Raw genomic sequence first — 56443 nt, forward strand, 5'->3', positions numbered from 1 at the left:
GCACCCGGCGCGGACCACCGGGCACGACGGCGATCGGCTGTGACGGGACCGGACGCCGGGCGCGCAGCCGCGCCCGCTCGCGCCGCTCCCGACGGGACTCGGAGACGACCCCCTCGCCGGTCCGGGCGATCAGGGCGCGGCGGGTCTGGGCCGTCGAGGGGCCGCGCAGCCGGCTCGCGATCATCGCGATCGTGAAGGCGAGCCCGTTCAGGGTGCCGAGGCTGAGCATCGCGACCTCGAGCACCTCCTCGCCGGAGACCTGGTCGCCCGGGTCGATCCGTTCGAGGGCGCCGCCGTAGGGCTGCGGACCCGGGTCGGACTGGGCGGTCGCGGTCCCGGACCCCAGCACGGCGACGAGCACCGCGACGGCGATCGCGACCAGCGCCGCGATGCCGAGTCCCGCGATGACCGGTGTCCCGAGCCGACGGCTCCCGCCACCTGCTGCCGTCGCCGTCGCCGTCGCCGTCGCCACCCCGTCGTGACCGACCATGTCCCCGCCTCTCCCGAGCCCCGACTGCTGCCCGTGGGATCGCGCGGACGTGAGGTCGTCGTTACCGGATCCGGACCTCGCGGTGTCCCAACGCCCGGATCGTGACCTGAACGTGATCTGAAGCACCCGACGGCGGGTGCTCGATGCCTCCGGGGTGTCGAGTCCACTGCTCCGGTCGGCTCTGGCAATCTGGCGCCCTTCGAGCGGTCGGCTCGCGACCGGAGAGGCTGGTGGGCACCGTGGGCGACTACAGGACCGTGACCGTCGGAACCGACGGATCGTCGTCGGCCCGGAAGGCGGTGACGCGCGCCGCCGAGGTCGCCGCCGACTCCGGGGCACGCCTCATGATCGTCTGCGCCTACGAGGTCCGGGACGCGACGACCGACCGCGACCAGGCCGAGTCGGAGCGCGCCCTCGGCGACGAGGCGTACAAGATCATCGGTTCGAGCCCCGCCGAGGAGACCCTGCGCTCGGCCCGCGACGACGCGATGCGCGCCGGCGCGACCCAGGTCGACACGGTCGCCGTCCAGGGCGACCCGACCGACGCCATCATCGACAAGTCCGAGCTCTACAACGCCGAGCTCGTCGTCGTCGGCAACAAGGGCCTCGCGAGCTTCGCCGGGCGCCTGCTGGGCTCGGTGCCGCAGGGGGTGTCGCGCCGCTCCAAGGCGGACGTCCTCATCGTCCACACGGTGTAGTCAGGCTCTGGCGCGACTGCTCGGTGGGGCGCCCCTGCTCGGGTCGGCGTCGCGCCGCCGCCCCCGCCTCGTCATGATCAAGAGCACGCTGCGCAGGCGGCGGAGCACCTGGAGGTGTCTCAGGTGCCCCTGATCACCGCGGCGTGAGGGCGGAGTGGCCCCACCCGCCACGAGGGGCACACCACCCCGCCCACCACGCGTCCGAACCTGCCTCCAGTGCTCCTGATCATTGAGGCGGGGTGGGAGTGGCGGCGGGGTAGGGGCGCGGCGGGGTTGGGGGCCGCGCGGCGACCGTGGCGCGCCAGCACGCAGCGCTCCGACGAGCGAACGACGCCGCGTCAGCGCACCGGGACGTCGCAGGCCGGGGCGTCCGGGTGCTGCGCGATCAGCTCCCCGAGCCCGACCGAGGTGAGCTCCACCGCCAGGGCGTGCTCGAGGCAGCGGCGCACCGCGCGGTCGCGGGGCCGGGCGCGCGCCTCGGCCAGCCGGCGGGCGAGGCGTTCCGACCCGGTGAGCAGCGGCGTGATCGTCAGCCGGGCGCGGCCCAGGTCGACGCGGCAGCGCCCGGCGACCGAGTCCCCCTCGCCGACGACCCGCACGTCGCAGTCCAGGTCCCCCGGCAGTGCCTCCTCGGAGGTTCCGGGCCCGGTCATCGCGGCGCGGAACACCGCGTTCGTGACGCGGTCGGTCGGGGCCGCGACGAGCTGGTCGAGCACCGCGCGGCCACCGCGGTCGGCGAGCACCGTGTCGAGCGCGCGCACGTCGAACGTCAGCCGCTGCAGCCGGAAGTCCCCGGGCCGGCCGAGGGCGAGCAGCTCCTGGACGGTGTTCGCGCACGGCCCACCCGCCCGGGCGGCGAGGTGCACCGACGCGACTCCGGGTCCGCGGTCGTTGCGCGGGTCGATCCCTCGCACCGACACCTCCGGCGCCTGCGCGTCCCCCTCGCCGGCACAGCCGTGCTCGAGGAACTCCACCCCGGGCAGGGTGTCCGGTGCGGGGACCCGCCGTGGAGCAGGCACCGACTGATCGGCAGAACCGAAGCGCCGGGGCGCGAGGACGGCGAGCGGATTGCGCATGAACCACCGGACCTTGACGTGAGCAGGGTCACGTCAGTGTGCCAGAGTGAGCCTCGTCATGTGAATCGTTCCTGCCCGGACCGTCCGCCCGTCATCCCGTCGCGGGACTGATCGCGAGGCCGCCGAGCAGGCCGCCGCCCGGTCCGATCCCGAGGTAGCCGTCGACGACGACGGGGGCCGCTCCCGGCGCCGGGTTGCGGTCCCGCCCGGTGCGGCCGTCGACGACGACCGGGCCGTTGACCGTGGTGCCGTAGACCGCGCCGTGCCAGGCGGTGGTCATCTGCGGCGGCACCCGCCCGGCCGCGGGCAGCGACCAGAGCAGCTGCGCCGAGACCGCGTCGAGCGCGAACGTGCGGTTCGGCCCGGAGCACACGGTCACGCTCGCCTCGTCCCAGACGCAGCGCGGCGCCGAGGAGGCGGTACCGAGGTCGACCGGCGGGCGAGGGGACCCGTCGGCGCCGAGCACCGCGAGGAACGCCCGGGCCGTGCCGGCCTGACGTCCCCCGACGACGGCCGACGACGGCCCGGCCCGGCTCACGGTCAGCGCGGTCGAGCCCTCGTCGGCGGCGAAGCGACGTGCCCCGGTCACGACGTCGAGGCCCACCACCGAGGAGGGGGTGTAGCCCGGGCCGCCGCCCGGGGGCACCTCGGCGCCCACCACCGTCGCGCCCTGGGACCCGGCGGGGATCACCGCCCCCGGTAGCGGCTCCCCGTCGGGACCACGGCCGTCGAGCACCGCGCCCGCGAGGAAGCCGTCGGCCACCCACAGCACCTGGCGGGTGTCGAGGTCGACGCCGACCGAGGCGCGGTGGGTGTTCCCGGTGACGCTCAGCACGGCGACCCGGTGCCCGTCCCCGGCGGCCGCGACCCCGGTGACGGCGGTGTGCACGGAGTGGGAGCTCTCGGCCCACGGCAGCGGGGCGGACGCCGTCCAGGCGACGGTCGGGGCGCCGGTGTCGGTCCGCGTGACGGCCAGCGCCTCGAGCGCGAGGCCGGGAGGTGTGGTCCCGGAGCCGGGCACCGTGGTCGCCGACGCGGCCAGGACGAGCCCGGCGCCCGGGACCGGTCGCGGGGCGCCGGAGACCCACCGGCCCGGAGGCAGGGCGACCGGGGTGGCCGAGGCGGAGGAGTCGGCGCGCGAGACTCCGCCGGAGTCCGCGAACCAGACCGTGGTCCCGTCGAGGGCGACCGGCGGTTCGGGCGTGGTGCCGTAACTGGTGCTGTACGTGCTGCTGTAGCTGCTCGAGGAGCCGCGCAGCAGCGTCCCCGACGGCGGGCCGAAGGCGGTCGGCGGATCGTGCGCGGGAGGCGGCGCGGGAGCGTCACCGCCGCCGGAGCAGCCGGCGAGCAGGGCCACGACCAGCACGATCAGGCCGACGACGCGTCCCGTACCCGGCACCGGGCCAGCGTCGCACCCCGGCTGCGTGACCGGGTGGGTGGGTGGCCCTCAGTGGTCGATGATCGTCGAGCGGCGCGCGGCCGGCGTCTCGGGCTCCAGCGCGTCCGGCGCGGTGCGCGGGTCGATCACCGGCAGCGGCCCGGTGGCCTGGGCGAGGCGACGCTGCGCCCGCTGGATACGCGCGGCGAGCTCGGCGTCCTCCGCGGCGCGACGGCGCAGGTCCTTGCGCTCGCGACGGGTCAGTCGGGGCAGCGCGTCCTCGCGCCTGCCACGTCCCCACAGCGCCACGGCGCCCTCGCTCTCGCTCTCGCCCACGTTCCCGACATCCACCCCGGAGCCGGCGCCGCGTGCACCCCCGCACCACGACTGGTCCGGATTTTGCGCTCGCCGCGCCGAGACCGGGCCGTGATGCACTCCATCGTGTCGCAACCGTGACGAATCCGGTCGTCATGTCCGGACGAAGCAGGACGAACACGGACAGACGTCACCGTCACAGCAGCGTCGCGGCGTGCTCGCCGAGCATCACCGCGGTCGCGGCGGGGCCGCGGCGCGGCACCGTCGGGATGACCGAGGTGTCCACGACCCGCAGACCCTCGACCCCGTGCACCCGGAACTCCGGGTCGACGACCGCCCCCGGGTCGGAGGCCGGGCCGATCGCCGCGCTGCCGCACAGGTGCGACGACGTCGTGAGCACCGACGCCACCCAGGCGTCCAGCTCGGCGTCGGAGGCACGCGCGACCGTCGGGATGGCGATGCCGCCCGAGGCGAGCAGATCCGAGGCGAAGCGCACGACGGCGCGCATGCGGGCCCGGTCGGTGGCGCCGGCCAGGTAGTGATGGCGCAGGCGCGGCGGCTCGCGGGGGTCGGCGCTGCACAGCACCGAGTCCCCGCGGCTGTCCGGCTGCTGCAGCGCGCACATCAGGTGGCGGGCGCCGCCGGGCGCGAAGGGGCGGCAGAACAGCAGCACCTCGAGGTCGCCCGCGGGGTCGGCGGGCAGTGCGGCGTCGAGGGTCGCCGCGTCGAGGTGGACGGCGGCCTGGGCGGAGACCGCCTCGGGGTGCAGCGGCTCGTCGTAGCCGAAGCCCAGGAACACCGCGGGGTGATCGCTCCAGCCGTGCCCCACCCCGGGTCGGTCGTGACGGACCGGGACGCCCGCCGCGCGGAGCTCGTCGGCCGGCCCGATCCCGGAGAGCGCGAGCAGGTGCGGGCTCGGGATCGCCCCGGCCGCGAGGACGACCTCGCCCGCCTCGATGCGCTCGCCGTCGCAGGTCTCGACCCCGACCGCGCGCTCGCCGTCGAAGCACACCCGGGCGACGGCGGTGTCCCCGCGCACCGTCAGGTTCGGCCGGTCGAGGTGCGGCAGCAGGTAGGCCATCGCCGCGTTCACCCGCACGCCGCGCACGACGTTGGCCGGGACCAGCCCGACCCCGGGCGGGGCGTCGCCGTTCTTGTCCGGCTCGACGGGCACGCCGAGCGCGGCGGCGGCGCGCACCACCCTCGTCGTGAGCCCGGCGAGCAGCTCACCGGACGGCCGTTCGACGGGGACCGGCCCGCCGTGGCCGTGGCCCGGCCCGGTGGCGTCGTGGTCGTCCTCGCTGCGCGCGTAGTCGCGGACGGCCTCGTCGTGGCGCCAGCCGTGCCAGCCCTCGACGTCGGCCCGGGTGGCCCGGATCCAGTTGGCGCCGTTGATCGCGCTGGACCCGCCGAGGACGCGCCCGCGGGCGGTGCTGGTGCGGTGGCCGTCGACCAGTTCGCAGGCGAACGACCAGTTGTTGGGGTGCCCGTCGGCCGCGGCCGCGAGTGAGGACACGAGGCGCAGCTCGTCGGGATAGTCCTGCGGCCGGGTCGGCGCCGGGCCGGCCTCGAGCACCAGCACCCGCCGGCCCGGGTCCTCCGAGAGACGGCCCGCCAGCGCGCAGCCGGCGGAGCCGCCCCCCACGATCACGACGTCGTGCTGCACGCCCGCAGTGTGGGCCCGGACGCGGGACCCGCGCTCAGTGCGGCGTGTCGCCCAGGCGGGAGTTCGGCCGGGCGTCGGCCCACTGCTGGACCTTGTCGGTGTTCACGGCGAACCACAGGTCCTGGTCGGCCTGCTGGTCGAGGTAGACCACCGACTGCGAGCCCTCCATGCCGGTGCCGGTGGTCGGCACGGTCAGGTAGGCGATGTTCGAGCCGCGCAGGTCGCGCAGACCGAAAACCAGCTCGGCGAGGCCGGTGTTGGTCAGCGAGTCGTCGACGCCGACGTGCTGGGTCACGGAGTTGACCAGGTCGTACGCCTTGGTCGGGCTCGAGAGCGTGCCCGACGAGAGCGCCGAGCTCACCAGGGCGCGCAGCGCGTTCTGCTCGCGCCGCACCCGGTCGAAGTCCCCGCCCGGCAGGCTCTTGCGCTCCCGGACGTAGACGAGCGCCTGGGCGCCGTTGAGGTGCTGCGGCCCGGCGGGCACGACGATGCCGTCGCGCTCGGTCGCGGTCCCGACGTTCACGTCGATGCCGCCCGCCGCGTCCGTCATCTGCTGGAAGCCGGCGAAGTCGATGACCGCGAAGTGGTCGATGCGCACCTTCGTGAGCTGCTCGACCGTCTGGATCGCGAGCGACGGGCCACCGAACGAGAAGGCCGCGTTGATCTTGTTCATGCCGTGTCCGGGAATGTTGACCCAGGAGTCACGCGGGATGGAGATGACGCTGGCGCTCTTCCCGTCGTCGGCGATCGTCACCACCATCATCACGTCGCTGCGCTGCGCACCGAAGACGAAGTCCGGGGCGGAGGCGTCCGAGCCCGTGGTCGGAGCGGTGGAGCGGGAGTCGGTCCCGACCAGCAGGAAGGTCTGACCGGCCTTGGCCGCGGGGCGCGACGACTGGTCGATGCCGGCGAACACCGACGGGTAGCGGCCGACCTGGTCACCGAGCTGGTTGGTCAGCAGGACCACGCCCGCCGCGGCGAGCAGGACGAGGATGAGCACCCCGGTGAGCACGTAGAGCAGGCCGCGGAGTCCCCGGCGCCGGCGCGTGGCGCCCGACTCCGGTGGCTGGTCGTCGGTGTGCAGCAGATTGTCGACGCTCATCGTGGTCGTTCCCGCCCGTCTCGTCCCCCGGCTCCCCGGCAAACGGCCGAGTCGTGACAGCCTGTCGTACGCCGAGGGTCCCTCGTTACCGGAAGTGACCCGTTCAGCCGAATTCGGCGCGGTCCGGTCCGCCGCCGGCTCCGTGCGTGACGTCCACACCGTGGCCCACCGCGGCGTCCCCGCCCCCGGATTCCACTCGATCCGGGCTGCTCCTACAGTCGTCCGGGTGACGACGTCCGAACCGGCGCACGATGTCCCCGCCACGACGGTGTCCGGTCCGGTCGTTCCCGGTCCGGCCGGCCCGCCGGACCACGAGACCCTCGCCCGCGTCCTCGACGGCCTGCGCGACCTCGAGCCCCCGCAGCGGCCGGTCGTGGACCCGACGTCGGGCCGGGGCGGGGCCGCGGGGGACACGACGGCCGTGCCGCTCCCGCGCCGCCGCTCCGCCCCTTCTGAGCGAAGGGCCCCTTCGCTCGAATAGACGGGCCGTGGGCGCCCACCGCCGGAACCCGCCCGGCCCCGCCCGAGGATGTGGAGTTGCTGACGTCCAGTGTCAGCGGTGCCGCATCGCTGACGCCGGACGCCCGGGGCACGGCTGGCACGCACCGCACCCCGCGGGGACAGTGGATGGCCCCACCCGTGAGGAGGACGCCGTGACCATCCCGCCGTCCGACCCGGGCCGCCGGCCGAGCTCAGGACTCGACCCGATGCCCGGCCGCCGCCCGCGGCAACCCGCCCTCGGCAGCCCGCCCGACGACGTCCCGCCGCTCGAGCTGCCCGACGACGTCCCCGATCCCTCGGCGCCCGGCGTGCCCACCCGCGGCCGCCCGGAGGTCCCGACGCCGGGTCACACGGCACTCGTCGCCACCGGCCGCGAGGACCGGCGACGCCACGTCGTCGAGGTCCCCTGGGGCGAGTTCGGCGACCCCACGGGGCTGCGCGCGCGGTGCGGTGCGGCCGTCGAGGCGGTGGTGCCCGGCCTGCGGGCGGAGCAGGCGGACTGCCCCGTTTGTCGGACTCAGACGTCCGCCACATTCCGTTCGCTTACCTAACCATCCGGGTATGCCGGGGGCATGCGCACCGACGACGACCAGTGGACGATCACCGAGAGCGTCGGGGTGACCGCCCTCGGCGTGGCCAGCTCCCGGGCGATGGAGACCCGCAGGCCCGACGGCCTGGTGGAGGACCCGCACGCGGCCGCGTTCCTCGACGCGGTGCGCGACGAGATCGACCTCCCCACCGAGGTGGACCCGCGGGCCGACCCGACCGACCCGGCGTCGGGACTCATGTCGACCTACGTCGGCGTCCGCTCGCGCTGGTTCGACGAGCACCTGCTCGACGCCGCGCGTGACGGAATCGACCAGGTCGTCATCCTCGCCTCCGGCCTGGACACGCGCGCCCAGCGTCTGGAGTGGCCGGCCGGGACGACCGTCTTCGAGATCGACCAGGCGGACGTCGTGGACTTCAAGGACCGCGTCCTCACCGAGACCGAGGGCTCGCCGGAACCGGCCGAGGGGGTGCGGCGGATCGCGCTGCGCGTGGACCTGCGCCACGACTGGCCGGCCGCGCTGCGCGACGCCGGCTTCGACCCCGGCCGCCCCAGCGCCTGGCTCGCCGAGGGACTGCTCCCCTACCTGCCCGCGCAGGCCGAGATCGACCTGTTCGACCGCATCGTCGAGCTCTCGGCCGCCGGGAGCCGGATCGCGGTGGAGCACCTCGCCGACGCCGTGGACCGCCTGAGCGACGACGAGCTCGTCGCGACGTCGTCCCAGCGCTTCGGCGTGGACGTCCGCGACCTGATCATGACCGACGACCGCCCGGATCCCCGCGCCCGCCTGCGCGACCAGGGCTGGAAGGTCGAGGAGCAGACCGCCCAGGAGGCCGGCGCCGGGTACGGGCGTCCGCTGGAGGGGCCCACCGCGGAGGCGTTCGCCTCGTCGGTGTTCTTCGAGGCCCGCCGGCCGTGACCGACGACGCCTGACCGGCGGCCCGTCCTCAGCCCGAGGTCGGGCTGCCGACCCGCTTGACGAACAGCAGCCGGTCCCCGCGCTCGAGCGCGTCCACCTCGGGCGCGTCGATCTGGTGCACCACCCCGCCCCGCACGACGCCGAGCACGATGTCGCGCAGGTGCCGGGGTGAGCCGCCGATCTCGGACTCGGCCACCTCGCGCTCGGAGAGGCTCATGCCCGCGTCCGGGGTGAGCAGGTCCTCGACGACGGCGACCACGTTCGGCGTCGTCGTCGCCACCCCGAGCAGGCGCCCGGCGGTCTCCGCGGACACCACGACGGAGTCCGCGCCGGACTGCCGCAGCAGATGGACGTTCTCGGTCTCGCGCACACCCGCGGTGATCGTGATCCCGGGCGCGAGCTCGCGCGCCGTGAGCGTGACCAGCACCGCGGTGTCGTCGCGGTTCACGGCCACGACGAGCGACGCCGCGTGCACCAGCCCGGCCGTGCGCAGCACCGAGGACTGCGTCCCGTCGCCCCGCACCGTCACGAGGCCCATCGCCGAGGCCGCGTCGAGCCGGCCGCGGTCGGTGTCGACGATGACGATGCGCTCGGGCACGGCGTCGTCGCTGAGCAGGGTGTCGACGGCGGCCTTGCCCTTGGTGCCGAAACCGACGACCACGATGTGGTCGCGCACGCGGGACCTCCAACGTCGGATGCGGAACGCCTGGCGGGAGCGCTCGGTGAGCAGCTCGACGGTGGTGCCGACCAGGACGATGAGGAACAGCACGCGCAGCGGTGTGATCGCGAGGATCGTCCACAGCCGCGCGGTCTCGGTCACCGGGACGATGTCGCCGTAGCCGGTGGTCGAGAGGGACACGGTCGCGTAGTAGAGGGCGTCGATCAACCCGATCGGCGTGCCGTTGGAGTCCCGGTAGGCGTCGCGCTGCACGTAGACGAGCAGGCCGGCCGCGACGAGCGCCCCGACGGCGATCGCGGCGCGGCGGGCCAGCGCCACGAGCGGCCCCATGCGCCGATCGGGCATCACCACCGCGGCGGCCGCCCCGTCCGTCGCGTCCCGAACCGCGTCGTGACCCCGGGGCCCATGACCCCTGGTCAGCTCCACGGCCGCAGCGTAACGGCGTGACCTGGCGCACCTGTCCAGGTGGGAGCGTTCGCGCGATCGAGTGAATGTTCAACGAGGCATGTCAGGAGTCCTGGTCGTCCGAGTCACTACAGGTGACGACAACGGGAGGGAGCCCCTCTCCTGAGTACGGAGAGTACATCGTCTGATCACTCGTTGTGATACAGCGAGGAGAGGAGCCGTCATGGGTGACCGGTTCGCCAGCCACGCCGTGGTCGGACCCGACTGCCGGGAGTGGGTCGGGTCGCGCGGTCCCGACACCGACGCCGCGGGGCACGACTGGATCGACGCGGTCGCGGCCCTCGACGACTGCGACGGCTACGTCGTCCTCATGATCGACCCGCAGACCGCCGAGGTGGATGCCCACGGCCCGTACGGGGGGCCGGACGCCGCGGTGGCGGCGGAGCGGCTCCGGGGCTCGCTGGACTCCGAGGGTCTCGACGACGTGATGGTGCGCATCGTCCGGCTGCACCTGCCGGCGCGCGCCTCCTGACGTCCGTGCGGCGCAACCCCTTCGCCCGGTGAGGCGCACCGCCGGCGAGGAGCGAAACGATCCGGGGCTCGCGGACGACGTCCTGGGCATGGGTGACCACGCACGACACCACCTGCCCGCGCAGGTCGGCCCGGACGCCGCCGGCCGCCTCGAGGCGGCCGCCCGCGCCCGGCACCTCGTCGCCGCCCTGGTCCCGGTCCAGCGCTGCACGCCGACCGACCTGCCCCGCCCGCGCTGAGCCCCGCCCGCCGCGTCCCATGATCGTGACGCGTGCCACTCCGGTGTCGACCGGACGGGCGGCATCCGCCCCCGCAGCGGGGTGGAGCCTTCCCCGGTGCGCCGCTGCCCGGTAGAACGGCGATTCGTCGGAACCGGAGTGACCCCAGTGGCTGCAGTGACCTGCGCCGCCCACGGACCGGACGACGACGGCAGCAGGGGCGGAGGTTCGTGATGACCGCGACCGGGCGGTGGCGCGCGCACCTCGACGGTGCGCGGTGGGCCACCACGTCACGACGGCGGGGCCACCCGGACGACCCCGCGCCGGAGGCGGAGAGCCTGCCGCGCCTGCACGACCTCGACCTCGCCGAGCTGGGAGTGCATCCCCCGCTCCCCGCCCCCGCCTTCGAGCGGGACGCCGACCACCGGATCGAGGCGGCGGTGGGCGGCGACGACGCCGTGGTGATCGTCGCCGGACCACGCCTCGGAGGCAGCACCCACGCCCTCGCGCGCGCCGCCCGCCTGCTGCTCGGTGACCACCGCATCGTCCGCCCCGACCCGGCGGCCCTCGCCGGTTCGGCCCCGCTGACCGGCCCGGCCGATCCCGCCCTCCTCGCCGCTCTCGCGGAACCGGCCGACGGGACGGACGGCGTCGGGGTCGTCGTGTGGCTGGACGCCGTCGGGCCCGCCCTGCTCGCGGCCCTGCACCACGCCCGCCCGCCGCGGGGCGTCCGCGTGCTCGCCACCGCGGACGCGGCGCTCCTGCACCCCGACATCACCCCCGACGAGCCGGGCCCCGGCGTGACGCTGGTGCGCCTGCCGGACGGGCTCTCCGCGAGCGAGGTGGCCCGGGCCGCGCCGACGATCGGGACCGCCACCGTCGGCGCTCGGCTCGGCGAGCTGGTCGTCGACCGGAAGCCGGCCCGGACCGTGCTCGTGCCCGGCCTGGACGAGCCCGGACGGGCCTGGCGTCCCGCGCGGCTCGGCGAGGCCCGGACCGGTGCGGCCGCCCGGGCCGCCGTCCTGCGCGCCGCGGTCGACTGGGACCGCCTCGGGGTCCCGCACGCCCTGCCCACTCCGCTGCTCGCCCGCCTCGCCCTCGCGTACGCGCGAGACGGCGTCGCCGACGACGACCGCGACACGGTCCCGGGCGTCGACGACCTCGGCCGCGCGGTCGAGGCCCTCGTCACGGAGCGGTCGCGCCGCTCCGGCGCCCCGGTGCTGCGGCGCCTGCTGCTGGCCGACGGGGTGCACCACGTCCCCACCGGGCTGCTGACGGCCGCCGCCGACGCCCTCGGGGACGAGGGCTGGACACCACCCGCGCGGTTCGGGGAGATCGTCGGCGACGTGCTCGACGCCCCCGAGGCACGGAGCAGGCGCCGCGGCGTCGGGATGCTCGCCCTGGCGCGCGGGTTCGACGATCTCGCCACCGTGCTCCTGCGCCCGCCCCCGGACCGGGCCGCGCCGCAGGCGACGACACCGGACGAGCTCTACCGGCTGGGCGTCGCCCGCCTGCAGTCGGGACGGGCGGCGGAGGCGCGCAGCTGGTTCGGCGCCGTCCTCGAGGCCACTCCCGACGACGGGTCGGCGCGGGCGCTGCGGGCGCGCGCGGCGTTCTGGCTGGGGCTGGACCGCGACGCCGACCCGGCGCGGCGCCGGGAGCACCTGCAGCTCGTCGTCCGGGACGGCCCGCCGCGGGACGCCTCCGACGCCGGCCTGCTGCTCGCCGGCCTCGAGCGCGACGCGGGCCGGTTCGACGCCCAGCGCGGCTGCCTGCGGGCGGCCGTCGCGTCCGCCCGCCGGGCCGAGGACCCCGCGCGCGAGGCCGAGGCCGCCCTCGACCTCGCTCATCTCGACCGGAACAGCCGGCGCACCGACGCGGCGCGGGCCGGCTACGAGGGGGTGCTCGAGCTCGTCACCGGGGACAGCCCGGCGGCGGCAGCCGCCGCCCGCGCCCTCACGGAGCTGGACGCCGACGAGGACGAGGACGAGGACGAGGACGAGGACAGGGACGGGGAAGCCGCCGACGGGTTCGTGCCCGACGCCGTCCCCGAACAGCGCCAGGACGAGGCCGACCACCGGCCCTCGCAGCGGTCCCCGCGCGCCTCGCTCTGAGGAGCCGGTCAGGCACTCACGGGCCGCGCGGCGTCCGCCGCGCGTCGCGGGGCGGGCACCTCGCCCGCCGCCGACACCGGCAGCGGCGCGAAGACCGACCCGCCCAGCAGGCCGTGCCCGGTACCCGCCGTCGCGAGCAGTGCGTCCTGGGCGCGGCGCGGGAGCCCCGCGACGTCGGGCGCCCCGACGGCGGCGAGCTCGTCCAGGATCCGCTGCGGCCAGGACCGCGACGAGCCGCCGGCCACGGGCACCCCGCCGCGGGCGCCGGCGCACCGGGCACCGAGGTCGGCGAGGGCCTCCGCCGGGACCGCGCCCCGCACCGCGTCGAGGAACGCCGAGCCGAGGTGGTCGTGGAGGACGGCCACGTTGTGCGCCGTGGCCGGGAAGCCGGCCCGGGCGAGCAGCATCGGCGCGAAGCCCGGGGAGAGTCGCGGCGCCGTCGACGGGCCGACCGACCCGGTGCGCAGCACGACGCCGAGGACGACGACCGCGAGCGCGGCCAGGACGGCGGTGGTGACGACGATCCCCATGGCGGGCCCCCTGAGCGAGCTCCGGCAGCGCAGGCCCCGCCCTCGCGGGCGGCACCTCCGACGGCCCCGCTGGCCGCCACTGCCTGTGACCTGACTCTCGGAGATCGAGACTCCATCGTTACGAGGCCGCACTCGCTACACCCGGACGGACGTATCGGCCACGCTGTTCACCCCACCGGGTGTAGCGCAGACACGTCGTGACCTGATCGTGATGTCAATGGTCGCAACCCGACCTGATGTCACCCGTTCGCAGTATCTCGGAACGGGGCTCCTCCCCTATCTTGAGTGCGCACCGCGACCGCCCGCCCCGCCCCGAGGAGCCCTCATGTCGTTCACCGGCAACGTCGTCCTCGCCGCCGGCTCGTCCGCGGCCGCCTGGCTCGCCGCCCCGCTGGTGAGCGCCGCCGTCCGCGGCACGACCGACCAGCGCACCCTCGCCGCGTGGAAGGACGAGACGGGCCCCATCCCGCTGCCCCGGCTCGACGGGCACGACGGCGACGACCACGCCGCCCCCGCTCGTCACGCCTGATCCCCGGGCGGGGCCCGACCACCCGGTCGGGTCGCCCCGAGTGAGCGTCGAGACCCGACCGGACGTCACCGATCGGCGGAACCAGTAGCGGGCCGGAACGGGCGATGAAGAGGGTGAAGGCAATCGCCCGCCCAGCCCAGGACGTGATCTGCGATGTTCCGGAGCACCGCGCCGCGCGCGACCCCGCAGCCCACCCACGCCGACGACCGCGCGACGCCGCGCGGCAGGCACCACCGCGCCGTGCGTGACCAGGAGAAGCGCGCGCGGCAGGACGCCGTCGAGCGGGCCCGGCGCCGCACCAGTCAGGTCGACGCCTACCAGGCCGTGTCGGGCCCGATCCCGACCGCGACTCCCGCCCGGCGCAGCGCCCCGGAGCGCATCGACAACGTCCGCGCCCGCCGGGACCCGCTGACCAGCCCCTTCCCGGCGGCCCCGAGCCTGCCGGGAGCACGCCGGCCGCAGCGCACCCCGGCCCGGACGGGCTGACGGTCCTGGGCCGCCCGTGTGATCCACGGCGGCCCGGGGCCGAGGTCCGCATCCCCGGCCGCCCGGTCGGGAACCCGGAGTCCGTGACCGATCCGGAAACCCCCCGTACCGACGACGACCGCGACGAGGCCGAGGAGACCTCCGCCTTCGAGATCGACCTGGAGCCCGAGGAGCAGGGCTCGGCCGAGGCCGCCGACGAGGCGACGGGCTGAGGAGCCGGTCGGGCGGAGGGGCCGCGCTACTTCTTCTCCCGCCAGGCCCGCTCGAACGGCAGCCGCCACGCGTTGGGGGCCACGAGCTGGTGGATGGCGTTCGGGCCCCAGGAGCCCTGCGGATAGGGCTTGACCGGCGGCGGATCCGCGAGCAGCGGCTGTGAGCGGTCCCAGAGCGACTCGATGCCCTCGGCGGTGGTGAACAGCGTGTGGTCGCCGCGCATCGCGTCGAGGATCAGGCGCTCGTACGCCTCGAGCACGTCCGACGCCTCGCCGATCTCCTGGGTCGAGAACTGCATCGAGAGCTTCTGCAGCCGCATCCCCGGCCCGGGGCGCTTGCCGTAGAACGACAGCGAGACCCGCGAGGAGTCCGCGAGGTCGAACGTCAGGTGGTCCGGGCCCTGGGTCCCGACGCCGGAGCCCTGCGGGAACATCGTGCGCGGGGCCTCCTTGAACGCGATCGAGATGATCCGCTGGCCCTCGGCCAGCCGCTTGCCGGTGCGCAGGTAGAACGGCACGCCCGCCCAGCGCCAGTTGTCCAGGCCCGCCTTGAGCGCGATGAAGGTCTCGGTGTCGGAGTCGTGGGCCACGCCCGGCTCGTCGCGGTAGCCGCCGTACTGGCCGCGGACGACGTCGCCGGGGTGGATCGGGAGCAGCGACCGGAAGACCTTGTTCTTCTCCTCGCTGATCGAGCGGGGCTCGAGCGCGGTCGGCGGCTCCATCGCGACGAACGCCATCACCTGCATGAGGTGGGTGACGACCATGTCCTTGTAGGCCCCCGTGGCCTCGTAGAAGCTCGCGCGCTGGTCGAGACCGAGCTCCTCCGGGATGTCGATCTGGACGTGGTCGATGAAGTTGCGGTTCCAGATCGGCTCGAACAGCCCGTTGGCGAACCGGAACGCCAGGACGTTCTGCGCCGCCTCCTTGCCCAGGAAGTGGTCGATCCGGAAGATCTGGGACTCGTCGAAGACCTGGTGGACGAAGTCGTTGAGGTGGATCGCGCTCTCGAGGTCGTAGCCGAACGGCTTCTCCATGATCACGCGGGCGCCGGCGTCGAGGTCGGCGTCCCGCAGCATCTCGACCACCGCCTGGGCGGCCTTGGGTGGCACCGAGAGGTAGTGCAGCAGCCGGGCGCCCTCGCCGAGCGCCGAGCGGGCCTCCTTGACCGCCGACGCGAGCGCCTCCGGGCCCTCGCCCTGGCCGACGTAGCTCAGCTTCGCGGCGAAGTCCTCCCAGTCGGACTCGGCGAGCCGGTGCATCCCGAAGTTCTGCACCGCGTCGTGCACCAGCCCGCGGAACTCGTCGGTCGAGAGGTCCTCCATCGCGGTGCCGACGACGCGGATGTCCGGCGCCAGCTCGGACTCGCTGAGGTAGGCGAGGCCGGGCAGCAGCTTGCGCTTGGCCAGGTCACCGGTGCATCCGAACAGCACGATGACGTGGGGGGCGATCGGATCGAGGTCCCGGCGGAACGGGCGCGAGCCGGGGCCGGGGTACGCGATGTCGGATTTGTCGTGCCGGGCCGGTTCGGACATCAGGAGCTCCTCGCACGGGGTCCGTTGGTCGCCGAGGGCGACCGTAGCCCGACCGTGTGGCCGGCGTGTGTCGAGGAGCGGGCGGCTTGCCGCCCTACCGGATCCAGGCGGGCTGGACGCGGGCCACGTGGGTGAAGGCGTCGAACTCCGCTGCCGGGACGATCGGGGTCCGCGTGCGCCGATCGGCTGAGTCGAGCTGGAGCCCGAGGCGCCGGGTGAGGGCCGGGGTCCAGGTCCACTCCGACACGGCACCGTCGGCGTCGCGGGCCGCCCGCAGGTCGACGAGGCGCTCGCCGCCGTCGCCGAGGACCGTCCGGAGGTCGTCCTCCACCGTCCCGTCGAGACGGCGCAGCTTGTGGGTGGTGGGGCGGGGGCGGGTCGCGTTCAACGGCCGGATCTTCACCGCCGAGGCGCCACCCTCGCCGAACAGGCCGCCCACCGCGTAATAGGCTTGCCCGAACGCGGCGCGCAGGTGCCGGCCCGCCGTGCCCGGGTCGCCGACCCGCACCTGGTCGTCGTGGCCCCAGAACACCACCGCGGGCGTGCCGGACCGGTCCCGCGCCGCGCGCTCGACGGCCTCCGCCGCGAACCGTGCCCGCAGCACCGGCTGGTTCCCCGAGGTCAGCGGCTCCTCGGGCTCCCCGTCGCGCGGCTCACGGCCGGTCGGAGCGCACGCGACCTCCGCGATCCGCGACAGGATCTCGGCGTGGTGGAGCGCCTCGGCGTAACCCTCGGGGGTGCTCTCGGCGACGAGCCGGGCCTCCTCCGCGATCATCCGCTCGTGGAGCCCGACGACGTCGTCGCGCACCCGGGGCTTGAGCGTGCGCACGCTCGGCTCGTGGTCGAGCAGCTCGGCGAGGCTGTCGCGCACGTCGGGCAGCAGGTCGGGGGCGGTGGCGTGGCAGAAGGTGGCGAGGCTCCGGACCGAGGCGGCGCCGCGCACCGCGTCCGCCCCGAGCACCCGGACCTGCTCGGAGGGGGCGAGGAGCTCGTTGTGGTCCCGCAGCCAGGACACGAGGTTCACCACCTCGTGGGTGTCGTACTCCCAGCCGCCGAGGGCGCGGACGGCGTCACCCGGGACGCCGCTGCCCCGGACGGCGGCATCGACGGCGGTGGCCCCGGACTCGCTCGCGCCCAGCACGACGACCCGTGCGCCCAGGTCCTCGACCGCGTACTGCACCAGCCGACGCCCGACCTCGAGCAGCTCCCGTGCCCCGTGGGCCGCGGCGCCGATCCCGAGGACGCGCACGTCGGCGAGCGACGGGCGCCACGACGACAGGCCGTCCGGGTCGACCGGCATCGCGTGCTCCGTCAGCCAGGCCACGACCTCGTCGTCCATGCGGCGACCCTACGACCACGCTCACCGTGGTCCCGGGCGGCCCGAGCCGGGATCCGTTGTCACTCCAGCGGGTGAACCGCCCTCGAACGGCCTAACAGCCCGGATGACCGGGACGATATCCGCGGCAGGAGCCCCGCGTCGGCGGGGGCACGGACGAGGGGGCACACCGATGTCGCAGATCGGGACCGGGACCGGCGCCGCCGCGGCGGCCGCGCTGGGTGCGTGGATCGCCACCCCCCTCGTCGCGATGCTGCGACGGCGCACCCTCGACGACCGCCGCGCGGCCGCGATGCGCCGCGAACCGTGCGTCGCGCCGTCCGGCGACGCGCTGCACCGTGACGCCATGCACCGCGACGCGCTGCGGCGCGCCCGGGTGCGCGAGGCCCAGGTGCGGGCCGCCATGGCCGCGGTCCCCGCCCCGCGGACCGGTCCGGGCCTCGCTGACCTGCCGCGACGGTCCCCGCTGCAGGGCTGACCCCGCGCCCTCCCGTCGGGGCGACACCGCGCACCGGACCGGGCGGTGTCCGTGGACCGCTAGCCTCGTCCGCCGTGCGACGCCTGGTGGTCTGCTGCGACGGCACGTGGGACACCCCGACCGAGCGGACGAACGTCTCGCTCGTCGCCGACGCCCTCGCCGAGGGCCCCGACCAGGTCGTCCGCTACTTCAGCGGGGTCGGCACCGACACCGATCCGGTCACCCGTGTGCTCGAGGGCGCGCTCGGGCTCGGGCTCAACACCCGCATCCGCGAGGCGTACACGTGGCTCGCCGAGACCTGGCGCCCCGGCGACGAGATCGTCCTGCTCGGCTTCAGCCGCGGTGCGTTCACGGTGCGCAGCCTGGCCGGGATGCTCGCCGCGTGCGGGCTCGTCGCGTTCGCGCCCGGCGACTCCCGCCGCACGAGGAACCGCCTGGTGCGCCGGGTCTTCCTCGACGGCTACCAGCGCCGGCTCCCCCTCGACGGCGTCCGGTTCGCCCCCGGCTTCGGGCCCGAGGACACCGCGCCGATCGCCTTCCTGGGCGTCTGGGACACCGTCGGCGCCCTCGGGATCCCGCGCACGTTCGGGCTGCTGTCGACCCTGGTCTCGCGGCGCCTGCAGGGGTTCCACGACCTCTCGCTCGCGCCCGACGTCCGCCACGCCCGGCAGGCCCTCGCCCTCGACGAGCGCCGCGGCCCGTTCCAGCCCGCGGTCTGGGCCACCCCGGCCGCCGGGACCCACGCCTCCTTCGTGCAGCTGTGGTTCACCGGCACCCACGGCGACGTGGGCGGCTCGCACGACCATCCGCGGGCGCTCTCGGACATCACGCTGCGCTGGATGACCGCGGAGGCGACGACGGCGGTCGGCCTCACCTGGCAGGACGCCCCGCCCGGGGGCGACGGGGACCCGCTCGGCCCGCTCGACCCCGGCCCGGACGGGATCTGGCGCTACCTCGGGCCCCGTCCCCGCACCGTGCCCCGCGTCGTGGAGGGCGCCCCGGACGTCCACCCGTCCGCCGTCGCGCGCCGGGCGGCGCCGCTCGTCCCGCCCTACCGGCCCGGCCACGTCCCCGAGCCCGGCGAGCCCACCCCGGCCACCGTGGCCGCCGACGACCCGTGGGCCGAGACCGGCCTCTACCTGCCCGAGGGCCGCTACCGCCTCGCGGTCGCCGGTCGCTGGCGCGACCACGGCGCCGACACCAGCCCGGCGGGCTTCGCCCGGTGGCCGTGGCGCGCCTGGCCGGACTACGCGCTCGGCGCGGTGCTCGACGCCTACCGGCGGGCGGTCCGGGCCCTCACCACCCGCAGCGCCGACGCGCTCGGCGCCCCCCGCGACGGCGACGCCCGCCGGATGGCGCTCGTCGCCGCCGTCGCCGACGACCGCAGGCACCCCGACGGCACCATCGACGAGGGCACGGTCGCCGCGGTGGGCCCGGACGGCGCGACGACGCTCGTGCTCGGTCGGTCCGGCTACCTCTACGCCTTCGCGAACGACTCCTGGATCGGCTACGGCGGCAACTCCGGCGCCGCGCGGCTCACGGTGACGCGGTCGTGACGTGGACCCGCGACGCCGCGGACCCGCCCACCGGCCCGATCCGGATGCGCCGCCGGGGTCCGCGCCCGTCGCGGGTGCTGGTCGGCGTGCTCGTCGTCGCGGCCGTGGCGCTCGTGCTGGTCCCGGACCGGCTCGGGCTCGACGGCGTCCTGCCGATCGTCGGGTTCGTGCTGGTCCGTGCCCCGGCGACGGTGCTCGTCGTGGTCCTCGCCCTGCTCGCGCTGGCCGTGCGCGCCCGATGGTGGCCGACCGTCGTGCCGGTGCTGCTGGTGGCGGCGATCTCGGTCGTCGCACTGCTGCCCCGGGTGCTCCCCGACGGTCCCGGCCCCGATCCCGGCCCGGACCTCGTCGTCATGACCCTCAACGTCGACCGCGGCAGCGCGGACGTGGGCGAGCTGGCCCGGCTGGTGTACCTGCACCGACCCGACGTCGTGGTGCTGCCGGAGGCGGGCGAGCCGTTCCGCACGCGTCTGGCGCCGCTGGTCGCCGATCTCGGGTACCGCTCGTGGTCGTCGACCCCCGCCACGGCGCCGGACGCCGTGGGCACGACGATCCTCGCCGGCCCGTCGCTGGGTCCGGTGCGGGCCGACGTCGTCCGCGACGTCAGCTTCCCCTGGCTGCAGATCTCCGGCGGTGCCCTGGGACCGACCCGGCTGGTCGGGGTGCACCTCGCCTCACCGGTCCCGACGCTCCTCGACGCCTGGCCGAAGGAGCTCGGCGACCTCCAGCGCTGGTGCGCCCCCGGGGCCGGTCCGGCCGCCGTCGTCGGCGACCTCAACGCCACCGCGGACATCGCCGCCTACCGCTCCGGGACGGCGGGCTGCACCGACGCCGGCGACGCGGCCGGCAAGGGCCTGCTCGCGACCTGGCCGACCGCGACCCCGCGACTGCTCGGCGCGCAGCTGGACCACGTGCTCGCCGGGGGCGGGGTCGGCGTCGACGGGTTCGACGTGGTCGAGGTGCCGGGCACCGACCACCGCGGCGTGCTCGCGACGGTGCACACCGTCGCCTGAGGCGGCCGTGCTCAGCCGGGGAGCAGCGACGAGACGTCGGTGACCTGGTCCGCGGGCGGCGGGACGACGGCGGGCGCGGACCCGACGTCGGAGAAGGTGATCGTCGTCGTGCTGGTCGTCGGGGACGCGGCCGCGGCGCCCGGCTGGGGCTTGACGGTCACGGTCTGGCCGACCCGGCGCAGCTTCCCGCCGCCGTCGACCCACACGTCCACGGGGAGCAGCGACGAGCCCAGCTGGGCCTTCAGCCGGTCGACGGCAGGCTTCGTCGACGGGTCGTCCGCACCCGGGACCTTGTCGAGGTCGACCGCGCCCGCGTAGTGCGTGGTGTCCACCCCGTCGATCTGCTCCGGCCCGACCTCGCGGGTGGTGTCGCTGATCGCCTTGAGGTAGCCGAGCTGCTGGGCGGGGTTGTCGGTGGTGCCGACCCCGAGCGCGCCCAGCGGGGCTCCGTACCCGGACTGCGCGAGCCGGTTGACGTCCACCGACACCCAGCTCTTGCCGCCCGAGATGGCGCCGATCACCCCGGCGGCGGCCGGCGGGAGCTGGGCGTCGAGGGTGCCGCCGGAGAACACCACGCGGACCGCGCCGAGCGAGGGCACCTGCAGCGTCATGTCGGCCGCCTGGTGCAGGACGTCGACGACGCCGGAGCCGTTCAGCGGGATCGCCTGGCCCATCACGGCGGTCTGTCCCGCGACGGTGGCGTGCGAGGGTCCGGCCGCCGCGGTGGACACGACCGCCTCGCGCACGATCTCCGCGGGTGGCCGGCCGGGGGTGGGCCCGGTGCCCGCGCACCCGGCGAGCAGGGCGACGAGGCCGAGGGCGGCGGCCGCCACGGCCAGCGGGGTGCGGGCCGGGGCGACGGGACGGAGGGTCACCGGGCCATGGTGGCGCCCGGTCGGTGAGCGACGCGTGCCGGGCCCGGATCCGGCCCGGGCCCGGCGATCCAGGGTCCCGATCAACGCCAACGGTGGGTGCGGCGGCCCTTGATGGTCGTCGCGAGCTGGCGCTGCCAGAGGGCCCAGGTCTCCGGGTCGAGGGTCTGCCCGGCGGGCGGCGTCGCGGTGCGGGTCCGGCCGGTGTCCGGGCCACCCGACGACTCCGATTCCGAGGACCCCGACCCGACCCGGGCGGCCGCGGGCTGCGAGCCGGTCCGTGCCGCCACCGGCTGCGACCCGGTCCGGGCCGCCGCGGGCAACGGACCCGACGGATGACCGGCCGCGGGCAACGGGCCGGAGGGGTGTCCGCCGACGGGCTGCTCCTGACGGGGCATCGGGCCGGACGGGTGCCCGGCGGCCGGACGCTCCTGACGGGGCATCGGCCCGGAGGACGTCGAGGCCGGCAGGGGTCCCGAGGGGTGGCCGGCCGGCAGCGGGGGCGGCGGTGGGACGACCACCGGCCGCTCGCCCGTCGTCGGCGGCGCCACGCGGTGCGCCGTCGCCGCCACCTGCGCGGTCGCCGCCACCGGCACGGGACCCGACGTCGCGGCGGGCCACCCCACTGGCTGCGGGTGCCCGGCCGGGGGGAGCGCCGGTCGGGAGTCCGCGGGGAAGTAGACGGTGTGCGACGCCGGGGCCATCCCGCCGATGACCGGGGCCCAGGGCCAGAACCGCTCCGCCGAGCGCGTCTTGACGAAGCCCAGCCCCATGATGAGCCCGAAGATCAGGTGCCCGATCAGCGAGAGCGTGATCGTCGTCGGGGTCAGCGGGAACATCAGCGACTGGCCGCGCGGCGCCAGCCACACCGTCGCGATCAGCCCGGCCCACACCGGGAACACCGCGAACGCCACGGAGGCGCCGACCACCTGCTTCGGGGGACGGTGGTGCAGGCCGATGAAGGCCGCGCCGACGAAGAAGGTGACCCCGATGCCGCCGCCGTCGCCGAGGTAGCGCCAGAGGTAGCCGACCCAGGCTCCGGCGGTCTTCGAGGCACCGTCGCCGATGATCCAGGTCCCCATCGTGGGGATGAAGTCCGCCCACCAGCCGAGCATGTAGACGGTGTCGAGGCGGAAGACGTCGTAGAGCGCGCACGCCAACATGCCCCAGAGGAACCCGTGGAGGATCACGCGCTCCTCCGGGTGCGGGGCGAAGATCGTGAGCGCCACGATCGCCGTGGCCAGCGGAACGACCAGCAGCGCCGCGGACCAGTTCATCGTGATCAGGCCGAAGACGTGCGCCGAGATCGCGAGCAGGGGGAGCGCCGCGAGGAGCAGGTGCAGGCCGACGCGGAGAAGGCCCTCGGTGCTCATCGGGGCCGTGCCCGGGGAGACGTCCGTCGTGTTCATCGGCGAGGAAGTTAGGGGTGCGCCGCGGCGCGGGGCCCCAACCTGAGAGTCCCCCGGTGACCACGCGACCACGGGCGACCACAGCGCGCTCACCGGTCGGCCGCCTCGTCCGTCCGGACCAGTGTGGGGCGCCGTGAGGAGCGATGGGTGACCGATCGGCTCCGGAGCGCTCTCAGCTCACGGGTGCTCGCGCCGCGAGCGCTCGGACGGCGGCGCCGAGCGGTCACGCAAGGGCGTGTCGCCCGCGCCGCTCCGAGAGCCCGATCACCCTGCACGGTGAGCTGACGGGCCCGACCTACTCTGGATCGATGACCACGACCGGGCGGCCCTCGCGCGCCCGGCCGGACGACGGGCCGCCGTCCCCCGGGGGTCGGGCGTCGCGGGGCGTCGTCGTCGCGATCCTCGTGGCGACCGTCCTCGCCGTCGTCGTGCTGCTGCCGGACCTGTTCGACCTCGACCGCGTGCTGCCGTTCGCCGTGACCGCGGCCCTGCGGCCGTCGGAGTCGGTGATCGTCGCCGTTGTCGCGCTGCTCCTGCTGGCGCTGCGACGACGGTGGTGGCCGGTCCTGGTGCCGGTACTGGCGGTGGCGGTCGTGGCCGGCGCGGTCGTCGTCCCGCGCGCGATCGCCGGGCCCGCTCCGCCGCCCGGCGGCACCGAGCTCACCGTGCTGGAGCTGAACGCGTTCGAGGGCCACGCCGACCCCCGGACGATCGCGAACCTCGCCCGGAGCGAGCACGCGGACCTGGTGGTGCTGCCGGAGTCCGGTGAGCGGATGCGGTCGAGGATCGCGGCGCTGCTCCCGGAGTACCGGACCTGGACCAACGTCCCGCCCGCCGCGGCCGACGTCCGCGGGATCGTCGTGGCCTCCTCGCCCCGGGCCGGCGACGTCACCGCCCGCCGCCTCGACGAGGGCGCCCGCTATCCGTGGGCGGAGCTGAGCGGCGGCATCCTCGGCCCGACGCGGCTCGTGGCGGTGCACCTGGTGTCGGTGGTGCCGGAGTGGATCGGCTACTGGCCCGAGGAGCTGTCCAAGCTGCAGCAGTGGTGCGCTCCCGGCGGCGACCCGAGCCCGGCGATGATCGTCGGGGACTTCAACGCCACGCCGGACCACTCCGCGTTCCGCGCGGGCACGGCGGGCTGCACCGACGCCGCGACCGCCACCGGCGGCTCGCTCGTGCCCACGTGGCGCTCCAGCTTCCCGTGGTGGTTCGGCGCGCAGATCGATCACGTGCTCACCCGGCCGGGCACCGACGGCACCGGCCCGCGGGCGCGCTCGACCCAGGTGATCGCCGTGCCCGGCAGCGACCACCGTGCGCTGCTGACCCGGTTGCGACTCTGAGAGCGACGCCAGGTCACCGCCGGTACACGCCTCGCCCGTACGCTCGGCCCCGTGGCAGGTCCGACGTGGATGCGGGTCCCCCGCTGGCTGCGCCCGCGTCAGGGCAATCCCGACGGGACGATGACGCTGCTCGAGCACATCCACGAGCTGCGGCGCCGCCTCATGATCGGGGTCATCGCGATCGTCATCGGGACGATCATCGGCGTCGTCTGGTACCAGTACCGGATCTTCGGCCTGCCGTCCCTGGGCCAGCTGCTCACCGAGCCCTACTGCCGGCTGCCCCCCGGGGCGCGGCTGACGCTCGGCAACCCCAACCAGTGCCAGCTCGTCGCGTTCGCGCCGTTCGAGCAGCTCGCGCTCCTGATCAAGGTCGGGGTGGCGGCGGGCGTGGTGCTCGCGAGCCCGGTGTGGCTCTCCCAGCTGTGGGGGTTCATCACGCCCGGCCTGCACAGCCACGAGCGCAAGTTCGCGCGCGTGTTCATCGGGACCGGGACGGTGCTCTTCCTCGCGGGCGCGGTGCTGGCCTACCTCGTGCTGACCCAGGCGCTGTACTTCCTCGTGACCGTCGGCGGCGGCATCCAGATCACCGCGCTGCGCGGCGAGGACTACTTCAGCCTGCTCATCACGCTGCTGGTGATCTTCGGGGTGAGCTTCGAGCTGCCGCTGCTGATGATCATGCTCAACCGGGTCGGCATCTTCCCCTACGCGAAGATCAAGGCCTGGCGGCGCGGGCTGATCTTCGCGATCTTCGTGTTCGCCGCCGTCGCGACGCCGGGCCAGGACCCGTTCTCGATGCTGGCGCTCGGCTGCTCGCTCACGGTGCTGTTCGAGATCGCGGCGCAGGTGTGCCGCGTCCACGACAAGCGGGTGCTGCGCGAATCGCCGTGGGCCGGGCTCGCCGACGACGAGGCGGGGCCCTCACCGGTCGTGTCCGCCGCGGAGACATCAGGTCCGGTCGAGCCCTCCGCGCCGGTGGCGCCCTCGGCGCTCGAGCGCTCGTCGTCGGTGAACGGATCGGCGCCGCAGCACTGGGACGACGTCACGTAGGTGCGCTCCGCGCCCGTGAGCACAAATTGATGCCCTGGCGTCAGTTGGTGCTCACCTGCGCGCAGCGCACCGGGGTCCGCCGTCGTTGGCCGTGCATGATGGTGAGGTCCGATGTCGCCGGCGCGGCGGCCGTGGCGGAGCTGTACGGGCACGTGGCGATCGCGGGGATCGTCCGAACGACCACGCGCAGCGTCCTGTCCGCCTGCCGCGACGGGTCGCTGCACGCCCACGGCGACGAGGACGACCCGCGCTCCGGCGTCTCGATCCCGCTGGTCTGCGCGCTCGCCTGGCGGGCGGGGTACGGCCCGGCGCGCCAACGGGTGCTGTGCCCGCTGTGCATGGTGCTGGCCCGCACCGAGCCGGCGACCGGCCCACGACTGACCGCCAGGGCTCGCTGGAGCTTCTAGCGGCTCGCCGCGCTCCCGGCCACGACCGCGTGCGCGAGACGGGGCCGCACCGGGCGACCCCGCAGGTCGCGGTGCCCGCCGGCGAGTCCGCACCAGGAGCAGTCCGTGCCGACCGCTTCGGGGGACCGACCCGACGCGGGAGCGGGCTCGACGTCGACCGTCACGCGCTGGTGGCGATGCGTCCAGAGCCAGCGGGCGAGCACGGTCACGCCCCACCCGACGAGGGCGACGACCGCCAGCCATTTGAGGAGCAGAACCGCACACAGCGCGATGACGATGCCCACGAGGGCGCTCGGAACGGGGAGGCGCCGCGGTCGGGGTGACACCCGATCGAGGCTAGGCGCTGCGAGAGGTACGGACCGTCGCGACGCGCCGGACCAGAAATCTTGATCAACGACGCCGGGCCCGGAAACGATGGGAGCCCCGGTGGGCCGCGAGGTCGGGGGTCCCGCGGCCCATCGGGGCTCGGTAGGGGTGTCGTCCGCGGGCCCGCCGGCGTTACACGTCCGCGGCGGATTTCCCGGCGGACTGCTCCGCGAGCGCGTCGGACCAGGTCAGCGAGCGGGTGGTGACTTCGACGCCGTCCGGGACCGAGCCGCCGGCGACGTCCGCGGCGGCCACGCAGCAGTGCACCCAGAGCTGGAACTGGATCTCGCGCGCGACGCCGAGCCGGTTGTACATCAGGTCCGCGCACCGGTCGCCCGCCCGCGCCCACGTGGTCACGGTGAAGATCAGCCCGTCCGGGCTCGTGGTGGCGGCGAACTCGATCTGGCCGGCCTCTAGGTGCCCGGCGAGGGTCGCCAACCGGAACGACGAGCGCCCGGGCTCGTCGGTGCGGTCGACCACGCGGACCGGCCCGTCCCACGGCCCCGGCATCCGGACCACGAGCTCGTCGTCGACGGCCAGCGCCCGGCCGGTGCTCGTGACCGGATCGAACCGGGCGACGCCGGGCACCATCGCCCGGTTCATGTCGGCGGCGAGCACCGCGACGAGGGCGCGCGGCCCGAGCCGGGGGTCGGTGACCCGGACGGCGAAGGTGCGGTGCAGCAGCGGGCCGTGCCCGGCGTGGGCGGGCTGGTCGCGCCGGACGACGTCGGGCAACGGCGGGGGTGCGTCACGGGCGGGGTCCCCGGCCACGCGGCGGTGGGCCACCCCGACCCCGGGCAACGCCCAGATGCGGCCGAGCGCGACGAGGCCGCGCGGGAGACCGGTGAGCATCAACGCTTCGCGTACCACCTGACGGGGGCCGGGGACGATCTGCACGCGCGCCGGGTACCCCACCCCGTCGTCGTCCTAGACGACGTCCCGGGCGGACTGCGCCGGAGGGCTCACCGGCGCGCACTGCCCGGCCTCGCAGCGCCGGCGCAGCCCGTCGGCCAGCTCCTCGAGGTGGGCCGTCGCGGTGGCGCCGGTCATCCGGTCGACGACCGACGCGACCCAGCCGGAACGGCGGGCGGTGAGCTCCAGGGTGGTGCCGCCCGGCGGGGCGGGCCGGATCCCGACGACGAGGGTCGCGGCGGACCCGACGCCCACCTGCTCCCAGGTGAAGCCGCGGTGCGCGCGGACCTCGCGGACGCACCAGTCCCGCACCGGCAGGTTGCGGGCACGCACCCTCACCCGGCCGCCGACGACGAGCGGCCCGCCGTCGTAGGGGACGACCTCCCGCAGCGCGGACGCCCACTGCGGCCAGCGCGCGACGTCGGTGAGGACCGCCCAGACGTAGTCCGGGCAGGCGGCGATGCGCACCTCGTGGTGCTGGTGCACTCCGGGGCCTCCTCGCCGCATGGCGTCACCGTCGCCGCCGAGCGTAGAGACCGTGGGCGCACCGACGGTAGGGGCCGTGACCGACGTCGGTCGACAATATCTCTGTGTCAGAGCTAATCTTTCTCCCGTGACCGTCACCGTCGGACTGGCCGAGGGCCTCATGCCCGCGGTCATCGCACTGCGCCGGGCCGTGCGGCGGCGCACCCGGGAGCGGATGGGCGTGCCCGCCCTGCCCGCTGCCCAGGTGGAGCTGCTGCGCGCGGTCCAGGACGAGCCGGGCATCGGGGTGGCCGGGGCGGCGCGGCGGCTGCATCTGGCCGAGAACTCGGTGAGCACCCTGGTGCGCACCGCGATCGCCGACGGGCACCTGCGCCGCACGCCGGATCCGGCCGACCGTCGGGCCGCGCGCCTGGAGCTCACCGACGCGGCGCACGAGCGGTTGCGGCGCTGGCGCGCGATGCGGGCCGGTGTCGTCGACGCGGCACTCGCCCGACTCGACCCGGCCGACCACGACGCGCTCGCCGCGGCCGTACCCGCGCTCACCCGGCTCCTCGACGCCGTCGAGGAGATCGATCCGCACGATCAGGAGGGAGGACGGCCGTGACCGACCCGGTCCGCACCCAGGGGCTGCACTACGCCTTCTCCGACCACGTCGCGGTGGCCGAGCTCGACCTCGCACTGCATCCCGGCGAGGTCTTCGGCCTGCTGGGCCCCAACGGGGCGGGCAAGACCACCACGATCCGCGTCATCACGACGCTGCTGCCCGCACCACCCGGCGTCGTGACCGTCGCCGGCCTCGACGTCGCCCGGCACCGTCGCCAGGTCCGGCGGCTGCTCGGGTACGTGCCCCAGCAGCTCTCCGCCGACGCCTCGCTGTCCGGCAGGGAGAACGTGGCCCTGTTCGCGCGCCTGTTCGACGTCCCGCGCCGGGAGCGCGCCGACGCGGTCGACAGCGTCCTCGACGCGATGGGCCTGACCGAGGCCGCCGACCGCACCGCGTCGACCTACTCCGGCGGGATGGTGCGTCGCCTCGAGCTGGCCCAGGCCCTCGTCAGCGCCCCGCAGGTGCTGGTGCTCGACGAGCCGACCGTCGGCCTCGACCCGGTCGCCCGCTCCGGGGTGTGGGACCGCATCCACGAGGTCCGTCGCGAGACCGGCATGACGGTCCTCGTCACCACCCACGCCATGGAGGAGGCGGAGCTGCACTGCGACCGGGTCGCGCTGCTCCACCGGGGCCGCAAGCGCGCCGAGGGCACCCCGACCGAGCTCATGGACGCGCTGGGGCCGGACGCGACGCTCGACGACGTCTTCCGCCACCACACCGGCGACACCCTCACCCAGTCCGGTCAGGAAGGGAGCATGCGCGATGTCCGTACTGCCCGCCGCACCGCCCGCCGCGTCGGTTGAGCGCTTCTCGCCCGTCGGCGAGGTGGCGCTGCTCGTCCGCCGCATGGGCGCGATGTGCCTGGTCGAGCTGCAGAAACTGCGCCACGACCGCACCGAGCTCGTCACCCGCACCGTCCAGCCCGCGCTGTGGCTCGCGGTGTTCGGGACGACGTTCAGCCGCATCCACGCGATCCCGACCGGATCGACGCCCTACCTGGACTTCCTCGCTCCCGGGATCCTCGCGCAGTCGGCGCTGTTCATCGCGATCTTCTACGGCATCCAGGTCATCTGGGAGCGCGACGCCGGGGTGCTGGCCAAGCTCCTGGTGACACCGACGCCACGGACCGCGCTCGTGACCGCGAAGGCGTTCGCCGCCGGCATCCGGGCGCTGGTGCAGGCGGTCGTCGTCGTCGTGATCGCGCTGCTGCTCGGGGTGGGCTTCACCGCGAACCCGTTCAAGCTGCTGGGCGCCGCCGCCGTTGTCGTGCTCGGGTCGGCGTTCTTCTGCTGCCTGTCGATCACCCTCGCCGGTGTCGTGCTCTCCCGGGACCGGCTGATGGGCATCGGGCAGGCGATCACGATGCCGTTGTTCTTCGCCTCGAACGCGCTCTACCCGGTCGACCTCATGCCCGGGTGGCTGCAGGTGATCAACAAGGTCAACCCGCTGTCCTACGAGGTCGATGCGCTGCGCGGTCTGCTGATCGGCACGCCGGCCCGGCTGGGCCTGGACGCGGTCGTGCTCGTCGTCGCGGCCGCCGTCATGATCTCGGTCGCCTCGGCCCTGCTGCCGCGGCTCGCCCGGGGCTGACGGCCCTCAGCCGGCTCGCTGTTCGAGGTCGGTGAGCAGATCCCGCACCCCGACCGCGGCCGGCGCCGTCGCGGCCGGACGGGGGCCCGGGTCGGACAAGGTGGCCGTCGCCCGGGCGCCGCCGCCGGCCGCGTCGGCGGGGCGGAGCACCTCGTCGACGCGGTGTAGCCGGCCGGTGCCGTCGACCCAGACCTCGACGGGCAGCAGCGTCGTCGAGAGCTCGGCGCGGAAGCGCTCCACCAGCGGCGCGAGCGCGGGGGTGTCGCGCCCGACCGCGGCGAGGTCGACGGTCCCGCGGTAGTGCGTCGTCGGCGTCCCGTCGAGCGTCTCGGGGCCCACCAGCGCGGTGTCGGCGCGCAGCCCGGCGAGAAGGGCGGGCAGGTCGGCGGGGTTGCCCGTGGCGCCCGCCCCGAGCTGGACGACGGTGTCGCCGAAGAGCCCGACGTCGACGCGGTCCAGGTTCACCGACACCCACCGGCGGCCGCGGGAGATGTTCCCGACGGCCTTCGGGGGCAGGGCCGCGTAGACCATCCGGCCGAGGTTGACCGCGTTCACCCCGCCGATCCCGGAGATCTGCAGCGACAGGGTCGCGGTGCCGTCGCGGAAGTCGACGGCACCGGTCCCGGTGGTGCTCGCGCTGCGGCCGCGGGCGGGACCCGACGACGCCGTCGTGATCGTCGCCCCGCCCGCGGCGGCGGACGCGGCCGCGGCGTCCCGGACGGCCGTCGTCGCGGTCGCCGGATCGGCCGGGTCCGGCACGTCGGCGTCACCCGCCGAGCACCCGGCCAGCAGGGCGAGCGCGCACAGGACGGCGAGGAGCGCGGGGCGCCGGCGGCTCGGCGCGGCGTCGGAGTCCACGACAGGGGTCAACGAGCGAGGTCGTGCCCAACGGGGTCGCGCGCCCCCGTCGTCACACAAACGTGTCGCGCCCCCGGCTCAGATGCGGTTCTCGCGGTCCTGCCAGTGCTCGTCGCGCAGCTCCCGTTTGAGGATCTTCCCGGCGCCCGACTTCGGCAGCGGGTCGGCCTGCAGGTCGATGGCACGGGGGATCTTGTAGCCGGCGATCGTGAGCCGGCAGTGCGCGACGAGGTCGTCGGCGCTGACCTCGAGGCGGGTCTGCACGACGGCGTGCACCGCCTCGCCGTAGCGCTCGTCGGGGATCCCGAACACGGCGGCCTCGACGACGGCGGGGTGCGAGTAGAGGGCGTTCTCGACCTCGGCGGAGTACACGTTCTCCCCACCCGAGACGATCATGTCCTTGGCCCGGTCGACGAGGAACAGGTAGCCGGCCTCGTCGAGGTAGCCCAGGTCGCCCGAGGTGAACCAGCCGCCGCGCAGGACCTTCGCGGTCTCCTCCGGCTTGTGCCAGTAGCCCGCGGTGACGTTGGCGCCGCGGATCGCGACCTCGCCGACCTGGCCCGGTTCGAGTGGCGTCCGCTCCACCGGGTCGATCACCTGGACCTCCACGCCCACCGCGGGACGCCCGCAGGACATCGCCCGCGGCGAGTCCAGGCGCAGCTGCTCGTCGGGGTGCAGCGTGACGATCGGCGAGGTCTCGGTCAGCCCGTAGATGTGCAGCATCGAGGCCTGCGGGAACGTCTCGTGGGTGCGGTTGAGCAGCTCGCGGGCGGCGGGGCTGCTGCCGTGGGAGAGCCAGCGCAGGCTGGAGACGTCCCGGGGACGCTCCCGCTGCTCGACGGCGAGGGCGTCCATCATCGTCGGGACGACCAGCGTCGCCGTGATCCGCTCCTGTTCGACGACGTCGAGCACCCCCGCCCCGGTGAAGGCGGGCACGAGCACCTGGGTGCCGGCCGCCCACGTCGTCGCCAGCGCCCCGATCGTCCCCGCCGCGTGGAACATCGGCGCGACCACCATGAACCGGGTGTCCTCGGTGAACGGCCAGCAGGCCATGAAATGCAGGGCGTTCGCGATGAGGTTGCCGTGGGTGAGCATCACACCCTTGGCCGCGCCGGTCGTGCCGCCGGTGTAGAAGATGCCCGCGAGGTCGTGCTCGCCGGGGGCGTCGTGGCCGTCGGGGAGGGGCTGGTCACCGGCGGCGTCGGCGAGCACTGCCTCGTACTCGTCGTGCAGGCCGACGACCCGGACGTCCAGCTCCCCGACGCCCGCGACGTCCCGGTCGGTGAACAGGACGCGCGCCCCGGAGTCGGAGATCGAGTAGCAGCGCTCCGGGTCGGAGTGCCGGGCGTTGAGGGGGACGATGACCAGCCCGGCGATCGGCAGCGCGAGGTGCAGCTCGAGGTAGCGGTGGCAGTTCGGGCTGAGCACCGCGACCCGGTCCCCCCGCTGCAGGCCGAGGGCGGCGCACGCGTCGATGAGGCGGCGGATGCGTTCGCCGAGCTCGGCGTAGGTGAGGGTCGCGTGCGGACAGACGACCGCGGTCGCCCCGGGCGCGATCGCCAGGGCCCGGCGCAGCGGCGCGGCGAGGGTCCGCGTGGCGTTGCGCGGGTCGCCCGCCGGGGCGAGAGTCCCACCGGCGGGGCGCGCCTCCACCGTCGTCATCGACGTCCTCCTGGTGTCGGTTCGCATGCCGAACGATCGTTCGGTGGGTAGAATAGCAGGACGGGTGATCGGGAACACTGCTCCGATCGGCCGCGCGTGGCACGGGGTGCAGCCCGTTACTGTCTCGACGATCATGACGGGAGCCCGGCGATGAGCGCGTCGCGCGAGGACACGGCCGCCCGGCGGCCCGGGCGCGGCGCGGAGCCCTACACGCTCGCCTCGCTCGTCGAGGTGGCCGCGACGGCGTTCCTGGAGCGCGGGTACGACGCCACCAGCATGGAGGACCTCTCCCGGGCGGCCGGGATCACGAAGTCGTCCTTCTACCACCACGTCTCCGGCAAGGAGGCGCTGCTGCGCGGCGCGCTGGACCGGGCGCTCGACGGCCTGTTCGGCGTCCTCGCGGAGCCCGCGGCGCTCGAGGGCCCGCCGGTCGACCGGCTGCGCCACATCGTGCGACGGCAGGTCGAGGTGCTCGCCACGGAGCTGCCGTACGTGACGCTGCTCCTGCGACTGCGGGGCAACACCGAGACCGAGCGCTGGGCGTTGGCGCGGCGCCGCGAGTTCGACCAGGCCGTCGCGTCGTTGGTGCGCGAGGCCACCGAGGCCGGCGCGACCCACCCCCAGGTCGACCCCGGTGTGGCCGCCCGCCTGCTCTCGGGGACGGTGAACTCGCTGATCGAGTGGTACCGGCCGGGCCGGGTGCCGGTGCCCGATCTGGTCGACGCCGTCGAGCGGCAGGTGTTCGACGGTCTCCTGGGAGCCTCCGGGTAGAACTGCCGCGTGGACGAGACGCCCGAGGACGACGCCTCCCCCGCCATCGATGACTCCCCTACCCGGATCGCACGGTTCCGGGCCGGCGCCGCCCGGGCCGGGGACCGGGCGCGCGGCCTCGACCGCTCACCCGGCCTGCAGCGCGCGGTGAAGCGGCTGCGCGAGACGCTGCCCGGCGACGCCCACTTCGGCGACCCGCTCTCGCTCGGCGGCGCCCGCTACCCGGAGGCGGCCGGGCGGGCCATCGTCGGGCTGACGGGCCACCGCCCGGGGGTCACGCGCGAGGTCGGGCTGGGCGGCGTGCAGGTCTGGCAGTCGATGCTCGAACGGTTCGGGCGCGGCGGGGGCGAGCACGAGGTGGTGCTCGTGTTCACCGACCTCGTCGAGTTCTCCCGCTGGTCGCTCGAGGCAGGTGACGACGCCGTGCTGCGGGTGCTGCGCCGCGTCGCGGACGCCTGGGAGACCCCGATGACCGCGCGGGCGGGCACCGTCGTCAAGCGCCTCGGGGACGGGCTCATGGTGGCCTTCGCCGACCCGTCCGCGGCGCTGGCCGCCGTGGTCGAGGCCCGCCGCCGGCTGGGCGAGCTGCACCTCGAGGGCTGGGAGCCCCGGATGCGCGCGGGCCTGCACTCCGGGCGACCGCGGCGGGTCGGGGGCGACTACCTCGGCGTCGCGGTCAACACCGCCGCCCGCCTCGGCGACGCGGGGAAGGCCGACGAGATCCTGGTCAGCGGGGATCTGCTGCGCCGGCTCGACGCGACGACGGTGACCGCGCGCCGCAAACGGCGGCTGCGTCTCAAGGGCGCGCCGGAGGATCTCGAGGTGTACGCGGTGGAGCCGGCATAGGTGCGCTCCGCGCTCGTGAGCAGTAATTGAGGCTCTGGCATCAATTACTGCTCACAAGCGCGGAGCGCACCTAGCGGTGCATCCGCGCCCCCTTGGTGATCTTGTCCGCGGCGTTCCGCGGCGCGTGGACGGCGACGCCGACCAGGTCGAGGTCGCCGCGGTGCACCTTGGCCACGGCCGCACGGTTCTCCTCGTCGCCGCCGGTGGCGAACAGGTCGGACGTGAAGACCGGCACCGTGAGGCCACGGTCGACCGCCCGGCGGTGCGCGGCCCGCACGGTCTCGGCGTCGCCCTCCAGCACCACCACGGGCTGCCGGAACATCGGGGCGTAGGCGGTGCCGTCGGCATCGGCGTAGGGCTCGCCGATCAGCTCGGGAGTGGTCGCCGCGATCCCGCTGACGAGGAACGCGGTGACGTTGAGGCGTTGCCAGGTCGCGAGGTCGTCGCGCAGGACGACGACGATCTTGGTGTCGAAGCGGCTGCTCATGGCCGCCACGATCCGCCGCCGTCGCCCCACGTTCTTGTACGTTCCTGGGGTGGTCGACGGATCGCGGGTGCGGGCGTGGCACCCGGCGGTACCGGGCATCGACGAGGTCTTCCACGCCCGGTTCGTCGACCACGCCTATCCGCTCCACACCCACTCGACCTGGACGCTGCTCGTCGTCGACGACGGCGCGGTGCGCTACGACCTGGACCGCTCGGAGCACGGCGCGGTGGGCTCGGCGGTCACGCTGCTGCCGCCGGGCATCGCCCACGACGGCCGGTCCGCGACGCCGGGCGGCTTCCGCAAGCGGGTCCTCTACCTCGACGACGACGCGCTGCCGGCCCGGCTCGTCGGGCGCGCGGTGGACCGACCCGCCGTCGTCGACGACGTCCTGCGCCGCGCCGTCGACCGGCTCCACCGGGTCCTGGACGCGCCCGGCGACGAGCTCTCGGCCCGGTCGGGACTGGTGCTGATCACCGACCGGCTCGCCGCGCATCTCGAGGGTCAGGGTCCCGACGACGACGGGGGTCCGGTGCGGGATCCGCGCGCGGCCGGCGGCCTGCGAGACCTGCTCGACGCGCACCTCGTCGACGGCCTCACGCTCGACGACGCCGCGGCGACGCTGCACGTGGACCCGACCCACCTCGTGAAGTGCTTCGCCGCCGAGTTCGGGCTGCCGCCGCACCGCTACCTGGTCGGCCGGCGGGTGGAGGCGGCCCGACGGCTGCTGCTGGCCGGGGTGCCTGCCGCGCGGGTGGCGGTGGAGGCGGGCTTCCACGACCAGGCGCACCTCACCCGGCACTTCCGTCGCCTGCTCGGGGTGACGCCGGGCCGCTACGTGCGCTCCGCGCTCGCGAGCACCACCTGTCGCCCTGGCATCACGTAGTGCTCACAGGTCCGGAGGCCACCTTGTCCAGCCACTCGGCCAGCAGGGCGCGCTCGGCGTCGGTGAGCACGTCGACCTGGTCGAGCGCGGCGCGCAGTGAGATCGCGGCGGCGAGCGGGCCGGGCTCCGGCGCGGCGGGCGCGTCCGTCGTGATCGCCGCGATCACCGCCTCGCGGGCCGCGTCGGACAGGCCGGGGTCGCGCTTTCCCGGCGGCACCGCGATCAGGGAGAGCGCGGTGCCGGTCCCGGTGGAGTGCACGAGCCCGACCGCCCGGCCCTCGGCGACGCGCAACCGGCCCGCCACCGCGATCCGGCGCACCAGCGCGGCGAGCACCGCGAACGCCGCGCGGGCCGCCGGCGAGTAACCCGCCCCGTCCGGCCGGGCGTACATCAGCGTGTAGAGCGCGGGACGCTCGAGCGCGAGCCCGATGTGGAGGTCCCATCCGGCGCGCAGGTCCGCGACCGGGTCGTCGGACTCCTCGCGGACCATCTTCTCGGCGAGGTAGGTCTCGAACCCGTGGCTGACGACGGCGTCGAGCAGCCCCTGCTTGTCCCCGAAGAGCCGGTAGATCGTCGGCGCCTGGACACCGGCGGCGGCGCTGACCGCCCGCGTGGAGACGGCCTCGGACCCGCCGTCCTCGAGCAGGCGCGCCGCCGCGTCGACGATCCGCGGCCGGGGACCGTCGTCATCCGTCACGGTAACGATGCTAACAGTGCTCCGTTAGCGGTTGGCTGTTTCCAGTGCTAGCGTCATTTGGGTAGCAGCGATAAGGAGATGTCGATGATCATCGTGACCGGAGCCAACGGTGTGCTGGGCCGTGGGGTGGTCGAGGTGTTGGTCGGGCTCGTGCCCGCCGGGCGGATCGGGGCGAGCGTGCGCGACCCGGACGCCGCGAGCGACCTCGCCGATCGCGGCGTCCGGGTCCGGCGGGGCGACTTCACCGAGCCCGCCACGCTCGCCGACGCCTTCGAGGGTGCCGAGCAGGTCCTCGTCGTCAGCGCGAACACCCTCGGCGACGAGGGACGCGCCCAGCACCGCGCCGCGATCGAGGCCGCCGTCGCCGCCGGAGCGGGCCGGGTCCTCTACACCGCCCACCAGGGCGCGCGGCACGACTCGCCGTTCGCCGCCGCGCCGGACCACGCCGCCGCCGAGGACGTCCTCGCCACGTGTGGCGTGCCGTGGACGTCGCTGCGCAACGGCTTCTACGCGAACACCGTCCCGATGCTGCTGGGCGACGCCGCGAGCACCGGTGAGCTCCGGCTCCCCGCCGACGGTCCGGTCGCGTGGACCACGCGCGAGGACCTCGCCGCGGCGGCCGCACGCCTCCTCGTCGAGGGCGCGCCCGACGGACCCACCGCACCGCTGACCGGCCCGGAGGCGGTGGACATGGCGGCGGTCGCGGGGATCGTCGGGGACCTGACGGGCCGGCCGGTGCGCCGGGTCGTCGTCGAGGACGGCGAGTACCGCGCCGCCCTCGTCGCGCGGGGCACGCCGGAACCGGCGGCCGAGATGCTCGTCGGGATGTTCGCCGCGAGCCGCCGGGGCGACTTCGCCCCGGCCGACCCGACGCTGGCGCAGCTGACCGGGCGCCCGGCGACGTCGATCCGGGAGCACCTCGCCACTGCGTTCAGCCCGGCGCGCTGATCCCCCCACCGGGGACGAACGACTCGTTCGTGCACGTAGACGCCACGAACGAGTCGTTCGTCCCCAGCAGGTGGCCCCGGGTGACGCGCTACTCCTCGCCGAAGTCGGTGCGCCGGCCGAGGCCGACGGCGGTCAGGCCGGCGCGGCGCAGGGTGGCGGGGTCGACGACGTTGCGGGTGTCGACCACGATCGGGCGCTTCATCGCCGCGGCCATCACCGACCAGTCCAGCGACCGGAACTGCGCCCACTCGGTCAGCACCAGCACCGCCTCCGCGCCCTGGGCCGCCGAGACCGCGTCCGCCGCCAGCGGCACCCCCTCGACCTCGGACGGCGCCGGCTCCCCGTCGCGGAACTTCAACGCCTCCGGGCCGTCCACGAACGCCGGGTCGAACCCCACCAGCTCCGCCCCGGCCTGGCGCAGCAGCGCCGCGATCGCCAACGCCGGCGAGTCCCGCAGGTCATCGGTGCCGGCCTTGAACGTCAACCCCAGCAGGCACAGCCGCACCCGCGACAGCGACCCGGTGCGCTTGCCGGTCACCGCCAACCGGACCTTGTCCACGATCCGCTGCCGCTGCCGGGTGTTGGTGTCGATCGTCGCCCGCAGCAACCGGAACTCGAAGTCCGCCGCGTCCGCGACCTGCAGCAACGCGTGGGTGTCCTTGGGCAGACACGACCCGCCCCACCCCGGGCCGGGCGAGAGGAACGCCTGCCCGATCCGCCGGTCGTAGCCGATGCCCTCGGTGACGTCCGCGATGTCCGCCCCGACCCGCTCACACAACTCGGCCATCGCGTTCACATACGACAACTTCATCGCCAAGAAGCAGTTCGCCGCGTACTTCATCAGCTCCGCCGACGCCGCATCGGTCAACACCGTCGGCGCACCCAACCGCGCGTACAACGCCGCCACCCGCTCCGCGGCGTCCTGGTTGTCCGACCCGACCACGATCCGGTCCGGGCCCAGGAAGTCCTTGACCGCCGACCCCTCACGCAGGAACTCCGGGTTCGACACCACCCCGATGTCGGCGCGCTCGAGCATCTCCGCGGTCCGCTCCGCGGTGCCCACCGGCACCGTCGACTTGTTCACCACCACCGTGCCCGGCGCCAACGACGCGCCGACCTCCTCCATCACCGACTCCACCGCACGCAGATCCGCGACCCCACCGGCACCCATCGGCGTCGGCACGCACAGGAACACGACCTCCGGGGAACGGCCCTCCTCGAACGACGCCAACGCCGCCGAGTTGCCCACCACGAACGACAACCGCCCCGCCGAGGTCTGCTCCGAGACCAACTCCGACAGACCCGGCTCCACGATGTCGACCACCCCGCGGCGCAACCGCTCCACCTTCGCGGTGTCGATGTCCGCGCACACCACCTCGTGACCCAACGACGCCAGACACGCCCCCGTCGTCAACCCGACGTAGCCCGTCCCCACCACCATGACCCGCCGTGCGAACACGCAGGACTCCCCTCTTCGTCCGGCACCGCCTGGTCGCGGGAGGTCCGCCTCCGGTGATCAGCGGTCCCACGACCACGCTGCCAGATCACACACGGTGAGCGAACGCGTGCGGGCTCACCTCACCCCGCGGCACCGGTGACGGCGTTCGCGTAGTCCTGCCGGGTCAGTCCCGACGACGGGTCGTCGAGGACGCCCTCGAAGGCCAGGAAGAACCCGGCGAGCGAGCAGCCGCGGGCGTAGGCGGGGCTGTGCCGGACCTGGGCGGCCTCGGAGTCCGAGTCCGACGTCCCGCCGGTCTGCGCCGCGGGCGGTCCGGGGTTCTCACCGACGGCGGGCAGCCCGGCCCGGGCGGCCTGGGCGCGGGCGAAGCGCAGGTTCGACCAGGACTGGACGGGGGTCGCCGGGTCGGTGCTGGTGTCGGCGTCGCCGGCGGTGCACATGTCCTGGGCGGGGCTCGCCGCGCGGGCGGTGACCGCCGTCGCGTCGTCCACCCCGGTGAGGTCGACGACGACGCCGCCGACGTTGCCGCCGAGCACCGGGAACTGGTCGACGTAGTTGAGCCCGCGCCCGAGCGAGCCGTCCCGGTCGCCGGCGCCGTTCAGCAGGGCGTTGGTCGCCGTCGTGAGGTCGGCGGGCAGGACGCCCTTGCCCGGCGAGGGGATGTGGACGAGCCCGGAGTAGCCGGCGGCGCGCAGGGCGTCGACCTGCCCCTTGATCGCGTACATCAGGGAACGCTCGTACCAGGTGAACCAGTTCCGGGCCATGGCCGCGGTGACGGTCGTGCCGTTCCAGGTCGACTGACCGGGGATCCAGCCGGGCATCGGGGTCGTCGGGGTACCCGCGGCGATCCCGGTGCCCTGCTGCGCGTCGGCGCCGTAGGCCCACCAGCTCTGCAGGAAGCCGTCGCCGGAGTCGTTCGGCCCGGGGAAACCGACCTCGCCGGCGGCGCTGGTCCCGACGCGGAAACCGTCGAGCCGCGAGGCCGGGAGGTCGTCGACGAGTCGGGTGAGGTAGTCGGCCTCGGCGTTCCGGACGGACGCGGAGAAGACGGTGTCGATCGCGCCGGTGTCCGGGTTCTTGCCGCGCTGGTCGACGAGCTCGGCTCCGGCCAGGCCGCGGACCCACGACGGCGGGTACTGGGTGCCGGTCCCGACGACGACGCGCAGGCCCGCGTCGAGGCACGCCGTCACGCGGTTGCGCAGGTCGGTGACGTAGTCGGTGTTCTCGACCCCGGCCGCCGTCGGGAGGTAGCGGTCCCAGTACGCCTCGACCTCGACGATGCTGACGCCCACGGCCTTGTTCGCGGCGATGTCGGAGGCGCTGCACGAGGAGGCCATGAGCCCCCAGACGGGGTCGGAGGCGGCGTGGGCGGGCAGCGGGCGGAGGCCGAGCAGGAGCAGCGGGACGAGTGCGAGGAGCACGACGACGGCCGGTCGGTGACGGGTGGGACGTGGGAGGCGGATGAGGCGCAGCATGACCCTGGCATCGCGTCGTCCGGGTCCGGATCGCACAGCTCAGGCAATGCGTTGACCGTTCAGCTCAATCGATACACGCGTCCGGCGCAGTAGTCGGCTGCTGCCTCCGCCGTCCGTGAATCGCCCGTTCGGCCGCATCTGGTCCGGGCGGCCGTGGAAGATCTGAAGGTCTGAAGATCAGGAGCACTCCAGGCATCGAGTCAGCGCTCCGAACCTGCGCCATGTGTCCTCGACGCGAGAACAACGGCCACCCTCAGCCGCCCACCACCGCCGCGTAATCACCCGGCGTCAACCCGCTGCGGGTCGTGTAGAGGTCGTCCTCGAACGCGAACAGGAACGCCGCCAGACCACACGCGCGGGCATACCCGGGAGCGCGCCGGAGCTGGTCGCGCTCGCTGTCCGAGCGGTCGGTCCCGCCCGTCTGCGGCGCGGGCGGGCCGGGGTTCTCCCCCACCAGCGCCAGCCCGGCCCGGTGCGCCGCGGCTGCGGTGACCCGCTGGTTCGGCCAGGTGTCGAGCGCCGCTGAACCCCGCAGGAGCGCCGCCGCGTCCCCCGACGTGCACCGATCGGCCGGCGGGTTCAGCCCACGCGCACGGACCGCGGTGGCGTCGTCGATGCCGGTGATGTCCACGACCGCCCCCGGCACCGCGGACGCGAGCGCGGGGAAGCCGCCCACGTAGTCCAGGCCGCGCCGCAGCGCCCCGTCGCGCACCGCGGTGGCGAGCCGGACCTGGACGGCGGCCTCGAGATCGGCCGGCAGCACACCGCGCCCGGCGGCCGGCACGTGCACCGGACCGCGGTACCCGGCGGCACGCAGCGCGGCCGCGCGATCCGCGACCGCGCGCACCACCGCGCCGGAGTACCACCGGAACCACGCGCGGGCCGCCTCGACCGACACCGCCCGCCCCTGCCACGTCGGCTGCCCCGGCACCCATCCCGGCAGCGGCGACACCGACTGGCCGGGCGCGAGACCCACCCCGCGCTGGGGCGCGTCGCCGAAGGCCCACCAGCTGTCGAACGCGGCGCCGGAGGCCTCGGGCCCGGGGTAGCCGAGCTCGCCCGCCGTCGACGTCCCGACCCGCACGCCGACGAGCCGCGCCGCGGGGACCACCGTCATGAGCCGGCGCAGGTACGCGTCGCCCGCGACCGCGACGGCACCGGAGAACACCGTGTCGACCGCGCCGTTCGTCGGGGAGCGCCTCGCCTGGTCGCGCAGGGCGGCCCCGGGGAGCGCCCGGACCCAGGCCGGCGGGTACTGCAGGCCCGAGCCCAGCACCACCCGCACCCCGGCGTCGAGGCAGCGCGTCACGGTGTCGCGCAGCCCCGCGGCGTACGCGGTGTCGACGACGCCGGCCACGGGCTCCAGCCGGTCCCAGTGGGCCTCGACGACCGCGACATCCACCCCGGGCACACGCCGAGCCAGCCGATCGGGCGCGCATGTCGAGTCGACGACGCCCCACGCGGGCGACGTCGCGGCGACCGCGGGCGGGGCACCCGACGCGGTGAGCAGCCAGAGCAGCGCGACGAGCGCCCCGAGCCTCACGTCCCCGTCGACCGGCCCGTGACGACGCGGTCGGTCCGCTCGTCGAGCGAGCGCGCCGGCGCCTTGGCCGGACGCTTCACCAGCGTGCGCATCCAGCGCTGCGCCGGCTTCTCGATCACCTGGTAGGCGACCCAGGCGAGCACGAACGAGCCGAGCGCGATCAGCAGCGTCCCGACGATGCCCCAGGCCCCCGGGAACGTCCGCGGGTTGATCACCAGCGACGAGGCCAGGATCCACGGCACGTGCACCAGGAAGAGCGCGACGCTGTACTCACCGCCGACGAGCGCCCATCGGGTCGAGAGGAACGTGTTGACCGCGCCGCGCTGCTGCGCGAGGGCCAGGACGATCAGGCCGACGACCGGCAGCGACAGCATGCTCGGGTGGCCGAAGACCGCCAGCACGGTGATCGCCGCGAGCGAGAGCACCACCAGCGGCCCGGTGACCCGGCCGATCCAGGCGGGGATGCGCGACCCCACGTGCGTCAGCTGGCACAGCGAGGCCCCGGCGAGGAACGCCCCGAACGCCCGCGGCAGCGGCATCTCGTAGGTGATCGAGGCGTCGTCGAACCCGATGAACGAGTACGCGACCAACGGGATCGCGCAGGCCACCAGGTAGCCGAGCACGCACGCCCGCGGGGTGCGCAGCCGCAGCACCAGCGGGACCAGGATCGGGAACACCAGATAGCAGGCCCACTCCGCCGACAGCGACCAGACCGGCCCGTTCCAGGTCAGCGCGTGCGCCCCGCCCCAGCCGGAGGTCAGCGTGATCTGCCGGATCAGGTCCCAACCGAGGTTGCCGCCGTGGGGGATCTCGTGCCCGACCGCCCGCGAGACGAGCACCGCCGCGACCATGACGGCCAGCACGGCGAGGTGGATCGGGTAGAAGCGCGAGAGCCGGGCCCAGAGGAACTTCCCGAACACCGCGCGGCCGGGCCAGCGCGCGAACACCTTCCGGTACCCGGAGCTGATGACGAAGCCGGACAGCACGAAGAACATGTCCAGCGCGACGTAGCCGTGGTGCCAGACGGCGTTCCACGCCGGCGTCGTCACCGGCATCATCGCGCTCGCGAACGGCGCGAGGTGGACCGCGACGACGACCAGCGCCAGGATGCCGCGGATCCCGACCAGGCTCGCGATCAGCCCGCTGCCCGCCGGCTTCGCGGCACCGGACGTGGTCGAGCTCGGCGTCGGTGTCGAGGTCACGGTGCCCCTCCCCCTCTTTCCTTCTTCGGTCACGACGGCGGCCTCACGCGGGCCCGGTGAGCGGCAGCGAGCGGTCGTCGGGCGCGATCGCCGACGCCCCCGACCCGGGCAGCGGCCGGTTCAGGTCGTAGACGAGCAGGTCGCCGCTGGTCCTCCCGTGCGCGGACAACACGACGGGGTAGTCGTGGGCGATCTCGGCGTTGAGGTCGGTCGTGGAGTTCGCCAGGCCCTGGTTGGAGAGCGCGGTGGAGACGATCGCGTAGCTGCACCCGTTGCGGCGGGCGATGTCGAGCGAGGTCAGCTTGTGCACCCCGAAGCCCGGCATGATGAATTGCGCGGTCTGCTCGCCGAGACAGATCTGGGCGGAGTGGTCGACCTGCGCGAAGACCTGCGGGATCACCCGCTCGTAGCCGTCGTCGCGCGTGGTGTGCACCTGCCACCAGCCCCACAGCGACCCGGCGAACAGCGCGACCACGGCCACCCCGACGACCACCCGCCACGGCGGGGCCCACCGGCCGGCCTGGGTGACCAGGAGGCCGATGACGACGGTGGAGGGCACCGCGAGCAGGTAGAACGTCTGCTCCTCGACCTCACCGAGCGCGCCGGTGTACATGATCGCGGCGAGCACGCCGGCCAGCCAGCAGGTGACCAGCGACAGCGTCGCCTCGCGCGGGTCGCCGGAGACCCGCGGATCCCCGGCCCGGATGCGGGCGTGGGCTCCGCCGGGAGGCGCGGCGTGCGCCCCCCGCTTGCCGGTCCGGGGGCCGCGCAGCGTCCGCCACCCGATGAACAGCAGGTAGAGCGCGTAGCAGACCGCCACGCCGATCAGCGCGTACGACGACGCGAAGAGCGAGAGGTTGGCCAGGATGCGGCTCGCGAACCCCGGCGAGTTGCTCTTCGAGGTGAAGCCGGTCTCCTTGATCAGCCCGATCGCGCGGAACGTCCCGGCGAGCGTCTGGTCGAACCAGAAGGAGATGTTGCCCGACAGCAGGACGATCAGGACGTACACGCCGTACACGCCGAACAGCAGCCCGAGCACCCCGCAGGCCTCGCGGCGCCGCAGCCCCCACCCCGTGACGATCATGATCATCAGGGGCACCGCGGTGATCAGCCCCGAGGTGCTCTTGGTGGCCACGGCGAGCCCGAAGAACAGGCCCGCGGCCACCAGGAACCCGCGCCGGGCCCGGACCGTCTCGCGCTCCACCGCGACGAGCAGACACAGCACCCCCGCGAGGACGCTGAACATCATCGGCGCCTCGAGCATCACGCGGCTGTCGAAGCGGACGACGAACGCGTCGAGGGCGTAGACGAGCCCGGCGATCAGCGACGCCCACCGCCCGACCACCCGGCGGGTGACGGCGACGACGAGCAGCGTGTTGACGAAGCCGAAGATCAGCAGCGCCGGGCGCAGGCTCAGGACCGCTCCGACGGTCATGTCGTTGACCGGGTGCGTGACGAACAGCGAGAAGAACAGGAACGCCAGCGGCGGGTGCAGGTAGAACGGCTCGTCCCAGAGCTGCGGGCCGCGGCCTCCCGCGAACGCGTTCGCCACGTCCGCGTACTGGACCTCGTCCATGAACAGCTCGTAGGACTGGAGCTGGTGGTAGGCGCGCAGCCCCACCGCCAGCACCGCGAGCACGATCGCGCCCACGACGTAGACGGTCTGCCCGGGCCGGGCGACCGGGACGATCCGGCCGAGCCGCCGCGCGAGCCGGTCGGTGAGCGACGCGCGGGGTGCCGCGTCGTCGTAGGTGGACTGCTGGGCGGGCCGGCGGACCAGCCGGACGACCGAGGACGACGAGTCGCTCATCGGCGCCCCGCCGACCGCCGTCCGAGGGCACCGTCGGAGGCCTCGGCGGCCACCCGCCGGTAGAAGTCGTCCTGGGTCGCCGCGAGCGCGTCCCAGTCGTGCACGCGCGCGATCTCGGGGCCGCGGCGGGCGACGACCGCCCGGCGCGGATCGTCCTGCGCGACGTCGACGAGGGCGTCCGCGTACGCGGCGGCGTCGAAGGCGCCGTCGTCGCGCGGCACCAGCACCCCGCCCTCGGCGGGGACCACCTCGCGCAGGCAGTCGATGTCGTAGGCGACGACGGGGGTCCCGACGGCGAGGGCCTCCGCGGCGACGATGCCGAACGTCTCGAACCGCGACGGCACCGCCGCGACCCGGGCGCCGGCCACCAGCTCGGCCTTGTCCCGGCCCGCGACCCAGCCGAGGAACCGCACCCGGTCGGCGACGCCGAGCCGCTCGGCCCGCTCGCGCAGCGCGGCCTCGTCGGGTCCCGTCCCGGCGAGCAGCAGGTCCCCCTCGAGGCGCGGGGCGGCGAGCGCCCAGGCGTCCAGCAGCAGGTCCAGGCCCTTCTGGGCGATCTCCAGGCGGCCGACGAACACCACGTCGGCGCGCTCGGCGACCGGCCGGGGCGCGACGGTGAACGCGACCGGGTCGACCCCGTTGCCGATGACGACGACGTCGGCCTGCGGGGTGAGCGCCTGCGTCGCGGCGCCGACGCCGTGCGAGACCGCGACGATCCGGCGGTGGGTGGCCACGCCCCGGCGCTCCACCCAGTGCACCGGCAGGTGGTACTGGCGGGCCTTCTCGCGGGCGTTGAGCCACTGCACGACGCCGACCGTGGGCAGCCGCGTCCACGCCGGGATCGCCATCGACGAGATCGGCGCGAAGAAGTCCTCGACGACGAGGTCCACCGGTCCCGGCCCGACGTCGTCACCCGGGTGCCGGCGCCCGGCGCGACGGGCGGCCAGGAACGCGGCCGCCATGTACGGGATCAGCCGGGTGAGCCGGGTCCGGCCGCGCCCGACGTGCGGGTGCACCCAGGCCAGCGAGCCGGTGCCGTGGCGCTCGATCCGGTCGGTCGCGCCCGGGTAGCGGCCGGTGAGGACGGTGACGTGGTGGCCGGCCGCGGCGAGCCGCCGGTCGATCTCGGCGGTGCGCAGGGCACCGCCGCCGGAGCCGGGCATCGCCGGGTCCTCGAACGCGAGGTGCAGGACGTGCAGCCCGCCCCGTGCGCGGTCCGGCGACCCGGCCGCGTCGGGCTGCGGCGCGAGCCGGGACCCGAGCACCGGGAGCCCGACGAGGCCGAACCCCACCACGCCGACCGCGACCACCCAGCCGACGACCGCGACGGGCCCGGGCAGCAGGCGGGTCGCGGCGAGCAGGGCCACCACGACGACGGCGTAGACCACGCCGGTCGCCCCGGCGCGCACCAGACCGGGCTCGGTGCCCACCGGACGCGGCCGGTGCGCGGCACCGAGGACGGCGACGAGCACCGCGCCCGCGAACGCGCCGAGCGCGGCTCCGGCGGCCAGCCCTCCGGTCGGGCCGGCGGGCACGCCGGGCAGGCCGGTGAGGGCCCCGGTCGCGCCGAGGGCGAGCCCGCCGGCGAGTGCGGCGACGGCGGCGGTCAGCGCGGCGACCAGCGCTCCGCGGGCCCGGACGGCGAGCAGCAGCGTCGCGAGCACCGTCGTCGTGCCCAGGCCGACGCCCATGACGGCGAGGACGGGCAGCAGCGCGACCGCGGGCATGTACTGCGCGGGCAGCACGAGTCCGACGAGCGCCGAGGGCACCGTCGCGACGACCGCGGCGGCCGGGACGAGCAGCCGCACGTACGAGCCGAGGGCCTCGCGCAGGCGCAGGTCGCGCGCCGGGCCGGCCGCGACCCGCAGCACCGGGAAGCTGACCAGCGCCGTCCCGACCGCGACGTACACCGGGGCCTTGGCCAGCGTGGAGACCGCCTGGTAGCCGGCGGCCGCCGCCGCGTCGGCGGGGGCGGTGACGAGCGTGGCGACGACGACCGCGTCCGCGGCGGCCAGCGCGGAGAGCACCGCCTGGGCTCCCGCGACGCCACCGGTCTCGGCCCAGCGGGCCCGGTCGGACAGCGCCGCGCGCACGTCGGCCCACGCGATCCCGCGGAAGGGGCCCGAGGCCGGGGTCAGCGACACCGCGAGCACGACGACCGCGCCGACGGCGAACCCGCCGACCGCACCCCATGCGCCTGCGCCCACCACGACGGCGAGCACGCTCGCGACCAGCCGGACCGCGACCTCGCCGACGGTCAGCGCCGCGTAGCGCAGGAACCGCGACTCGCCCTGCAGGAACCCCCACACCGGCGCGATGGCGAACAGCGCGAGGCCGGAGACAGCGGCCGCGACGGCGGTCGGGAGGGCGTGGACCGGCGACACCGGGCCCACGATCAGGGCGAGCACGACCGCGGCGAGGACGCCGACCAGCAGCGAGACCCCGACCGCGAACGCCGTCGCCGCCCGGCGCGCCGCCGCCTGGCGGGGGTGCGCGCGCACGACGTGGGCCAGCGGGAACGGGATGAGCGCCGCCGAGGCGACCCCCGCCGTGCCGACGACGGCGACCGCCGCCGCGAACGTCGTGTAGTCGGCCGCCGGGAGCAGGTGCGCCATCACCAGCGTGACCGCGTAGCTGAGCAGCCCGACGATCCCGCCTGAGGCGGAGAGGAGCGTCGCGGTACCGCCGGTCGCCCGCTCGACGGGCGGGGCGGGCTCGGCGGCCCCCGCCGCGGGCGCCGCGGGCAGGACGGGCGCCGGCACCGGGGGCTGTGCGTCCACGACCCCCGGGCCGGACGGCGCCCTCGTCATCGCTGCCCGGACGCCGCCGCGGACCCGGCCGGTGCCGCGCCCGCGGGCCCACCGACGCCGAACACCGCGGGCCCGCCGAGCAGCTCGTGCCTGCTCGCGAGCCGCACGTGGGGCTCCTGCGCGCCGATCCGTCCCAGCACCGCGAGGGCGTCGACCTCGTCGCAGCCGCGCAGCAGCGCCACCACCTCGCCGGGGCCCTGCGACTGCGGACCGTCCAGGACCCGGACCGACGCCTCGTCGGTGAGGCGCAGCGCGGCCGCGGCGTCCCACGGGCGGTCGTGGGTGAAGCGGGCGAGCGTCGTCATGTCGGAGCGGGCCTTGCGCCGGGTGGCCGCGCGGTGCAGCGCGGAGCGGTCGGCGGGCGGCAGGGGCGAGTCGGCGCCGTCGGTGCGGTGGAACGCGCGCATCTCGGAGAGCACCGAGCCGGCGAGCAGCTCGGCCGAGCGGTCCCAGGTGAAGCAGGCCGCCCAGTCGCGGCACGCCCGGGAGACCTGCTCGGCCCGCGCCGGGTCGGCGAGCTCGGCGAGCGTGCGCGGCAGCGCGGCGGCGAAGTCGTCGATGCCGTCGACGAGCCAGCCGGTGACCCCGTCGAGGACGGAGTCGCGGATGCCGGTCGCGCGCAGGGCCAGGCAGGGCACGCCGGCGGCCGCCCCCTCGAGGACGACGAGGCCCCAGCCCTCGCCGTCGGAGGTGGAGGTGGTCAGCCAGGCCTGGTCCATCAGAGCGTCGCGCTCGGCGTCGGGCAGCCGGCCGTGGAAGCGCACGACCCGGCCGAGGCCGAGCTCGACGGCGGTGCGGCGCAGCGTCGTGAGGTCGGGGCCGTCGCCGATGATCTCGACCTGCAGGTCCGGCACGTCCGGCAGCGCCGCCCACACCGCGTGCAGGAGCAGGTCGACGCGCTTGTGCGGGACGAGCCGGCTGGTGAGCACGATCGTCGGCTTCTCGGCGCGGGTGCCGGTGGGCCCGGTGCGCAGGTCCTGCTTCATGCCGTTCGGGACGACGTCGATCGGGCCGTCGAACTTGAGGCGGCGCCGCAGCTCCTGGCGGGTCGACGCGGACACCGCGACGGTCCGCTTGCCCGAGTAGACCCGGCGCGCCACCCGGCCCTCGAGGAACCGTCCGACGGCCGCGCCGGTCGGCGAGAACCGCGTCGCGAACTGGTCCTGGTGCACGTGGTGGACCACCTGCACCGTCGGGGCGGTGTTGCGGGTGAACAGCGGCGAGAAGAAGGGGATGCCGTTCTGGCAGTCCACCACCGCGTCGAACTCCTGGTGCAGGCTGCCGCGCAGCAGCCGCATCGCGGCCCGGGCGTACACCGACATCGTGGCCCCGGCGCGACGGATCTCGACGCCGTCGATCTCGTCGTGGGCGCTCTGCCCGGCGTCGCGCGCCGTCAGCCACGTGACGTGGACGCCGGCCTCGACCCACCGCTTGGAGATCTCGTGGGCGTACAGCTCGGCGCCGCCGGCCTGCGAGTGCCGGACGTCGCGCCAGTTGAGCAGGAGCACCCGGCACCCGGCGAGCTGCGCGGTGGAGCGGCCCAGCACCGGGATGGCCATCGGACCGTCATGGGTGTGGCGGTCGGAGGAGACGAGCGAGGTCACGGGGCGCTCCCAACGGTCGCGGGGTCGGTCGGGGCGGAGCTGCGGGCGGGCAGCCCGGCGGGCGAGGCGCCGCGGTTGAGCTCGCGGTGGAGCTTCGCGACGGCGGTGAACGCGGCGAGACCGTCCCGGACCGGGCGCAGGGTCGAGCCCGCGGTGTCGGTCCAGGTCACCGGGATCTCCTCGATCCGGCCGCCGTCGTCGCGGATGAGACGCAGCAGTTCGATGTCGAACGCGAAGCCGGTCGAGCGGGCCCGCCACATGGCGTTCTGCGCGGCGACGCGGTCGAAGAACTTGAAGCCGCACTGGGTGTCGTGGATGCCGGGCACGAGCGGCCGCGACAGCATCCGGAACGCGGTGCCGCCGAGACGGCGCCCCAGCGGCTGCCTGCCGGCGATCGAGGCGCCCGGCGCGTGGCGCGACGCGATGGCCGCGGCGGCCCCGCCGTCGAGGGCGCTCATCACCGGCAGGAAGGTCTCGAGCGGGGTGGAGAGGTCGGCGTCGGTGAAGCCGACGATGCGCGAGCGGCTGGTCCGCAGCCCGCGGTGCACCGCGGCGCCCTTGCCGGCCTGCGAGCAGCCGATGGCGACCGCCTCGACGCACCAGCCGGTCGCCACGTTGCAGGCGCGGCCGGTCACCGCGAGCACGGTCGCGGCGGTGTCGTCGACGCTGCCGTTGTCCACGACGACGACGCGGGAGGTCCAGGGCTGCTCGGACAGGAAGGCGACCATCGCGGCGAGGGTCGCGGGCAGCCGGCCGGACTCGTTGTAGGCCGGGATGATCACCTCGAGGTCCACGGGCGACCTCCCGGCGGCGTCCTCGCGGTGGGCGCCGGGGTGCTCGGTGAGCTCCCCCGTGGCGCGCGAGACCGCCTGTGCGACCGCCGCGACGACGGCGTCGTCCACGACGTCGACGAGCTCGGAGCTCCGCACCGTCTCGACCAGATCCGTCGGTCGCAGCTCACCGGCACCCGACCGGAGGGCCGGGTGCGGGGCGGTGACCTCTCCCCAGGCGTCCATCACGTTCTGCACGTCGTCAGCATCGACCGTTCAGGCCAGCAATTAACCCCTTTGCTTCGCGGCCATCTGGTCTAGGCGACGGCGTTTCACCTGGTAGAGGCGTGTCGCGCGTCTGATCGAGTCGCCGGATTCGTTCGTCAACTTCATGCCGTCGGGTGACTCGGTCGGCCGGCGCGTCGGACGGCCTGCGTGTCGGAGCCGTGCTCGACGCGGCGGCGAAGTCGGGGCCGACCGTCGGTGGTTGGACCTACACTCGCGCGCGGGGGGCGTTGCAGGGCGGTCCGGGCGGGGCCGCGCTCGTGGCGGGTGCGCCACGACGGAGCGCCCCGCGAGGACCAGGGGGGAGGTCCCATGAGCGGGTCGGCCGACGCACGCCGGGCCGCGCCGCCGGGCACCGCCCCGGACGGCGGGGCACCGCGTGACACGGCCGGGCCCGGGCCGACCACTCCCCTCACCGGCATCCCGGCCCCGTCGTCGTCCCCCGAGACGTCGACGGGGATCCCGGCGGGCGGGATACCGGCACCGCGGTCGTCGGGCGGCCGGTCCCGCCGGCGCCGTACCGGACCCGGCCCGGACGGGCCGACCCCGATCCCGCCGGTCTCCGGCCGGGGCGGCGGGCTGCCGCCGTACTCGCTGGGCCGGCGCCTCACCGACTGGCGCCGCGGCCGCGCCGATGGCCGGGCCGGGCTGCCGGGGATCGAGCCGGGGCGTCCGCCGGGCACTCCGACGCTCGAGGAGTTCGCCCAGGACTTCCTCGCCCGCACCCACCGGGAACGGCTGCGGCTCGACGTCGAGCTGACGCCCCTGCTCGAGGCCGAGGCCGCGCTCGTCGTGCGCATCGAGGAGACCGAGGCGGCCACCGTCCGGTCCGGGGAGCGCCTCGGCGGATGGCCGCTGCTGCTCGACGACGGCCAGCTCGGCCTGCGTCGCGGTGGCGAGTCGCAGACCCCCGACGACGTGGTCCGGGCCCGCCGCGCCCGGGAGTACGAGGCCCTGCGCCGCCCGATGGTCGAGGACCTCGACCGGCTGCGGCGCGCGACCGCCACCGCGCACGAGGACCTCGCCCGGGTGCGCGCGGCGATGCGGGCCCGCGAGGTCGTCGGCGCGACGCGGGTGCGGCGGCTGCACGCCCAGGCGATGCGGCGCATCTCCGCCTACGAGCGCCACCTGGTGCGCTGCCACCCCGCGGGGGACCGGGTCGGGCCGCTGCTGGCCGCGCAGCACCCGCGCCTCCCGGGGTGGGTGTTCGCCGCCGAGGAGCCCGGGGTGGTCCCCGGCTCCACCGCGCCCACCCGGCCGTCGGGGTCGGTCCCGTCGCCCGCGTCGACCGCAACGCGGGCCGGGTCCGCCGGCCCCGCCGAGGAGGACTGATGTCCCTGGCTCAGTGGTGGCGGCGCCAGGCCTGGTCCCGCCGGGACGCGGGCTCGCCGGACTCGGGGACGCCCGAGGAGCGGCGGTTCTCGCAGGTCTACGCCGAGGACCGCGTCGGCCCGATCCCGTACCCCGACCAGGCCAGTCCGGACGTCGCGGCAGCGCGTGGGCGCGTGCGCGCCCTCGTGAGCGAGCTGCTGCCCGGCGGGGTGGACGAGGGGACAGGCGGCGCGCTCGACCCGCTGATCGCCTCCTGGGCGTCGGGCTGGCTCGCCCGCGTCGACTCCGAGCACGCTGATCACCACGCCCTCATCGACCGCCTCGTCGGCGGGGCCCGCCGGCAGCTCGCCGACGCCGAGGCCACGCACGAACGGGACCGGCACGCCCTGGAGATCGCCCGCCGCGACTACGCGGACGCCCGGGAACGCCTCATGGATCTCCAGGCTCCTCCGGGGACGGCGGACGCGGGGCCGGGCCGGCGCGGGCTGTTCCACCGTCGGCGGGGCCGGGCGGCGAACGGGCCCGCCGAGCCGCCGACGGGCCCGATCCTGGTGGCGCCGGGCCCGGCCGGGCCCGCCGACGACGAGCCGGCGACCGATCAGCCGCTCGCCGAGCGGACGGGAGAGCCGCGATGACCCGCGCGCCGCGCTCCTACCGCGACCCGACGATGCTGATCAGCCGGTCCCGGGAGGACTACCTCGCGCTCGGGATCATCGTCCTGGCCGTGGGCGCCGACATCGCGGCGTTCTACGTGGTGCTCGCGCGGGTGTTCCGGGGCTCCGCGTTCCTGATCGTCCTCGGCACCGTGGGGTTCGCGGCGGCCGCCGTCGGGCTCGCCCACCTCGTCGGGCAGGGGCTCGTGCGGCGTCGGTGCGGGGATCCCCGGTCGAGCGTGATCCTGACCGTGGTGGCCCTCGCGACGTGGCTGGTGCTCGGCGTCGCGTCGTTCGTGACGCGGCTGCTCACCCCGTCGACCGTGTCGTCGGATCCCTTCGGGGCGTCCTCGGGAGGGTTCGGCTCGTCGTCCGGGGGCTTCAGCTCCTCCGGAGGCTTCGGGTCCGGTGGCGGTTTCGGGTCCGGCGGGGGCTTCGGGTCGTCGTCGAGCAGCCTGGATCTCTCCGCCGCGCTGCCCGCCGTGCTGTTCGGGGCGCTCTTCCTCGCCAGCGGCGTGGCGGCGATGGTCGCCACGTTCGTCTCGTTCAACCCCGTCGCGGGCGCGCTGCGGCGTGCCGAGCGCAGGCTCGCCCGGACGACCGCCGCGGAAGGGCTCAGCCGGGCGGAGCTGGAGCGCTCCCGCGAGGCGCTGCGCCAGCAGGAGAGCGAGCGTGACCGCGAGGAGCAGCGCTGGGTCGCGGCGCGCCAGCAGGTCGCGGCGGAGATGCTCGAGCTGCAGAACTACGCCCGCAGCCTGATGGCCTCGCGCAAGCAGAACCCGTCGGTGACCGACGGGCTCGCGGGCTCCGCGCCCTACCCGCTGTTCACCCCGGCACGGTCGGCCGAGCCCGGCCGCGAGACCAGCCCGCCGGTCCGCCCCGAACCCGCGCCACCGCGTCCGGGCGGACCGAACGGCACCACCACCCACTCCCGTCCCGCGAGCGCCCCGAACGGAGACCGTCCGTGACGACCCGCACCGTCACCCCGCGGGACGGGGCGGCGAACCCCTCCGGCCCGCGGGCGGGGCGGGCGCTCACCGGTCTCGCCGTCGCGGCGGTCGCGCTGCTCGTGCTCGGCGCCTGCTCCTCCTCCGGCGACGCGGCAGGCGGCTTCGTCGCCGGCGGCGGCGCGGCGCTGAGCTGCCCGGTACCCGTGGGCCCGATGGCCTTCGCGGTGTCCGGACGTGCCAACAGCCCGGAGCCGGGGCTCCCGACCTCGGTGCAGCAGGCCGCGATCTCGGTCGTCTCCGGCGCGGCCGACCAGAAGGCCGCGCCGAAGTTCACCGTCGTGAACCTCGACGGGCGCCCGAGCGTGGCGGGCAGCGACACCTACCGGACCGACGCCGGGAACGCGATCGCCGCGCAGGACGACCGGAACGCCTTCCTCTCCGGGCTCGGGAAGGCGATCTCGCAGGTCCGGGCGCAGACCCCGGAGGCCGACGTGCTCGGCGCGCTGGCCCTCGCCGGGCGCTCGGTGCAGGGCGGGCGACCCGGCACCGTCGTCCTGGTCGACTCCGGGCTGTCCACCGTCGCGCCCCTGGACTTCCGCCAGGCGGGCCTGCTCGATGCGCCGGTGCCGGACACCGTCGACTTCCTGCGGTCCCATCAGGCCCTGCCGACGCTGAACGGGGCCACCGTCGTCCTCGCCGGGCTCGGCGACACCGCCGCGCCGCAGACCCCGCTGGACACCGCGCAGCACGGTGAGCTGGTCAACCTCTGGACGGGGATCGCGCAGGCCTCCGGGGCCGGGTGCGTCGCCGTCGTCGACGAGCCGCGCTCCGGCGACGCGCCCACCGACGTCCCGCCGGTGAGCGCGGTGGCGGTCCCACCGCCGCCCACCATCACCCCGGGCCGGGCGACGGCCCTGCCCGACGACGGGTCGGTCGGGTTCCAGCCCGACACCGCCGAGTTCCGGGACCGCGCGGCAGCACGCGGGGTGCTCGGCCCGTTCGCGGACTTCCTGGAGGGAGGACCGACCCGGCGGATCGCGCTGACCGGGACGACCGCTCGCGCCGGCACCCTCGACAGCCAGATCGCGCTCTCCACGCAGCGGGCGGACGCCGTGAAGGCGCTGCTCGTCGAGCTCGGGGCCTCGCCCGACCAGATCTCCACGAAGGGCCTCGGCAGTCAGTTCCCGGGGTACGTGAACGACGTCGGGCCGGGCGGCGAGCAGCTGCCGGGTCCGGCGTCGACCAACCGGAAGGTGATCGTCGAGCCGACCGCGTGAACAGCGCCTCCGACCCCGTTCAGTGCCCGAACGGTCCTTCCCGGTAACGTGACCGGTATCTCTTCACGCTTCGGCAACCTTCCCGTAGTCCGGCTGACAACCCCTCCTATCAGGGCTGACCGAGGCTTCGCGGGGGGTTGCGGGTCGGAGATCTGAACCGATTGAGTAACGCAGCGTCACCGGCGGCGGTGTTCAGGCTGTCCTCAGCCCCCTAACGTCTTCTCTCCGGAAGCGTCACCACCCGACGTCCGGAGGGACACAACAGATGACGACAGCCGCAGACCGGAGCCCCGACACCGCGGCTGGCCTCGACACGGAGTACTCCGAGGCCGATGTACACCAGGAGTTCGGCGAGAACCCCAACGAGGTTCGCGACACGGACCACTACCAGGACGAGTACATCAAGGGCTTCGTCGACAAGTGGGACGATTACATCGGCTGGGAGGGACGGGCCGCCAGCGAGGGCTCGTTCTTCATCGACCAGCTGCGGTCGCGTGGCGTGGAGAAGGTTCTCGACGTCGCCACGGGTACCGGATACAACTCGGTGCAGCTGCTCAAGGCGGGCTTCGAGACCGTCTCGGCGGACGGCAGTGCCGAGATGCTCGCCCGCGCCTTCTCCAACGGCCGCGAGCACGGGCACGTGCTGCGTGTGGTGCAGGCCGACTGGCGCTGGCTCAACCGTGACGTGCACGGCGAGTACGACGCGATCATCTGCCTGGGCAACTCGTTCACGCACCTGTTCGCGGAGCGCGACCGCCGCAAGGCGCTCGCCGAGTTCTACGCGATGCTCTCGCACGACGGTGTACTGATCCTGGATCAGCGCAACTACGACCAGATCCTCGACGGCGGCTTCCAGTCGAAGCACAAGTACAACTACGCCGGCGACACGGTCACCGCGGAGCCGGAGTACGTCGACGACGGCCTGGCCCGCTTCCGGTACACGTTCCACGACGACGGGTCCGTGTACCACCTCAACATGTTCCCGCTCCGCAAGGACTACGTCCGGCGCCTGATGCGCGAGGTGGGTTTCCAGAAGATCGACACCTACGGCGACTTCCAGGAGACCAACGCCGGCGACGTCCCCGACTACTGGACCCACGTGGCTGAGAAGACGTACCGCACCGACGAGGAGCTCACCGACTCCTACTCGAGCGCGGTCCACACCGCTCGCGACTACTACAACTCGACCGACGCCGACACCTTCTACCACGAGGTGTGGGGCGGCGAGGACATCCACGTCGGCCTCTACAACTCGCCCGACGAGCCGATCGCCCCGGCGTCGGCGCGCACCGTCGAGCGGATGGCCGAGACCGCGGGCATCACCGCGGAGACGCGGATCCTCGACATGGGCGCCGGCTACGGCGGCGCGGCGCGTCACCTCGCGAAGAAGTACGGCTGCAAGGTGACCTGCCTGAACCTCTCCGAGGTCGAGAACGAGCGGAACCGGGAGAAGACCCGCGAGCAGGGTCTCGACCACCTCGTCGACGTCCTCGACGGCTCGTTCGAGAGCATGCCGATCCAGGACAACGCGTACGACCTCGTCTGGTCGCAGGACGCGTTCCTGCATTCCGGCGAGCGCACGACGGTCGTCGAGGAGATCACCCGCGTGCTCGTGCCGGGCGGCCAGGTCGTGTTCACCGACCCGATGGCGGCCGACGGCGCGGACACCTCGAAGCTCGCGCCGATCCTGTCGCGCCTCTCGCTCGACACCCTCGGGTCGCCGGGCTTCTACAAGGAGGAGTTCGCGAAGCACGGGTTCACCGACTACGCCTTCGAGGACCACACCGACCAGCTCACGACCCACTACGGCCGAGTGCTGGCGGAGCTCGAGAAGGCGGAGAAGGCGTTCGCCGGGAAGATCTCGGACGAGTACATCTCGAACATGAAGACCGGCCTGAAGAACTGGGTCAACGGTGGCAAGTCCGGTCAGCTCGCGTGGGGCATCTTCCGTATCAAGCGGTGAGTTGATCTTGCGGGATTTGTCAGCGATGGTCCGTTGCTGACATCTGACGTCAGGATGAACCCTTCCTGACATGGGCGCGGGCATGACGGCGGCGGGCGTACCGACACTGGTACGTCCGCCGTCGTCGTCTGTCCCCACCGGCAGCGCACCCGCCGTCCATCCACAGCTTCGCGCCGCGCGCTACTACCGGGCGCCGCCCACGGGCGACGGTCTCCGTCATGAAGCGAGGCAGATGGGCAGAGGCGCTCGACGCGATCCACGCGCGGGCCAAGGACAAGATCATCCAGGTCAAGGTGCTGGTCGTCGACCTGGGAATACCGGAGGGCACCGTCTATCGGCTGTGCCGCCATCGTGGTCCCTGGCAGCTCGTGGCGCCGGCGACCGTGATGCTGGAGACCGGCACCCCGACGAGACGGCAGCTGCTGCGGGCAGGGCTCCTGCACGCCGGTCCGGACGCCGTCGTCACCGGACTCGATGCCGCGCGAGCGCACCAGCTCCACCGCGGTGAGCTCCCCGAGGCCGTTCACCTGCTGATCCGTTCAAGCTCGCGGATTCACGGGACCTCTCTGATCGTCATCGAGCGGACGAAGCGGCTGCCTCCGGCGCTCCTGCGCGACGACTTCCCGGTCGCCCCGGTCGAGAGGTGCGTGCTCGATGCGGTGCGCCGCCTGCGAGGGGAGTCCGAGATCGCCGCGATCCTGACCGAGCCGGTCCAACGACGGATGGTCCTGCCCGGGATGCTCCGCGACGAGCTCGACGCCGGCTGCCGCAAGGGAAGCTCGACGCCCCGGGCCGTCCTGCGCGCGATCGACGA

The 56443-nt window shown here is 74.9% G+C and carries 56 protein-coding genes (2 of these 56 running past the window's edge); 29 read left to right on the plus strand and 27 right to left on the minus strand.

The genetic code is table 11. The features are described from left to right. Positions 1–490, minus strand: the 5' portion of a protein-coding gene (locus LQ327_RS02770; RefSeq protein WP_230729997.1) for a hypothetical protein. It extends 167 nt beyond the left edge of the window; 490 of the gene's 657 nt are visible here — the first part of the coding sequence; the start codon lies at positions 488–490; its stop codon lies off the left edge, out of view. 257 nt (positions 491–747) lie between these two features. On the opposite strand from LQ327_RS02770, the gene LQ327_RS02775 reads away from it, so the two are divergent. Continuing rightward, positions 748–1188 (plus strand): universal stress protein, encoded by a 441-nt coding sequence (locus LQ327_RS02775; protein ID WP_372460593.1) that lies wholly within the window; start codon positions 748–750, stop codon positions 1186–1188. Positions 1189–1526: 338 nt separating this feature from the next. On the opposite strand, the gene LQ327_RS02780 is transcribed toward LQ327_RS02775, so the two are convergent. From LQ327_RS02780 to LQ327_RS02800, 5 genes are all read right to left on the minus strand, one after another. Then, positions 1527–2264, minus strand: coding sequence for a hypothetical protein (locus LQ327_RS02780; protein WP_230729999.1), 738 nt, complete (start codon positions 2262–2264; stop codon positions 1527–1529). A 91-nt stretch (positions 2265–2355) separates the two neighbouring features. Then, positions 2356–3663, minus strand: a complete 1308-nt coding sequence (locus tag LQ327_RS02785) for a hypothetical protein (RefSeq protein ID WP_230730000.1) — start codon at positions 3661–3663, stop codon at positions 2356–2358. Positions 3664–3711: 48 nt separating this feature from the next. Continuing rightward, positions 3712–3978 (minus strand): hypothetical protein, encoded by a 267-nt coding sequence (locus tag LQ327_RS02790; protein ID WP_230730001.1) that lies wholly within the window; start codon positions 3976–3978, stop codon positions 3712–3714. 175 nt (positions 3979–4153) lie between these two features. Next, positions 4154–5623, minus strand: a complete 1470-nt coding sequence (mftG, locus tag LQ327_RS02795) for a mycofactocin dehydrogenase MftG (protein WP_230730002.1) — start codon at positions 5621–5623, stop codon at positions 4154–4156. Positions 5624–5657: 34 nt separating this feature from the next. Beyond that, positions 5658–6725, minus strand: coding sequence for an LCP family protein (locus tag LQ327_RS02800; RefSeq protein ID WP_230730003.1), 1068 nt, complete (start codon positions 6723–6725; stop codon positions 5658–5660). Positions 6726–6951: 226 nt separating this feature from the next. On the opposite strand from LQ327_RS02800, the gene LQ327_RS02805 reads away from it, so the two are divergent. The 3 genes from LQ327_RS02805 (at position 6952) to LQ327_RS02815 (ending at position 8692) form a co-directional block, all read left to right on the plus strand. After that, positions 6952–7206: a hypothetical protein gene (locus LQ327_RS02805; RefSeq protein WP_230730004.1), complete on the plus strand. Its 255-nt coding sequence runs from the start codon at positions 6952–6954 to the stop codon at positions 7204–7206. Between the two features lie 172 nt (positions 7207–7378). Continuing rightward, positions 7379–7777, plus strand: a complete 399-nt coding sequence (locus tag LQ327_RS02810) for a hypothetical protein (RefSeq protein ID WP_230730005.1) — start codon at positions 7379–7381, stop codon at positions 7775–7777. Positions 7778–7798: 21 nt separating this feature from the next. Next, positions 7799–8692 carry an SAM-dependent methyltransferase gene (locus LQ327_RS02815; RefSeq protein ID WP_230730006.1) on the plus strand — a complete coding sequence of 298 codons (894 nt, stop codon included), beginning with the start codon at positions 7799–7801 and terminating at the stop codon, positions 8690–8692. Between the two features lie 28 nt (positions 8693–8720). On the opposite strand, the gene LQ327_RS02820 is transcribed toward LQ327_RS02815, so the two are convergent. Further along, the gene (locus tag LQ327_RS02820; protein ID WP_372460638.1) at positions 8721–9791 is read right to left on the minus strand and encodes a potassium channel family protein; all 1071 of its coding nucleotides are present in this window, start codon (positions 9789–9791) and stop codon (positions 8721–8723) included. Between the two features lie 208 nt (positions 9792–9999). Here LQ327_RS02820 and LQ327_RS02825 point away from each other — a divergent pair, with 208 nt between their 5' ends. The 3 genes from LQ327_RS02825 (at position 10000) to LQ327_RS02835 (ending at position 12639) form a co-directional block, all read left to right on the plus strand. Continuing rightward, a complete protein-coding gene (locus LQ327_RS02825) occupies positions 10000–10308 on the plus strand; it encodes a hypothetical protein (protein ID WP_230730007.1) in 309 nt (102 codons plus the stop codon). 28 nt (positions 10309–10336) lie between these two features. Next, the gene (locus LQ327_RS02830; RefSeq protein ID WP_230730008.1) at positions 10337–10546 is read left to right on the plus strand and encodes a hypothetical protein; all 210 of its coding nucleotides are present in this window, start codon (positions 10337–10339) and stop codon (positions 10544–10546) included. Positions 10547–10758: 212 nt separating this feature from the next. Further along, positions 10759–12639, plus strand: coding sequence for a hypothetical protein (locus tag LQ327_RS02835; protein WP_230730009.1), 1881 nt, complete (start codon positions 10759–10761; stop codon positions 12637–12639). Positions 12640–12647: 8 nt separating this feature from the next. Here LQ327_RS02835 and LQ327_RS02840 read toward each other — a convergent pair whose 3' ends face one another. Continuing rightward, positions 12648–13169: a hypothetical protein gene (locus tag LQ327_RS02840; RefSeq protein ID WP_230730010.1), complete on the minus strand. Its 522-nt coding sequence runs from the start codon at positions 13167–13169 to the stop codon at positions 12648–12650. 325 nt (positions 13170–13494) lie between these two features. Between LQ327_RS02840 and LQ327_RS02845 the strand changes: the two genes are divergently transcribed. The 3 genes from LQ327_RS02845 (at position 13495) to LQ327_RS33590 (ending at position 14396) form a co-directional block, all read left to right on the plus strand. Beyond that, on the plus strand, positions 13495–13698 hold the full coding sequence (locus LQ327_RS02845; protein WP_230730011.1) for a hypothetical protein: 204 nt from the start codon (positions 13495–13497) through the stop codon (positions 13696–13698). Between the two features lie 153 nt (positions 13699–13851). Next, entirely contained in the window at positions 13852–14184 is a 333-nt protein-coding gene (locus LQ327_RS02850; RefSeq protein ID WP_230730012.1) for a hypothetical protein, read from the plus strand. An 83-nt stretch (positions 14185–14267) separates the two neighbouring features. Further along, on the plus strand, positions 14268–14396 hold the full coding sequence (locus LQ327_RS33590) for a hypothetical protein (RefSeq protein WP_269069123.1): 129 nt from the start codon (positions 14268–14270) through the stop codon (positions 14394–14396). A 26-nt stretch (positions 14397–14422) separates the two neighbouring features. Here the strand turns inward: LQ327_RS33590 and zwf are convergent, their stop codons facing one another. Continuing rightward, positions 14423–15928 carry a glucose-6-phosphate dehydrogenase gene (gene zwf / locus LQ327_RS02855; protein WP_230730013.1) on the minus strand — a complete coding sequence of 502 codons (1506 nt, stop codon included), beginning with the start codon at positions 15926–15928 and terminating at the stop codon, positions 14423–14425. Between the two features lie 94 nt (positions 15929–16022). After that, entirely contained in the window at positions 16023–17267 is a 1245-nt protein-coding gene (locus LQ327_RS02860) for an erythromycin esterase family protein (protein ID WP_230730014.1), read from the minus strand. 169 nt (positions 17268–17436) lie between these two features. On the opposite strand from LQ327_RS02860, the gene LQ327_RS02865 reads away from it, so the two are divergent. The 3 genes from LQ327_RS02865 to LQ327_RS02875 all read left to right on the plus strand — a co-directional run bounded on the left by LQ327_RS02865 (position 17437) and on the right by LQ327_RS02875 (position 20311). After that, a complete protein-coding gene (locus LQ327_RS02865) occupies positions 17437–17742 on the plus strand; it encodes a hypothetical protein (RefSeq protein WP_230730015.1) in 306 nt (101 codons plus the stop codon). 74 nt (positions 17743–17816) lie between these two features. Then, positions 17817–19298, plus strand: a complete 1482-nt coding sequence (locus LQ327_RS02870; protein ID WP_230730016.1) for a T6SS phospholipase effector Tle1-like catalytic domain-containing protein — start codon at positions 17817–17819, stop codon at positions 19296–19298. Next, the gene (locus LQ327_RS02875) at positions 19295–20311 is read left to right on the plus strand and encodes an endonuclease/exonuclease/phosphatase family protein (RefSeq protein WP_230730017.1); all 1017 of its coding nucleotides are present in this window, start codon (positions 19295–19297) and stop codon (positions 20309–20311) included. The genes LQ327_RS02870 and LQ327_RS02875 overlap by 4 nt, the downstream gene beginning before the upstream one ends. Positions 20312–20322: 11 nt before the next feature. On the opposite strand, the gene LQ327_RS02880 is transcribed toward LQ327_RS02875, so the two are convergent. Together LQ327_RS02880 and LQ327_RS02885 are read right to left on the minus strand one after the other, a co-directional pair. After that, positions 20323–21186: an SCO4651 family lipoprotein gene (locus LQ327_RS02880; RefSeq protein ID WP_230730018.1), complete on the minus strand. Its 864-nt coding sequence runs from the start codon at positions 21184–21186 to the stop codon at positions 20323–20325. An 80-nt stretch (positions 21187–21266) separates the two neighbouring features. Continuing rightward, complete coding sequence (locus LQ327_RS02885) at positions 21267–22592, minus strand: hypothetical protein (RefSeq protein ID WP_230730019.1); 1326 nt, start codon at positions 22590–22592, stop codon at positions 21267–21269. A gap of 308 nt (positions 22593–22900) precedes the next feature. Here LQ327_RS02885 and LQ327_RS02890 point away from each other — a divergent pair, with 308 nt between their 5' ends. The 3 genes from LQ327_RS02890 (at position 22901) to LQ327_RS02900 (ending at position 25386) form a co-directional block, all read left to right on the plus strand. Continuing rightward, the gene (locus LQ327_RS02890) at positions 22901–23932 is read left to right on the plus strand and encodes an endonuclease/exonuclease/phosphatase family protein (protein ID WP_230730020.1); all 1032 of its coding nucleotides are present in this window, start codon (positions 22901–22903) and stop codon (positions 23930–23932) included. A 69-nt stretch (positions 23933–24001) separates the two neighbouring features. Beyond that, positions 24002–24979 carry a twin-arginine translocase subunit TatC gene (tatC, locus tag LQ327_RS02895; RefSeq protein WP_372460639.1) on the plus strand — a complete coding sequence of 326 codons (978 nt, stop codon included), beginning with the start codon at positions 24002–24004 and terminating at the stop codon, positions 24977–24979. Positions 24980–25008: 29 nt separating this feature from the next. Beyond that, positions 25009–25386 carry a hypothetical protein gene (locus LQ327_RS02900; RefSeq protein WP_230730022.1) on the plus strand — a complete coding sequence of 126 codons (378 nt, stop codon included), beginning with the start codon at positions 25009–25011 and terminating at the stop codon, positions 25384–25386. On the opposite strand, the gene LQ327_RS02905 is transcribed toward LQ327_RS02900, so the two are convergent. The 3 genes from LQ327_RS02905 to LQ327_RS02915 form a co-directional block, all read right to left on the minus strand. Next, entirely contained in the window at positions 25383–25712 is a 330-nt protein-coding gene (locus LQ327_RS02905; RefSeq protein WP_230730023.1) for a hypothetical protein, read from the minus strand. The genes LQ327_RS02900 and LQ327_RS02905 overlap by 4 nt on opposite strands. A 172-nt stretch (positions 25713–25884) precedes the next feature. Next, positions 25885–26604, minus strand: a complete 720-nt coding sequence (locus tag LQ327_RS02910; RefSeq protein ID WP_230730024.1) for a DUF1990 family protein — start codon at positions 26602–26604, stop codon at positions 25885–25887. A 75-nt stretch (positions 26605–26679) separates the two neighbouring features. After that, the gene (locus LQ327_RS02915) at positions 26680–27150 is read right to left on the minus strand and encodes an SRPBCC family protein (protein WP_230730025.1); all 471 of its coding nucleotides are present in this window, start codon (positions 27148–27150) and stop codon (positions 26680–26682) included. 127 nt (positions 27151–27277) lie between these two features. On the opposite strand from LQ327_RS02915, the gene LQ327_RS02920 reads away from it, so the two are divergent. The 3 genes from LQ327_RS02920 to LQ327_RS02930 are packed head-to-tail and all read left to right on the plus strand — an operon-like array spanning position 27278 to position 29344. Further along, the gene (locus tag LQ327_RS02920) at positions 27278–27754 is read left to right on the plus strand and encodes a MarR family winged helix-turn-helix transcriptional regulator (protein ID WP_308286235.1); all 477 of its coding nucleotides are present in this window, start codon (positions 27278–27280) and stop codon (positions 27752–27754) included. After that, complete coding sequence (locus LQ327_RS02925) at positions 27751–28557, plus strand: ABC transporter ATP-binding protein (RefSeq protein ID WP_230730026.1); 807 nt, start codon at positions 27751–27753, stop codon at positions 28555–28557. The genes LQ327_RS02920 and LQ327_RS02925 overlap by 4 nt, the downstream gene beginning before the upstream one ends. Then, on the plus strand, positions 28517–29344 hold the full coding sequence (locus LQ327_RS02930; protein ID WP_230730027.1) for an ABC transporter permease: 828 nt from the start codon (positions 28517–28519) through the stop codon (positions 29342–29344). The genes LQ327_RS02925 and LQ327_RS02930 overlap by 41 nt, the downstream gene beginning before the upstream one ends. 6 nt (positions 29345–29350) lie before the next feature. Here LQ327_RS02930 and LQ327_RS02935 read toward each other — a convergent pair whose 3' ends face one another. Next, positions 29351–30214, minus strand: a complete 864-nt coding sequence (locus LQ327_RS02935) for an SCO4651 family lipoprotein (RefSeq protein ID WP_230730028.1) — start codon at positions 30212–30214, stop codon at positions 29351–29353. Between the two features lie 66 nt (positions 30215–30280). Next, the gene (locus tag LQ327_RS02940) at positions 30281–31864 is read right to left on the minus strand and encodes a class I adenylate-forming enzyme family protein (RefSeq protein WP_230730029.1); all 1584 of its coding nucleotides are present in this window, start codon (positions 31862–31864) and stop codon (positions 30281–30283) included. A 150-nt stretch (positions 31865–32014) separates the two neighbouring features. Between LQ327_RS02940 and LQ327_RS02945 the strand changes: the two genes are divergently transcribed. Both LQ327_RS02945 and LQ327_RS34510 read left to right on the plus strand, forming a co-directional pair. Then, complete coding sequence (locus tag LQ327_RS02945; RefSeq protein ID WP_230730030.1) at positions 32015–32635, plus strand: TetR/AcrR family transcriptional regulator; 621 nt, start codon at positions 32015–32017, stop codon at positions 32633–32635. 9 nt (positions 32636–32644) lie between these two features. Further along, a complete protein-coding gene (locus tag LQ327_RS34510) occupies positions 32645–33481 on the plus strand; it encodes an adenylate/guanylate cyclase domain-containing protein (RefSeq protein WP_230730031.1) in 837 nt (278 codons plus the stop codon). A 70-nt stretch (positions 33482–33551) separates the two neighbouring features. Here the strand turns inward: LQ327_RS34510 and LQ327_RS02955 are convergent, their stop codons facing one another. Further along, on the minus strand, positions 33552–33968 hold the full coding sequence (locus LQ327_RS02955; RefSeq protein WP_230730032.1) for a DUF2000 domain-containing protein: 417 nt from the start codon (positions 33966–33968) through the stop codon (positions 33552–33554). Positions 33969–34017: 49 nt separating this feature from the next. Between LQ327_RS02955 and LQ327_RS02960 the strand changes: the two genes are divergently transcribed. After that, on the plus strand, positions 34018–34851 hold the full coding sequence (locus tag LQ327_RS02960) for a helix-turn-helix transcriptional regulator (RefSeq protein WP_230730033.1): 834 nt from the start codon (positions 34018–34020) through the stop codon (positions 34849–34851). Here LQ327_RS02960 and LQ327_RS02965 read toward each other — a convergent pair. Continuing rightward, entirely contained in the window at positions 34844–35557 is a 714-nt protein-coding gene (locus LQ327_RS02965) for a TetR/AcrR family transcriptional regulator (RefSeq protein WP_230732948.1), read from the minus strand. The genes LQ327_RS02960 and LQ327_RS02965 overlap by 8 nt on opposite strands. A gap of 75 nt (positions 35558–35632) precedes the next feature. On the opposite strand from LQ327_RS02965, the gene LQ327_RS02970 reads away from it, so the two are divergent. Beyond that, a complete protein-coding gene (locus LQ327_RS02970; protein WP_230730034.1) occupies positions 35633–36496 on the plus strand; it encodes an NAD(P)H-binding protein in 864 nt (287 codons plus the stop codon). Positions 36497–36584: 88 nt separating this feature from the next. On the opposite strand, the gene LQ327_RS02975 is transcribed toward LQ327_RS02970, so the two are convergent. From LQ327_RS02975 to LQ327_RS03010, 8 genes are all read right to left on the minus strand, one after another. Then, the gene (locus tag LQ327_RS02975) at positions 36585–37955 is read right to left on the minus strand and encodes a UDP-glucose dehydrogenase family protein (RefSeq protein WP_230730035.1); all 1371 of its coding nucleotides are present in this window, start codon (positions 37953–37955) and stop codon (positions 36585–36587) included. A 119-nt stretch (positions 37956–38074) separates the two neighbouring features. After that, on the minus strand, positions 38075–39376 hold the full coding sequence (locus LQ327_RS02980; protein ID WP_230730036.1) for a hypothetical protein: 1302 nt from the start codon (positions 39374–39376) through the stop codon (positions 38075–38077). A 307-nt stretch (positions 39377–39683) separates the two neighbouring features. Next, the gene (locus LQ327_RS02985) at positions 39684–40973 is read right to left on the minus strand and encodes an alpha-amylase family protein (protein ID WP_230730037.1); all 1290 of its coding nucleotides are present in this window, start codon (positions 40971–40973) and stop codon (positions 39684–39686) included. Beyond that, the gene (locus tag LQ327_RS02990) at positions 40970–42175 is read right to left on the minus strand and encodes an acyltransferase family protein (protein WP_230730038.1); all 1206 of its coding nucleotides are present in this window, start codon (positions 42173–42175) and stop codon (positions 40970–40972) included. The genes LQ327_RS02985 and LQ327_RS02990 overlap by 4 nt, the downstream gene beginning before the upstream one ends. A 43-nt stretch (positions 42176–42218) precedes the next feature. Continuing rightward, a complete protein-coding gene (locus tag LQ327_RS02995; protein ID WP_230730039.1) occupies positions 42219–43985 on the minus strand; it encodes an ArnT family glycosyltransferase in 1767 nt (588 codons plus the stop codon). Beyond that, positions 43982–46765: a glycosyltransferase family 4 protein gene (locus LQ327_RS34515; protein WP_230730040.1), complete on the minus strand. Its 2784-nt coding sequence runs from the start codon at positions 46763–46765 to the stop codon at positions 43982–43984. The genes LQ327_RS02995 and LQ327_RS34515 overlap by 4 nt, the downstream gene beginning before the upstream one ends. Positions 46766–46791: 26 nt before the next feature. Continuing rightward, positions 46792–48399 carry a glycosyltransferase family 4 protein gene (locus LQ327_RS03005; RefSeq protein WP_230730041.1) on the minus strand — a complete coding sequence of 536 codons (1608 nt, stop codon included), beginning with the start codon at positions 48397–48399 and terminating at the stop codon, positions 46792–46794. After that, positions 48396–49427, minus strand: a complete 1032-nt coding sequence (locus tag LQ327_RS03010) for a glycosyltransferase (RefSeq protein ID WP_230730042.1) — start codon at positions 49425–49427, stop codon at positions 48396–48398. Before LQ327_RS03010 ends, LQ327_RS03005 begins: the two co-directional genes overlap by 4 nt. Positions 49428–49766: 339 nt before the next feature. Here LQ327_RS03010 and LQ327_RS03015 point away from each other — a divergent pair, with 339 nt between their 5' ends. The 6 genes from LQ327_RS03015 to LQ327_RS03040 all read left to right on the plus strand — a co-directional run. Further along, positions 49767–50786 carry a hypothetical protein gene (locus LQ327_RS03015; protein ID WP_230730043.1) on the plus strand — a complete coding sequence of 340 codons (1020 nt, stop codon included), beginning with the start codon at positions 49767–49769 and terminating at the stop codon, positions 50784–50786. Then, complete coding sequence (locus LQ327_RS03020; protein ID WP_230730044.1) at positions 50786–51421, plus strand: hypothetical protein; 636 nt, start codon at positions 50786–50788, stop codon at positions 51419–51421. Before LQ327_RS03015 ends, LQ327_RS03020 begins: the two co-directional genes overlap by 1 nt. Continuing rightward, positions 51418–52407 (plus strand): hypothetical protein, encoded by a 990-nt coding sequence (locus LQ327_RS03025; protein ID WP_230730045.1) that lies wholly within the window; start codon positions 51418–51420, stop codon positions 52405–52407. The genes LQ327_RS03020 and LQ327_RS03025 overlap by 4 nt, the downstream gene beginning before the upstream one ends. After that, positions 52404–53666 (plus strand): OmpA family protein, encoded by a 1263-nt coding sequence (locus LQ327_RS03030; RefSeq protein ID WP_230730046.1) that lies wholly within the window; start codon positions 52404–52406, stop codon positions 53664–53666. Before LQ327_RS03025 ends, LQ327_RS03030 begins: the two co-directional genes overlap by 4 nt. Positions 53667–53931: 265 nt before the next feature. Further along, a complete protein-coding gene (locus tag LQ327_RS03035; protein ID WP_230730047.1) occupies positions 53932–55629 on the plus strand; it encodes a glycine/sarcosine N-methyltransferase in 1698 nt (565 codons plus the stop codon). 218 nt (positions 55630–55847) lie between these two features. Then, positions 55848–56443, plus strand: the 5' portion of a protein-coding gene (locus LQ327_RS03040) for a putative endonuclease domain-containing protein (RefSeq protein WP_230730048.1). 385 nt of this gene lie beyond the right edge of the window; 596 of the gene's 981 nt are visible here — the first part of the coding sequence; it begins with the start codon at positions 55848–55850; its stop codon lies beyond the right edge, outside the window.

The sequence above is a fragment of the Actinomycetospora endophytica genome (assembly GCF_021026375.1).
Taxonomy (GTDB): Bacteria; Actinomycetota; Actinomycetes; order Mycobacteriales; family Pseudonocardiaceae; genus Actinomycetospora; species Actinomycetospora endophytica.

Excerpts from the sequence above, each read along its gene's own strand:
- LQ327_RS02890 (WP_230730020.1), top strand. The coding sequence starts at position 22,901 with ATGACCACGACCGGGCGGCCCTCGCGCGCCCGGCCGGACGACGGGCCG.
- LQ327_RS03015 (WP_230730043.1), top strand. The coding sequence starts at position 49,767 with ATGAGCGGGTCGGCCGACGCACGCCGGGCCGCGCCGCCGGGCACCGCC.
- LQ327_RS02945 (WP_230730030.1), top strand. The coding sequence starts at position 32,015 with ATGAGCGCGTCGCGCGAGGACACGGCCGCCCGGCGGCCCGGGCGCGGC.
- LQ327_RS02850 (WP_230730012.1), top strand. The coding sequence starts at position 13,852 with ATGTTCCGGAGCACCGCGCCGCGCGCGACCCCGCAGCCCACCCACGCC.
- LQ327_RS02940 (WP_230730029.1), bottom strand. The coding sequence starts at position 31,864 with ATGACGACGGTGGAGGCGCGCCCCGCCGGTGGGACTCTCGCCCCGGCG.
- LQ327_RS03035 (WP_230730047.1), top strand. The coding sequence starts at position 53,932 with ATGACGACAGCCGCAGACCGGAGCCCCGACACCGCGGCTGGCCTCGAC.
- LQ327_RS02885 (WP_230730019.1), bottom strand. The coding sequence starts at position 22,592 with ATGAACACGACGGACGTCTCCCCGGGCACGGCCCCGATGAGCACCGAG.
- LQ327_RS02825 (WP_230730007.1), top strand. The coding sequence starts at position 10,000 with ATGGGTGACCGGTTCGCCAGCCACGCCGTGGTCGGACCCGACTGCCGG.
- LQ327_RS02835 (WP_230730009.1), top strand. The coding sequence starts at position 10,759 with ATGACCGCGACCGGGCGGTGGCGCGCGCACCTCGACGGTGCGCGGTGG.
- zwf (WP_230730013.1), bottom strand. The coding sequence starts at position 15,928 with ATGTCCGAACCGGCCCGGCACGACAAATCCGACATCGCGTACCCCGGC.
- LQ327_RS02970 (WP_230730034.1), top strand. The coding sequence starts at position 35,633 with ATGATCATCGTGACCGGAGCCAACGGTGTGCTGGGCCGTGGGGTGGTC.
- LQ327_RS02900 (WP_230730022.1), top strand. The coding sequence starts at position 25,009 with ATGCCCTGGCGTCAGTTGGTGCTCACCTGCGCGCAGCGCACCGGGGTC.
- LQ327_RS02865 (WP_230730015.1), top strand. The coding sequence starts at position 17,437 with ATGTCGCAGATCGGGACCGGGACCGGCGCCGCCGCGGCGGCCGCGCTG.
- LQ327_RS02995 (WP_230730039.1), bottom strand. The coding sequence starts at position 43,985 with ATGAGCGACTCGTCGTCCTCGGTCGTCCGGCTGGTCCGCCGGCCCGCC.
- LQ327_RS02840 (WP_230730010.1), bottom strand. The coding sequence starts at position 13,169 with ATGGGGATCGTCGTCACCACCGCCGTCCTGGCCGCGCTCGCGGTCGTC.
- LQ327_RS02815 (WP_230730006.1), top strand. The coding sequence starts at position 7,799 with ATGCGCACCGACGACGACCAGTGGACGATCACCGAGAGCGTCGGGGTG.
- LQ327_RS02910 (WP_230730024.1), bottom strand. The coding sequence starts at position 26,604 with ATGCTCACCGGTCTCCCGCGCGGCCTCGTCGCGCTCGGCCGCATCTGG.
- LQ327_RS02845 (WP_230730011.1), top strand. The coding sequence starts at position 13,495 with ATGTCGTTCACCGGCAACGTCGTCCTCGCCGCCGGCTCGTCCGCGGCC.
- LQ327_RS03020 (WP_230730044.1), top strand. The coding sequence starts at position 50,786 with ATGTCCCTGGCTCAGTGGTGGCGGCGCCAGGCCTGGTCCCGCCGGGAC.
- tatC (WP_372460639.1), top strand. The coding sequence starts at position 24,002 with ATGCGGGTCCCCCGCTGGCTGCGCCCGCGTCAGGGCAATCCCGACGGG.
- LQ327_RS03025 (WP_230730045.1), top strand. The coding sequence starts at position 51,418 with ATGACCCGCGCGCCGCGCTCCTACCGCGACCCGACGATGCTGATCAGC.
- LQ327_RS02780 (WP_230729999.1), bottom strand. The coding sequence starts at position 2,264 with ATGCGCAATCCGCTCGCCGTCCTCGCGCCCCGGCGCTTCGGTTCTGCC.
- LQ327_RS02930 (WP_230730027.1), top strand. The coding sequence starts at position 28,517 with ATGTCCGTACTGCCCGCCGCACCGCCCGCCGCGTCGGTTGAGCGCTTC.
- LQ327_RS02860 (WP_230730014.1), bottom strand. The coding sequence starts at position 17,267 with ATGGACGACGAGGTCGTGGCCTGGCTGACGGAGCACGCGATGCCGGTC.
- LQ327_RS02800 (WP_230730003.1), bottom strand. The coding sequence starts at position 6,725 with ATGAGCGTCGACAATCTGCTGCACACCGACGACCAGCCACCGGAGTCG.
- LQ327_RS02955 (WP_230730032.1), bottom strand. The coding sequence starts at position 33,968 with ATGAGCAGCCGCTTCGACACCAAGATCGTCGTCGTCCTGCGCGACGAC.